The organism is Streptomyces sp. NPDC005706 (assembly GCF_040631045.1).
Classification (GTDB): Bacteria; Actinomycetota; Actinomycetes; order Streptomycetales; family Streptomycetaceae; genus Streptomyces.
In genome coordinates this window covers 573835-630972 of the sequence record NZ_JBEXYS010000001.1, presented here as the reverse complement: position 1 = coordinate 630972, position 57138 = coordinate 573835, and the positions used below count along the sequence as shown (strand labels likewise).

Sequence of the window (57138 nt, the reverse complement as noted above, 5' to 3'; positions counted from 1 at the left end):
ATCGGCATGGTGCTCCAGGACACCTGGCTGTTCGGCGGCACCATCGCGGAGAACATCGCCTACGGCGCCGGAGTGGAAGGGGGTGCGCGAAGCGCACCCGATCAGGGTGGCGGCGGCCGCCGGGCGGGCGTCACCCGGGGCGAGATCGAGGAGGCGGCCCGGGCGGCCCACGCGGACCGGTTCATCCGTACCCTGCCCGACGGCTACGACACCGTGATCGACGACGAGGGCTCCGGGGTCAGCGCCGGTGAGAAGCAGCTCATCACCATCGCGCGGGCGTTCCTGTCCGACCCGGTGATCCTGGTGCTGGACGAGGCCACGAGTTCCGTGGACACCCGTACCGAGGTGCTGATCCAGAAGGCGATGGCCAAACTCGCGCACGGGCGGACGTCGTTCGTCATCGCGCACCGGCTGTCGACGATCCGGGACGCCGACACCATCCTGGTGATGGAGAACGGTTCCATCGTCGAACAGGGCGCGCACACCGAGCTGTTGGCGGCCGACGGCGCGTACGCCCGGCTGTACAAGGCGCAGTTCGCCCAGGCCGTGGCCGAGGTGGACTGATCCGCGGCGGGGGCCGCTCACACCGTGGGCGGCCCCGGTCAGTCGAGGTAGCCCCGCAACTGGTCCGCGAACGTGTGGTCGCGGAGCTTGTTGAGGGTCTTGGACTCGATCTGCCGTATCCGCTCCCTGGTCACGCCAAACAGGCGCCCGATCTCCTCCAGGGTGCGGGGGCGGCCGTCGGCGAGGCCGTAGCGGAGCTGGACGACCTTCCGTTCGCGCTCGCCGAGGGTGGAGAGCACGGCCTCCAGATGCTCCCGGAGCAGCAGGAAGGCGGCCGACTCCACGGGGCTGGTGGCGTCGCCGTCCTCGATGAGGTCGCCGAGGGCCACCTCGTCCTCCTCGCCGACCGGAGCGTGCAGGGACACCGGTTCCTGGGCGAGCCGCAGCACCTCGCGAACCCGCTCGGGCGGCAGGTCGAGCTGGCCGGCGACCTCTTCGGGGGCGGGCTCGTAGCCGCGTTCCTGCAGCAGGCGGCGCTGGACGCGGACGACCCGGTTGATCAGTTCCACCACGTGCACGGGCACCCGGATGGTGCGGGCCTGGTCGGCCAGGGCACGGGACATGGCCTGCCGGATCCACCAGGTGGCGTAGGTGGAGAACTTGTAGCCGCGGGCGTAGTCGAACTTCTCCACGGCCCGGATGAGCCCGAGGTTGCCCTCCTGCACCAGGTCGAGCATGGTCAGGCCGCGGCCGACGTACCGTTTCGCCACCGACACCACGAGCCGCAGGTTGGCCTCGATCAGCCGGCGCTTGGCCATCCGGCCCATGACGACCAGCCGGTCCAGGTCGTGCGCGAGCCGGCTGTCCAGGTCGGGCGTGCTGCTCAGCTTCTCCTCGGCGAACAGCCCGGCCTCCACCTTGCGGGCGAGGTCGACCTCCTCGGCGGCGGTGAGCAGCGGGATGCGGCCGATCTCGCGCAGGTACTGGCGGAACAGGTCCGCGGACGGGCCGCCGGTCTCGGTCCGTCCGGCGGCCGCGGGCGCCGCGGGCTCGGCGGCCTCCTCCGGCTCCTCCGTCAGCGCCTCGGCGGGTGGCTCCGCCGGCTCACCGGTCTGCTCCTGGCTCGCCTCGGGGTGGCCGGTGGCGCGGCTCTGCGGGGGGACGGCCACGAGGACTCCGGACTCCGCGCCGGGCCCGTCGGCCGTGGCGCCGGCGCTGCTGTCGGTCTGGGTGAGGGTCTGGGTCTGCACGGGGGGCGACCTCCAGGATGATCGCTGCTCGGAGGGTTGCGGCAGCGGTGCTTCGGGAGCGGAGAGTCGACGGCATGCGCTCCTGGGGCAGGCACCGGGGGCTCGGGCACCGCACCCAGTGTGGGGTAAGACACATCGCTGCCACGAGGGTCGTGCGGTGACTTTTTGCGTCCGGTCCGTGACTCGGCGGTTACCCGTCCCGCCGGACTATGCGACCGGCAACTGCGGCCCGCCGCGGCTCGTGGAGCGGCCGGGGGCCGGGCCCTCACAGGGCCGAGGCGCCCCGTTCGCGCAGGGCCTGGTCGTACTGCTGGAGGACCCACATCTCGTTCTGCACGGCGGCCAGTTGGGCCGGGTCGCCGCCGCTGGACAGGCGGGTCAGCTGGGACTGGATGTCGCGGATGCGGCGCTCCACGGCGCGGCGGCGGATCTGCACCAGCACCGTGCCCGCGTACGTCTCGTCGACCGTGCGGCGCAGGATCGGCTCGACGGCGAGTTCGGTGACCATCGCGCGGGCGGTGTCGTCGGGCGCGGCGTCCCGGACGCGGACCAGGTACTCCTGCCCGTCCTCGACGCCGTACTCGGAGCCGCCCGCCTCCGCGATGGTCTGGCGTACGGCGGCGTAGGGCGGGGCGGTGAACTCGTCCACGCCGTACGCGTCGAAGGCCGGGGAGACCAGATCGGGGCGCTGGAGGGCGAGTTTGAGCAGTTCGCGCTCGGCGGCGTAGACGGGGTTGCGCAGGGTGAGGGCGGGGCCGGTCGGGGCCGCGGGGTGCGGTCCGGTCTCCCACTGCTGCCGCGGGCCGCGGGGCTGCTGCTGAGGGCCGCCCTTGCCGCGCTCACGGGCCCAGCGGGCGAGCTGGGCGACCCGCTTGACCACGAACTGGGTGTCGAGGATGCCGAGCATCCCGGCCAGCTCGACGGCGACCTCGTGCTGGGCGCCGCTGTTCTTGATGCGGGCGACGATGGGGGCGGCCTCGTCCAGGGCGGCGGCCCGGCCGGCCGGGGTGTCCAGGTCGTAGCGGGCGACGATCTGGCGCAGTGCGAACTCGAAGAGCGGGGTGCGCGGTTCGGCCAGGTCGGCGACCGCCTCGTCGCCCTTGGCCAGGCGCAGCTCGCAGGGGTCCATGCCGTCGGGGGCGATGGCGATGTAGGTCTCGGCGGCGAACTTCTGGTCGTCCTCGAAGGCGCGCAGGGCCGCCTTCTGGCCGGCCGCGTCACCGTCGAAGGTGAAGATCACCCGGGCGGAGCCGTTGTCCATGAGGAGCCGGCGGAGGATCTTGATGTGGTCGCCGCCGAAGGCCGTGCCGCAGGTGGCGATGGCCGTGGTGACCCCGGCCAGGTGGCAGGCCATGACGTCGGTGTAGCCCTCGACGACGACGGCCCTGCTGGTCTTGGCGATGTGCTGCTTGGCCAGGTCGATGCCGTACAGGACTTGGGACTTCTTGTAGATCGCCGTATCGGGCGTGTTCAGGTACTTCGGCCCGTTGTCCGCCTCGTACAGCTTGCGGGCGCCGAAGCCGACGACCTCGCCGCCGATGTCCCGGATGGGCCACATCAGACGCCCTCGGAACCGGTCGATGGGGCCGCGCCGGCCCTCCTGGGAGAGGCCGGAGAGCAGCAGCTCCTTGTCGGTGAAGCCCTTGCCGCGCAGATGGCGGGTGAGGTGGTCCCAGCCCTGGGGGCTGTAGCCGACGCCGAAGTGGACGGCGGCGGCCTGGTCGAAGCCGCGCTCGGCGAGGAAGACCCGGCCGGTCTCGGCCTCGGCGGAGCCCGCGAGCTGTTCCGCGTACCACTGGGCGGCGATCTTGTGTGCCTCGACCAGACGGATGCGCTCGCCGCGCTGGTGGGCGGGGTTGTACCCGCCCTCCTCGTAGCGCAGGGTGATGCCGGCCTGGGCGGCGAGCCGCTCCACCGCCTCCGAGAAGGAGAGGTGGTCCACCTTCATGACGAAGGTGATGGTGTCGCCGCCCTCCTGGCAGCCGAAGCAGTGGAAGAGTCCCTTGCTCGGGCTGACCTGGAAGGACGGCGACTTCTCGTCGTGGAAGGGGCAGAGACCCTTGAGGTTGCCGCCACCGGCGTTGCGCAGCTGGAGGTACTCGGAGACCACGGCGTCGATCGGGACCGCGTCCCGTACCGCCTTCACGTCCTCGTCGTTGATCCGTCCTGCCACGATGCGATTCTACGGGGCCGGACCGACACTCCCCCGCGCCGCGGAGATCAGGAAGCGAGGCCGTCGAGGGGTACGTGGGGGTCGGCGAGCGCGTCGGTGTCCACCCGGGCCCGGGAACGGATGAGGTTCTGGACGGTCTCTGTGACATCCCACACGTTCACGTTCATTCCGGCCAGGACCCGGCCCTCCCGGACCCAGAACGCGATGAACTCCCGCTTGCCCGCGTCACCCCGGATGACCACCTGGTCGTACGACCCGGGCGGCGCCCAGCCGCTGTACTCCATGCCGAGGTCGTACTGGTCGGTGAAGAAGTAGGGCACGCGGTCGTAGGTGACGTCCCTGCCGAGCATCGCGCGGGCGGCGGCCGGGCCGCCGTTCAGGGCGTTGGCCCAGTGCTCCACGCGGAGCCGGGTGTCGAACAGGGCGTGCGGGAAGGAGGCGACGTCACCGGCCGCGTGGATGTCCGGATCGGACGTCCGCAGCCGTTCGTCCACCACGACCCCGCCCCCGTGCGCCCGGTCGGCCAGCTCCAGGCCCGCCGCCTCGGCGAGGGCGGTCCGCGGGGCCGCGCCGATCGCCGCGAGCACCGCGTGGGCGGGGTGCTCCTCGCCGTCGTCGGTGCGGGCGGCGAGGACCACGCCGTCCTGGCCGACGATCTCGGTGAGCCGCACCCCGAAGCGGAAGCGGACGCCGTGGGCGCGGTGCAGCTCCGCGAAGACGTTGCCCAGCTCGGGGCCGAGGACGCCGTGCAGCGGAGTGGGCGCGGCCTGGATCACGGTGACCTCGGCGCCGTACTCGCGGGCGGCCGCCGCGACCTCCAGGCCGATCCAGCCGGCGCCGGCGATCACCAGGTGCCCGTTGTCCCGGCCGAGCGCGGCCAGGACGCCCTTGAGCCGCTCGGCGTGGGCGAGGCGGCGCAGATGGTGGACGCCCGCCAGGTCGGTGCCGGGGATGTCGAGGCGGCGGGGTTCCGCGCCGGTGGCGAGCAGCAGCTTGTCGTAGTGGACGAGGGTGCCGTCGTCGCCGAAACGGACCGTCTTCGCGGCGCGGTCGATCCGGTCCACGGTCTGGCCGAGGTGCAGCTCGACGTCGTTGCGCGCGTACCAGGCGGGTTCGTGCACGAAGACGCTGTCCCGCTCCTCCTTGCCGAGCAGGTAGCCCTTGGACAGCGGGGGACGCTCGTACGGGTGGTCGCGCTCGTCGCAGATCAGTATCACCCGGCCGGTGAAGCCCTCCGCACGGAGCGTCTCGGCCGCCTTGGCGCCGGCGAGGCCGCCTCCGACGATGACGAACGTCTGATCCGCGTCGACCACTTGATGCCTCCTCGTAAGGGTGCCGCCACATGCGAGCGTCCCGCACCGGGCGTGCTGCGGGAAGAGGGAGTGCCCCGATCAGGCCACTGTGGGGGCACTTTCCTGCTGGATATGCCCCGTCAGTCTCGCGTGCAGCGAGCGGGCGGAGGCGTCGGTCAGGGAGGCGATCTGGTCGACGATCACCCGCTTGCGCGCGTGGTCGTCGGGCGCCTCGTCGAACAGGGCCCGGAACTGGGGGTCGAGGCCGTCCGGCGCGCGGGCGGTGAGCGCCTCGGCCAGCTCGGCCACGACCACCCGCTGGTCGGCGCGCAGCCGCTCCTGCTCGGCGCGCTGCATGACGTACCGGTCGGCGACCGCCTTGAGCACCGCGCACTCCATCCGGGTCTCGCGGGGCACGACGAGTTCGGCGCCGTAGCGGGTGAGCCGGCCGCCGCCGTACGCGGCCCGGGTGGCGCCCTCGGCGGCCAGGCAGAACCGGCCGATGAGCTGGCTGGTGGCGTCCTTCAGACGGGCCTGGGCGACCGCGGTGCCGTCGTAGCCGTGCGGCCACCACGCCTGGTCCTGGAGCCGGTCGAGGGCCTCGGCGAGCTCGGCGGGGTCGGTGCCCGCCGGGACGTACCGGCCGACGGCGACCTCGAACACCGCCTGCCGCTCGGGTTCGGCGTGCAGGCTGTCGGGGTGGATGTGGCCGGCGTGCAGCCCGTCCTCGATGTCGTGCACCGAGTAGGCCACGTCGTCCGACCAGTCCATGACCTGGGCCTCGAAGCAGGTCCGGGTGCCGGGGGCGGTCTTGCGGACCCAGTCGAACACCGGGCGGTCGTCCTCGTACACGCCGAACTTCACGGACGCCGGGTCGGTGGGGTGGCCGCCGCGCGGCCAGGGGTACTTGGTGGCGGCGTCGAGGGCGGCGCGGGTGAGGTTGAGGCCGACGGAGCCCTCGGGCGTGAACCGCTTGGGCTCGATGCGGGTGAGCAGCCGGAGGGACTGGGCGTTGCCCTCGAAGCCGCCGCAGTCGTCGGCGAACTCATTCAGTGCCTGTTCGCCGTTGTGGCCGAAAGGCGGGTGGCCGAGGTCGTGGGAGAGGCAGGCCGCTTCGACCAGGTCGGGGTCGCAGCCGAGGGCGGCGCCCAGCTCGCGGCCGACCTGGGCGCACTCCAGGGAGTGGGTCAGGCGGGTGCGGGGACTGGCGTCCCAGGCCTGGACGGGGGTCCCCCCGCTCGAACGAAGTTGAGAGTGGGGGAGGGTCCCCGGTGTGACCACCTGGGTCTTGCCGGCCAGGCGGCGCAGGGCCGCGGAGTGCAGGACGCGGGCGCGGTCGCGCTGGAAGGCGGTGCGTCCCGGCCGTTTGTCCGGTTCGGGTGCCCAGCGTTCGGCCGACGCCGGGTCGTAGGCCGAGGGGGGTGCGGTGCCGGTACCTGTGGTGCCTTCCATGACTCGACAGTACGGGGCGGTGGTGACAATCGGTGGGTACGGGGCGCCTGATCGTCCGCCGGGTCGGGGCGCGGGTTCCGCCATCCCTGTCCTCAGGCCGACGCCAGGTCCGCCTCCGTCCGTGCCTGTTCCTGGTCGTAGCGGTGCAGGACCAGGCGGGCCATCGACTCGTGGGCGCCCAGCGGGGCCGCGGCGATCCACGGCGCCGCCTGGGCGCACTGGGTCGCGAACCGCCCCGGTGCGGTGAAGCAGGAGGCGACCGCCACCCGGTCGCGGCCGCGTGCGGCCAGTGCCCGCACCGCGGTGCCGACCGTCGGGGTGGCCGCCGAGGCGTAGGCCGGGATCACGGGGACGCCGAGGCGGTCGGCGAGCAGGCGGGCCGTGCGGCGGGTGTCGGCGGCCGAGTCGGGGTCGCGGGAGCCCGCCGCCGCGAGGACGACCGCGCCCGTGCGGCGCGTGACGGCGTCCCGGGCCGGGGGCCAGCCCGCCTCCAGCAGACGCGCGTGCAGGGTGTCCACCAGCAGCGGGTGCGGGCCCAGCGGGGCGGCCACGCGCGTGCCTGCGGGCGAGGCGGCGGCCATCTCGGGGATGTCCCGCTTCACGTGGTAGCCCCGGCCGAGGAGCAGCGGTACGAGGATCGCGGGGGCCGCTCCGAGTGCGGCCAGGGTGTCCGGGAGCAGGGGCTCGTTCAGCTCGATGTGGCCCAGGTGGACGGGGAGCCCGGAGCGCAGTTCGCGCACCCGGTCCCGCAGGGCTTGTACGGTCCGCAGCGCGCGCGGGTCGCGGCTGCCGTGGGCGACCAGGACGAGGGGGGCCGGGGCGGGGCGGCGGCGTCCGCTCGGCGAGACGAGCCTGAGCCGGTCGGCGAGCCGGCTGCTGATGCTGTTCATGAGCTGCGCCGTGCTGTCGAGGTGGAGGGTGGACTCGTCGCTGAGTGGGTTCGACGCCGTCATGGAACGATCCTGACGTGGGTTCGTTGCGCCGCCGTTGCCGGGCGGTCACGGGTATTTTCCGCGGCTTCACCTCGGACGGATGCACGCTGTGAGGGCGAACCGGGTCGTCCGGGCGAACCGGATCCCCGTGACCCGCGTCCTTCTGGTCGGAACCGATCACCGGGGGGACCGCATGAAGACGCGCCGACCGCGGCTGCCGCGCACCCGCAGGGGGTGGCGGCACCTGGTGCAGGCCGTGATGGCCGGGTGTGTGCTGGCGCTGCTGCCGGCGACCTGGCTGTACGTGTCGACGGCGGACCGGCTGCGGACCGCGGCGGACGTGCCGCGCACCGAGGTCGCGGTGGTGTTCGGGGCCGGGCTGTGGGACGGGGAGCCGTCGCCGTACCTCGCGCACCGCCTGGACGCGGCGGCCGGGCTGTACCGGCAGGGGCGGATCGAGGCGGTCCTCGTCACCGGGGACAACAGCCGCGAGGACTACGACGAGCCCGACGCCATGCGCGCCTACCTGACCCGGCACGGGGTGCCGGACGCGCGCATCGTCAGCGACTACGCGGGCTTCGACACCTGGGACTCCTGTGTGCGGGCCAGGAAGATCTTCGGGGTGGACCGGGCGGTGCTGATCAGCCAGGGCTTCCACATCCGGCGGGCGGTGGCGCTGTGCGAGGCGGCCGGGGTGGACTCGTACGGCCTCGGGGTCGACGCCAAGCACGACACGACCTGGTACTACGGCGGCACGCGCGAGGTGTTCGCGGCGGGCAAGGCGGTGCTGGACGCGGTGTTCCAGCCGGATCCGCGGTTCCTCGGGCCGAAGGAGCCCGGCGTGGCGCGGGCGCTCGCGTCCGGCCGGTGAACGGGGCCTCACGGCGGACGGGCGGGCGCGGGGAGGTCCGCTTCCCGGCCGTGTAACAAGGAGCCGCCGCGGGCCGTAACACTGCGGAAGCACGCTGGTCGGCATGGAGACCACCTCGACGCCCACCCACTGCCCGTACTGCGCCCTGCAGTGCGGGATGAACATCACGCCTCTGCCCCGGGGCGGCGTCGAGGTGACCGAACGGCCGGACTTCCCGGTGAACCGGGGGGCGCTGTGCGGCAAGGGCCGCACGGCCGCCCAGGTGCTGTCGCCGGCGGCCCGGCTGACCTCGCCGCTGGTGCGGTCCGGCGGGAAGCTGGTGGAGGCCGGCTGGGACGAGGCGCTGGACCGGATCGCCGGGGCGCTGTCGGGGGTGCGTGCGCACAGCGGGCCGGACGCGGTAGGGGTGTTCGGCGGGGGCGGGCTGACGAACGAGAAGGCGTACGGGCTCGGCAAGTTCGCGCGGGTGGTGCTCGGCACCTCGCAGATCGACTACAACGGCCGGTTCTGCATGTCCTCGGCGGCGGCCGCCGGCACCAAGGCGTTCGGCCTGGACCGGGGGCTGCCGTTCCCGCTGGAGGACATCCCGCGCACCGGCTGCGTCGTCCTGGTCGGCTCCAACCTCGCCGAGACGATGCCGCCGTCGCTGCGCTTCTTCAGCGAACTGCGTGCCAACGGCGGCACGCTGATCGTCGTCGATCCGCGCCGCACGAAGACGGCCGAGCAGGCCGATCTGCACCTGGCGCCCCGGCCGGGCACCGATCTCGCCCTCGCCCTGGGCCTGCTGCACCTGGTGGTGGCCGAGGGCCGCACGGACGAGGAGTACATCGAGGAGCGCACGTCCGGCTGGGAGGAGGCCCGGGCGGCGGCGATGGCGCACTGGCCGGAGTACGTGGAGCGGATCACGGGGGTGTCCGTTCCCCAACTGCGGCAGGCGGTGCGGATGTTCTGCGAGCCGGAGTCCGCGATGGTGCTCACGGCGCGCGGGCCCGAGCAGCAGTCCAAGGGGACGGACACGGTGGGCGCGTGGATCAACCTGTGCCTGGCGACGGGCCGGGCGGGCCGTCCGCTGTCCGGGTACGGCTGTCTGACCGGGCAGGGCAACGGGCAGGGCGGACGTGAACACGGCCAGAAGGCGGACCAGTTGCCCGGCTACCGCAAGCTGGACGACCCGGCGGCGCGGCGGCACGTGGCCGAGGTGTGGGGTGTGGACCCGGACAGCCTGCCCGGCCCGGGGCGCAGCGCGTACGAGCTGCTGGACGCGCTGGGCACGGACATCCGGGCGCTGCTGCTGATGGGGTCCAACCCGGTGGTGTCGGCGCCGCGCGCGGCGCATGTGGAGGAGCGGCTGCGCTCGCTGGACTTCCTGGCCGTGTGCGATGTCGTCCTCTCGGAGACGGCCGAACTGGCGGACGTCGTCCTGCCGGTCACGCAGTGGGCCGAGGAGACGGGCACGACGACCAGTCTGGAGGGCAGGGTCCTGCTGCGCCGCCGGGCCGTCGCCCCGCCCGCCGGGGTCCGCAGCGACCTGGAGGTGCTGCACGGCCTGGCCACCCGGCTCGGTGTGGAGAAGGGCTTCCCGACCGACCCGGAGGAGGTCTTCGGGGAACTGCGCCGCGCCAGCGCGGGCGGCCCCGCCGACTACTCGGGCATCACCTACCGCCGCCTGGCGGACGAGAACGGCGTGTTCTGGCCGTGCCCGGAAGTGCCGGCCGAGGCCGCCTCTGCCGTCGGTGCGGCCACCGGGACCCCCGCACCGGACGGGGCCGCCCCGCCGCCCGCCCACCCCGGCACCCCCCGCCTCTTCCTCGACCGTTTCGCCACCGGCGACGGCCGGGCGCGGTTCACCGCCGTGGCGCACCGGGCCGGTGCGGAGGAGCCGGACGCGGAGTACCCGCTGCTGCTGACCACCGGCCGGGTGGTGGCCCAGTACCAGTCGGGGGCGCAGACCCGCAGGGTGGCCGAGCTGAACGCGGCCGCGCCCGGCCCGTTCGTCGAGCTCCACCCGCGTCTCGCGGCCCGCCTCGGCGCGGCCGAGGGCGACCCGCTGGCGGTCGTTTCCCGGCGCGGCCGCGCCGTGGCCCCCGCCCGCATCACCACCGCGATCCGCCCCGACACGGTCTTCATGCCCTTCCACTGGCCGGGCGAGGGCCGGGCCAACACCCTCACGAACCCGGCCCTGGACCCGACGTCGAAGATGCCCGAGTTCAAGTCCTGCGCGGTACGGGTGGAGCTCCTCGGGCCACCCGCCTAGAACGCCGGACAGCCGCCGAGCCGGGCCCGCCTCAACCGCGTTCCAGCCAGTCCCCGCTCGATATCCGCCGTCCCCCGGTGCGCAGGCGCGTGGCGACGGCGGGGGCCGCCAGGTAGACCCAGGCGCGAGCCGTCGTGCCGTCGGGGCGTTCCACAGGGCGGGCGACCCGTTCGTAGAGGTTGTGGGGGCTGCCCGGGGTGTACTCCTCCAGGCGGTCGAGTGCGGCAAGGAGCCCGGCGTAGGACTTCCCCGACGCGGTGAGGAGTTCGCCGCTGACCGTGCCGCCGGGCTCCTCGACGGCGTAGGGATAGCCGGGGCCTTCGTACAGCGCCGCGCCGCGGAATCGTCCCGGTTCCTCGTGGTCCGTCCGGCCGCGCAGGAACAGGTCGTGGTTGCGCTCGCCGGGGCGAAGGGTGCCGTAGACGAAGAACGGCAGGGAGTCCAGGGCATCCGGAGTGATCACGGAAACGATTCTCCTCCTACGCCGCCTTCTCACACATCTCCATGAAGGCGCTATGGACATGACATGTCATGGCCCCTTAAATCTCAGTCAACACAGCGCCCCCCCGCCCCCACGCCTCGAAGGCGCCTCCCCCAAGGAGACAGATGAGTCGGATACGTCAGCACATCCGGGGTTCCCGTCGTCTCGCCACCGCCGGCGTCGCCGCCACCACCGCCGCCCTCCTGGCCGCCGCCCTCTCCCCCGCCGCCCACGCCGACGGCCGCCCGACCCGGGCCACCGCGGTCGAGAACGCGGCCTCGGCGATCCTGGCACAGGCGAACAGCCTCGGTCTGACCTCCGCCCAGGACACCAGCGTCCGGGACGTGATCGTCGACGGCAACGGCACCCAGCACGTCCGGTACGACCGTACGTACCATCAGCTTCCGGTGCTCGGCGGCGACTTCGTCGTCCACCTGGCGCCGAACGGCGCCTACCGCGGCGCCGACCGCGCGACCAGAACCAGGATCTCGGTCCCCTCCACCACCCCGAAGCTGTCCGCGCCCAGGGCCGCCGACCTCGCGGTGAACGCACTGCGGGCCGCCAACCTCGGCGAGAAGCTGCGGCAGGTGAAGGCCAGGCCCGAGCTGGTCGTCGACGCCCTGCACGGCGCCCCGAAGCTCGCCTGGCGCACCAACGCCGTCGGCCAGGACACGCTCGGCAACCCGGTCGCCCGGACCGTGCTGACCGACGCCCGCACCGGCGCCCAGATCGACGCCTGGGACAGCATCGAGACCGCCACCGGCGACGGCAAGTCGCTGTACAGCGGGACCGTCCCGATGGAGACCACGCAGTCCGGCTCCTCGTACCAGCTGAAGGACCCGACCCGCGGCAACACCTACACCGGTGACGCCGAGGGCAAGACCGACCTGTGCTTCTTCGGCATCTGCTTCAGCCGCGCCCCCGCGACCCTCTTCACGGACGCCGACAACCACTGGGGCACGGGCAGCACCGCCGACCGCGCCTCGGCCGCCGTCGACGCCCAGTACGGCACCAACGAGACCTGGGACTACTACAAGAACGTCCACGGCCGCAACGGCATCGCCGGCGACGGCAAGGGCTCGTACAACCGCGTCCACTACGGCAGCAACTACAACAACGCCTTCTGGGACGACAGTTGCTTCTGCATGACGTACGGCGACGGTGACGGCACCACCTTCGGGCCGCTGGTGGCGCTGGACGTGGCCGGGCACGAGATGAGCCACGGCGTGACCTCGAAGACGGCCGCGCTGACCTACTCGGGCGAGTCCGGCGGCCTGAACGAGGCCACCTCGGACATCCTCGGCACGATGGTCGAGTGGTACGCGAACAACTCCTCCGACCAGGGCGACTACCTCATCGGCGAGAAGATCGTGAAGCCGGGCTTCGGCAAGGCCGCCCTGCGCTTCATGGACAAGCCGTCCAAGGACGGCAGCTCCGCGGACTACTGGAGCTCGTCGGTCGGCAACCTCGACGTCCACTACTCCTCGGGCGTCGCCAACCACTTCGCCTACCTGCTGAGCGAGGGCAGCGGCGCGAAGACCATCAACGGCGTCGACTACAACTCCCCGACGTCCAACGGCTCGACGGTCACCGGCATCGGCCGGGACAAGGTCGGCAAGATCTGGTACCGGGCACTGACGGTCTACATGACGTCCTCCACGAACTACGCGGGCGCCCGCACGGCCACCCTGAACGCCGCCAAGGACCTCTACGGCGCGGGCAGCGCGGAGTACAACGCGACAGCCGCCGCGTGGAGCGCGGTCAACGTCAACTAGGCGCCGGCGACGTGCGCGTTGGGCGGCCGTCCCGGTCCAGTGGGTACCGGGGCGGCCGCCCTCTTCGCGCTCCGTGCGGCGCGACCGGGTCCGCTCCCGCCCGCCGTGCCGGCCGCCGGCGCGGCGGGTCCCCGCCGCCTCGCGAGGGGCCGGTCACCCGTTCACCCCCGCCCCGCGCGCCATTCGTGTGCTCTTCCCCGAGCCTCTCTAGCACGCCTCTGACCAGGCACGATTCATCTCCGCTAGCCCGTGTGGGGGTCCCGCGCGCCACCCGTTCAGCGCGTTCCTGACCGAGCGTCAGCAAGCGCCGCGGCCCGACTGCGATTTTCCTCGGAAGGGCAGGGGCGTGCCCCTGAACGAGTCGGAGGAACGAGACGGACCAGCCCTGGGGAGCACCATGCGACGCACCGCCCGTCTGCTGACCGGTACCGCGCTCGCCGTGGCAACGGCGGGACTCGCCACGGCCCCGGCCCACGCCGACGAGGCGGCGGCTCGACTGCGGGGCGCCCCGGCCGCGGCCGGGACCGGCGGCCTGCAGGTGAACCCGACCACCGCGGTGCCCGGCGGCCAGGTCACCGTGAACACCGCGTCATGCGGCCGCAAGGCGACCGCGATCGCCGACGCGGGCGCGGTCGGTGCCGGGACCTTCATGCTGGCGCCCGGCACGAACGAGGGCGAGGCGGTCGGCGGGTTTCAGGTGCCGCCGGGCGCCCAGCCGGGGACGTACGAGATCGTCGCGAAGTGCGCCGAGGGCGACGGGCAGGTCACGGGCGACCTGGTGGTGGCGCTCAGCACGGCGCGCATGGGCGCGGCGTACGAACAGGTGCGGCCGCGGGGAAGCGTGAAGACGGGGGTCGGCGGCGCACTCGGCACCGACCCCGTGCAGACCGCGGCGGGCGTGACGGCTCTGGCCGTCGCCGCCGCGGGCGGTACCTGGCTCCTGCATCGCCGGGCGAGAGGCGACGGGATCTGACGGACACCCTCCGCTGTCCGTCCGCCGGTACCGCACATCCCGCCCCCTCCGGGTCCGACGCCCCTCGCGGCCCGGAGGGGGAGGGGGCCCGCCCCGTGGCGGGCCGAACCGTTTCCGAAGGGCCCGTTCTGGGTGCGCCCCGGAGAGAGGGGATCTCATGCGCAGAGTCGGGGACACCGCCATAGCCGCCGTCACCGTGGTCGCCCTCGGCTCGGGGGCGTGGCTGCTCACCGGCCCGGACGTGACGCACGCGCCGCCGCAGCCGGCCGCCGCCGAGGGCCGGCCCGACCCGGGTGAGGAACGGCTCGGGGCAACCGCGCTGGCCCCCTCCCCGCCGACCCGCATCCGTATCCCGTCGATCCGGGTGAACGCCCCGCTGACCGGCCTCGGCCTCACCCCCGCGGGCAGCCTGGACGTGCCGCCCGCCGGGAACAAGAACCTCGCCGGCTGGTACGAGGCCGGCACCACCCCCGGCGAGACGGGCACCGCGATCGTCGCCGGCCATGTGGACAACGCCGAGGGCCCGGCCGTCTTCTACGACCTGGGCGCCCTGAAGCGCGGAGCCACCGTCGAGATCGACCGGCGCGACGGCGGCGTGGCCATGTTCACCGTGGACGCGGTGGAGGTGTACCCGGCCAGCGCCTTCCCCGACGACAAGGTGTACGGCGCGGCCGCGCGGCCCGAGCTGCGGGTCATCACCTGCGGCGGCGGCTACTCGAAGGCCACCGGGTACCAGGGCAACGTGGTGGTCTTCGCCCACCTGACCGGCAGCCGCTGACGCCCCCCTCCGAGGCCGGCGCGCTCGCCCGAGCGGCATTCGCGCACCTCACAGCCCTCCCCCGGCGTTCCGCGGGACCCTCACACCCCCGGCCCGGCGCCGCTGAGGGCAGCGTTCCCCGCGGGAAACAGAGGTGATGCGGCCGGGTAACGTCGAAGCCGCACGCTGCGTTGCATGACCTCGAATACGCGTGTGGTGGTGATCGGCGCCGGCCTCGCGGGCGTACGGCTCGCCCGGCGGCTCGGTGAGCTGGGCACGCCCGCGCTGCTCGTCGGCGAGGAGGAGCACCGGCCGTACAACCGGGTGCTGCTCGCCGAGGTGCTGGCCGGGCGGTACGCCCCGGAGGTGATCGCCCTGCCCGTGTCCGGCGGGCTCCGGCGCGCCCGGGTCACCGGCATCGACCGGGCGGCCCGGCGGCTGCGGTGCGCCGACGGCTCACAGATCGGATACGGCACCCTGGTGCTGGCCACCGGCTCCAACCCGGTGCTGCCGCCGCTGCGCGGGCTGTTCACCGGCGACCATCAGCTTCCCGAAGGCGTCCACGCGTTCCGCACCATGGACGACTGCCTGGGCCTGTCCAAGGCGGTACGGCCGGGCGCGCGGGCGGTCGTCGTGGGCGGCGGACTGCTCGGGGTGTCCGCGGCCCGTGCGCTGGCCGTGCGCGGCGCTCAGGTGGTGCTCGCCCAGCAGGCCGAGCGGCTCATGGAGCGCCAGCTCGACCCGAACGCCTCCCGACTGGTGCTGCGGCACCTGACGGACCTGGGCGTCGAGGTGCACACCGAGTGCCGGGTGCGGGACGTGCGGTGTGCCGGCGGCGCGGTCCGCTCGGTGGAGATGGCCGACGGGTACGCACTCGACGCCGACCTCGTGGTCCTCGCCTGCGGAGTCCACCCGCGCACCGGTCTGGCGGAACAGGCCGGCCTCGCCGTCCGCAAGGGCGTCCTCGTCGACGACGAGCTGCGCACCTCCGACCCGCACATCCGCGCCATCGGCGACTGCGCCGAGCACGACGGCACGGTCTACGGCCTCGCCACCCCGGCGCTGGAACAGGCCGAGGCGCTGGCCGCCCTGCTCGCCGGCGACGCCGGCACCCGCTACTCGGGCACCCGTTCGCTGACCCGGCTCACCCTCACCGGACCCGACGCCCCCCTCGACCTGGCCGCCTTCGGCGAGACCGAGGCCCGCCCCGGCGACGACGTCGTCCAGCTCGCCGACGCCACCCGGGGCACCTACCGCAAGGTCGTCGTCCGCGACGACCGCCTGGTCGGCGGGGTCCTGGTCGGCGAACTCGGCACCGTCGGCGCGCTCGCCCGCGCCTGGGAGGGAGCGGAGCCGCTCCCCGGTGACGGCCCCCTGCTTCACCTGCTCACCAACGATGGAGGCTCCTGATGACCGCCACCCCGGGGGCCACCCCCACGATCCTGCTCGTCGGCCACGGCATGGTCGGCCAGCGCTTCCTGGAAGCGCTCGCCGAGCGCGGCCTGACCGCCACGCACCGCGTGGTCGTGCTGTGCGAGGAACCGCGTCCGGCGTACGACCGGGTGCAGCTCACCTCGTACTTCTCGGGCCGCACGCCCGAGGAACTGTCCATGACCGACATGGAGTTCATCAAGGACCACGGTATCGAGCTGCACGTCGGCGACCCGGCGGAGACGGTCGACCGCGAGTCCCGTGAGGTGACGGCCCGCTCCGGTCTGGTCATCGGCTACGACGTCCTCGTCCTGGCCACCGGCTCCTACCCGTTCGTGCCGCCGGTGCCGAACAAGGACGCCGCCGGCTGTTTCGTCTACCGGACCATCGAGGACCTCCTCGCGATCGAGGAGTACGCGCGGACGAGGGCGACCACCGGCGCGGTGGTCGGCGGAGGTCTGCTCGGCCTGGAGGCGGCGGGCGCGCTCAAGGGCCTCGGACTCACCTCCCACATCGTGGAGTTCGCGCCGCGCCTGATGCCGGTGCAGGTGGACGAGGGCGGTGGTGCGGCACTGCTGCGCACCATCGCGGACATGGGCCTGAGCGTGCACACCGGTGTGGGCACGCAGGAGGTCGTCGTCGGCGAGGACGGCGCGGTCACCGGCATGAAGCTGTCCGATGGCTCCGAACTCGCCACCGACCTGGTCGTGTTCTCCGCCGGTGTCCGCCCCCGCGACCAGCTGGCCCGGGACTGCGGTCTCGCGGTCGGCGAGCGCGGCGGCATCACGGTCGACGATCGGTGCCGTACCGTCTCGGACCCGCACGTGTTCGCGATCGGGGAGTGCGCGCAGGCGTCGGACGGCCGGGTGTACGGCCTGGTGGCCCCCGGCTACGAGCAGGCGGAGACGGCGGCGGCGGCCATCGCCGGGGACGAGGCGTCCTTCACCGGCGCCGACCTGTCCACCAAGCTGAAGCTGCTCGGCGTGGACGTGGCCTCCTTCGGCGACGCGCACGGCATCACCGAGGACTGCCTGGACGTCGTCTACTCCGACTCCCGCGCGGGCCTGTACAAGAAGCTGGTCATCGGCCGGGACGGCACCCTGCTCGGCGGCATCCTGGTCGGCGACGCGGAGGCGTACGGCACCCTGCGCGCGCTGACCGGTTCGGTTCCCCCCATCTCCCCCGAGTCGCTCGTCCTGCCCGCCGGAGCGGACTCGGGGGCTCAGCTCGGCCCGTCGGCCCTGCCGGACGAGGCGATCGTCTGCTCCTGCCACAACGTCAGCAAGGGCACCATCCGCGGCGCGGTCACCGAACACCGTTGCACCACCGTGCCCGAGGTGAAGAAGTGCACCAAGGCCGGTACCGGCTGCGGCAGTTGTGTGAAGGTGCTCGGGCAGCTCGTCGCCGCTGAGCTGGAGGCGTCCGGCGTCGAGGTCGACAAGGGCCTGTGCGGCTGCTTCGCCCAGACCCGCGAGGAGCTGTACGAGATCGTCCTCGCCCTGCGCCTCACCTCCTACCAGGAACTGCTGGACCGGTACGGCCGCGAGGACGCCCGGGGCAGCGACGGCTGCGAAGTGTGCAAGCCGGCGGTGGCCTCGGTCATCGCCTCGCTCGCCCCGGCGATCGGCGCGAGCGGCTACGTGCTGGACGGCGAGCAGGCGGCCCTGCAGGACAGCAACGACCACTTCCTCGCCAACCTGCAGAAGAACGGCTCCTATTCGGTCGTGCCGCGCATCCCCGGCGGTGAGATCGCGCCCGAGAAGCTGATCGTGATCGGGGAGGTCGCCCGGGACTTCGGCCTCTACACGAAGATCACCGGCGGTCAGCGGATCGACATGTTCGGCGCTCGGGTGGAGCAGCTCCCGCTGATCTGGGCCCGCCTGGTGGACGCCGGCTTCGAGTCGGGCCACGCGTACGGCAAGTCGCTGCGCACGGTGAAGTCCTGCGTGGGCCGGACCTGGTGCCGCTACGGCGTGCAGGACTCGGTCCGGATGGCGATCGACCTGGAACTGCGCTACCGGGGCCTGCGGTCCCCGCACAAGCTGAAGTCGGCCGTCTCGGGCTGTGCCCGGGAGTGCGCGGAGGCCCAGTCGAAGGACTTCGGCGTCATCGCCACGTCGAACGGCTGGAACCTGTACGTCGGTGGCAACGGCGGCGCGACCCCACGCCACGCCGACCTGCTCGCGCAGGACCTGTCCGACGCCGAACTGGTGCGGCTGATCGACCGGTTCCTGATGTTCTACATCCGCACCGCCGACCGCCTGGAGCGCACCTCCACCTGGCTGGAGCGGATCCCCGGCGGCCTGGACCATGTGCGGGACGTGGTGGTGCACGACTCCCTCGGCATCTGCGACGACCTGGAGGCCCTGATGCGGGCCCATGTCGCGCACTACCGGGACGAGTGGGCCGAGACCATCGACGACCCCGAGAAGCTGGCCCGGTTCGTGTCCTTCGTGAACGCCCCGGACACCCCGGACCCAGTGGTCGCCTTCGTACCCGAACGCGACCAGATGAAGCCCGATCTGCCGCTGCTGTCCATCGGCCTGCGACCGGCCGACGACGTTCTGGAAGGAAGCGCCCAGCGATGACCCTGGCACCCGAGACGACCGATCTGCTGGTCCAGCTCCGGCTGGAGGACGGCTGGTTCACCGTGTGCGACCTGCACCGGCTGGTGCCCGGCCGCGGCATCGCCGCCCTGCTGCCGGACGGCCGCCAGGTGGCGGTGTTCCGGGACCGCGCGGACCGGCTGTACGGCATCGACAACCGCGACCCGTTCAGCGGCGCCGCCGTCCTCTCCCGCGGCCTGACCGGCACCCACCGGGGCCGCCCGTTCGTGGCCTCCCCGCTGCTGAAGCAGCGTTTCGACCTGGAGACCGGGCAGTGCCTGGACGACGAGTCGGTCCGGGTGACGGCGTACGAGGTGCGCAGCGCCTGAGTCGGTGGGCGGGACGGTGGTGCCCGGGCACAGCGGTGGCCCGGGCGGCACCGTCCCGTCGTCGCGTCGGCCGGTCAGGCCCGCAGGGCGTCGTACGGTACGCCCGTGAGCCGCTCGGAGGCGGCCCAGAGCCGGGCCGCCGCCTCGTCGTTCAGGGTCCAGGGCGCGCGGCGGGACGGCGCCGGGGAGCCGCGCCACATCGCGAACGACGGTCCCCAGAACGAGTCGGGCCGTACGCCGGGCGCGGTCGCCGCGTACAGCGAGGGCAGCGCGCCCGCCTCCGCCGGCTGGGCGAAGATCCGGTTGCCCAGTTCCATCATCCGCTCGGCACCCCGGCGCCCCTCGGCGCGCGGTCCGGCCGTCTGGAGGTTGGTGGCCGCGTACCCCGGGTGCGCGGCGGCCGCGACGACGCCGGAGCCGTGGGCGGCCAGCCGCCGGCTCAGCTCGTGCGTGAAGAGCAGGTTGGCGGTCTTGGAGCGGGCGTAGGCGGTCCAGCGCCGGTAGTGCCGCTCGCTGTTGAGGTCGCGCGGATCGATGTTGGCGAGGACGTGCATGAAGCTGGACACGGTGACGATCCGGGCGCCGGGGGTGGCCAGCAGAGCGGGCAGGAGCAGTCCGGTGAGCGCGAAGTGCCCGAGGTGATTGGTCCCGAACTGCCTCTCGAACCCGTCGGCGGTCGTGCCGTACGGCACCGCCATCACACCCGCGTTGTTCACGAGCAGGTCGAGCCGGTCGTACGGCGGCCCGGCCGCGAACGCCCGGACGGACGCCAGGTCCCCGAGGTCCAGCCGGCCGAGCTCCGCCCGGGCGCCCGGCACCTCGCCCCGCAGCCGCTCGACGGCGTCCCTCCCCCGCGCCCCGTCGCGGCAGGCGAGCACCACCCGGGCGCCCTTGCGGGCCAGCTCGCGAGCGGTGACGTAACCGAGCCCGCTGTTGGCACCGGTGACCACGGCGGTGCGTCCGCCCTGGTCGGGGATGTCCTGCGCGGTCCAGCCCATACGGGCCCCTCCTCACGGCACAGGCCGTACGGGCCGTCGGCTCGGCCCGGAACCCGGCGGGTCCAGCGTAGGCGCCGGGACCACGCTTCGCTTCCCACGGCGACATGACGGTCTACTGCCGGCGCCGCAGGTCGCGCTGGTACCAGGTGCCGGTCTTCCCCCCGAGGTGGGCCGGGTCGGCCGGCCCGACGGGAACGAACCCGGCCTTGGCGAGCACGCGGTGGGACGCGGCGTTGCCGTGGGAAGCGGCCGCCCGCAGTGTGCGCAGCCCGTGCCGCGCCGCCGCCAGCCGGCACAGCTCGCGGACGTTCGCGGTCGCCACACCACGGCCGGCTACATGCCGCGCGACCCGGTAGCCGAGCTCGGCGGTGCCGTCCTCGACGTCGTACAGGTTGAACCGGCCCAGAACCGAGCCGTCCTCGGCGACGAGCGCGTAGAAGGCGCTGGTGCCGGCCTCCTGCTCGGTCAGCAGGGCGCCGAAGCGGTCGGTGAACCGCGCGAAGAACTCGTCACCGCGGTCGGAGACCGAGGCAGCGAAGTAGGCGCGGTTCGCCAGCTCGAAGGCCAGCACCGCTGGGGCATCACCGGCCTGCAGCCGCCTCAGTTCGGGCACCGCCCGACCGTACCCGGACGACGCGCTCGGGCGGACCTGAGTTTTCGCGCCCGGCCGAAGCCGTTCCGCCGACCGCGTGGCACAGTTCCGGCCGGCCTCGGCACCGGCAGAGCCCAGGCGGCGACAGGGAGCAGGCGCAGCCCAGGGCGTGCTGCCTCCGGGGCCCGGGGTCCTCAGACGGGGCGCTTGGCCATGACGACCACGCCCGGCCCGCTCCACTCGTCCGCGGGGAGCCGGAGTTCGGCGACCGGGTCCAGTCCGGCCCGCTCGATCAGGTCCACGAGCTGCTCCGGCCGCCACTTGTGCGTGGTCCAGCGAACGGGCACTCCTCCGTATGCCTCGGTGCGCACAGCGTCCTCGTCGCCGACGTGTGTGCCGGTGATGAGGTGCCCGCCCGGCTTCAGGGCGTACGCGAAATGGGCGAGTACCTGGGGAAGGACGTCGCGGGGAAGGTTGAACAGCGACCACCATCCGAGCACGCCGCCGAGGGAGGCTTCACCGAGGTCGAGCTCGGTGGCGGAGGCGACGCTGAAGCGGCATCGCGGATGCAGACGGCGCGCGTTCTCGATCATGCGGGGAGAGAGGTCCACCCCGGACACGTCGAGTCCGCGTTCGGCGAGGTATCCGGTCACCGTGCCGGGGCCGCAACCGACGTCGAGGACGGGCCCGAGTTCGCCCACGGTGTCGGCGAAGGCGTCGATCGACGCCTTGAGCCAGGGCTGGCGGCGGATGTCGCCCATGCCCGTCGTCACCACCATGTGGGCGTAGTTGTCGGCCACATGGTCATAGGACTCACGGACGACGTCGAGATCGGCGGGGCGGTCGATATGGCGTGCGCGCATCAGCCCACACTAGGACGGTGGCCTTGTGGACGTCGGGGATACGGCTGTGACGGTCGACCTGCCGCCCCGGTTGTCGGGAGTGTCCCCGTCAACGCGAGTGCTCCGAGGGGGCGTTCACTGCTGGCAGCGTCCGAACGTCACGACGTAGGTGCCGGCGCTGGACGACGAGGCTCCGGCCCGGTCCGCCGAGCCGGGCTGGGCCCACGGACCGATCTCGCGCAGCGACGACTTGAGGATGATGGCGCGGTGACCGGGGCTGTTCATCCACCAGTTGACGGCGGCCTGCGGAGTTCCCGATCCACCCCACCCGGTGTACGCGATCTCGTTGAACTCCCACGAGCGGGGGCTGGGACAGTATCCGGCGGCCTGGATACGGCTCTGCGGTGTCGAGCCGGTCTGCGGGTTGCGGTGCGGGTCCTGGCCCGGTCCCCACCACTTCAGCTGGACGGCCGCGACAGCGTGCTGCTGGGCCGCGTTCGTCAGGGCCTGGTTGATGGTGAGGGAAGGCAGCCCGTGCTGTGTGCGCTGCGCGTTGATCAGGCAGATCACGGCAGCCCTCGCCTGCGTGATCGTCCCGGCGGTCGGGGCCCGGTTGGCGGCGGCGGGGTCGCAGGTCACGGCCGCCGCCGGCGAGGCCGTGACGGCAGGGAAGAGCGCGGCCGACAGGGCGGCGACCACGGCGGTGCTCAGCAGTCTGTCGGTGCGCGATATGTGGCTTCGCACGGGCACTCCACCTCCTGTGAAAACGAAAGGTGTTGTAATCCAGGCTGCCACCGGCCCTGACCCGTCGCCATCCGGGCCAGGAGGGCACACCGAGGGCACAACGGCTTCAGGCCGGTTCGACGGCGACCGACGCCAACAAGCGGCAGTCTTCCTGGCGTAGCCGAAAAGTCTCCGCGGACGACGCGCGAAGGGACGGCACCCCCGCACAGGGTGTAAGAACAGCGACCTGAGCTGTGGACCTTCCAACTGCCGCCTCTCCCAGGGCACTCCCAGGGCACCTTCAGCGCGGCTTCCCTCGTACCGGCAGTCAGGCCTTCCTGATCAAAAGTGAGGCGTAGAGGGCTCGGCAGCGTTCCCGTCCTCCAAGCGGGTCTATCTCCCAATGGAAGACCTCCGGGCAGCTTCAGCCCTCCGCGCTCTGTTTGCGCGACCCCTGGCATTGCCATATGGTGGCAATAAGTGACCTTTTCACGCCTCGTAAAGCCGCCCCGTACTCCACGGAGGCGCGGTTAAGAGGGTCCGTGATCTCCTATGTGTATGCGCGTCAATCAGGGGAAGCTCGCGGCGGAATTTCATCCCTTAACCCGCAGGCACACTTATCACATTTCGGCAATATCTCCTCGCGGATCGATTTCCGGGCAGTTCCCGGTTCCTCGATCCCACCGTGATGCGCCACGGGGGCACGACTTCTGATCAAAAGTCTGATCAACAAGTTAGAGGGGCGTCGAAAAATGACAATGAGCCTGACTGAGCTGCGCGCCCTCGCCAAACAGGCCGGGTTCACCGACAATGACATCAAAATCGCGGCGGCCGTCGCCATGGCAGAGTCCAAAGGAGACCCAGGCATCATCGGAGACCAGGGTCTGGTCGACCACAAGTGGGGGCCGTCCATTGGTCTCTTCCAGATACGCTCCCTCAAGCACCCCGGGCAGTTCTCCCCACCGGACACGCTCAGGATTGAGGGAGAGCTCAAGGACCCGCTCTACAACGCCAAGACGGCAAAGGCCATCAAGGACGCACACAACTGGAACCAATGGTCCACGTTCGCGAGCGGGGCCTACAAGAAGTACATGGATGGCGGGCCCGCCGTCCCCAGCAACTTCGAACCGTTCCCTGGGGGGTCGTTCTTCCACACCGGTCGGAAATCGCCGATCATCGCCGCAATGCACCGTCGGCTCGTCGCCGAAGGCTGCAACCGGTACCAGTCGAGCGCCGACACCGACGTCTGGGGCCCCGGCGATGTGAAGTCCTACGCCGCCTTTCAGCGAAAGCTCGGCCTCGCCGGTGACGATGCCAACGGCATCCCCGGCAAGACCAGCTGGGACAAGCTGCAGGTACCCAACGTCTAGAGGTCGAGGCCATGGTCGTCGCAGAAGCGATTGGAGGAGCGGCGACGCGAATCTGTGGAACTCAAAGGACAGCGTCATGCCCGAGAAGAACTTCGACGACGAGGACGTGAAGGCGGCCCTCGACAAGACCGGTACCGGCGATGGACCCGGAACCGACAACCTCGACGGCCTTCCGGAGAGCGACTTCGTCGCCTTCGCCGAGGACGATGTCGAGAACGACGCGGAGGACTCGAAGTGACCGCCACCATCGCTTACGACCGTGCCGTCTCGAACCTCATCGACGAGCTCAGCGCGACGGGCCACGTCACCCACAAGTCCTACAGGAAGACGTCGGTCACGCTGCACCACAACGGCGCCCGGCTTTCGCACCAGGGTGTGCTCAACGTCTGGAAGACGCGTCCGGCTTCGGCCCACTTCGACGTGGACGCCGCCGGTGCCGTCGCTCAGTACGTCAGGGTGAACGAGTACGCCTGGGCCGTCGGCGACACGGCCGGCAACCAGAGCACCATCAGCATCGAAATGGCGAACGAAACGCTCGCGCCCGGCTGGACGATCACCGAGGCCACCTGGAAGAACGCCGCACGTCTCGCCGGCTGGCACTTCGCCAAGGTGATCGGCGAACGACCCAGCAGGAACAACCTCTTCTACCACCACCACTGGTCCTCGACCGCCTGCGCCGGCCCGCACATGGACAAGATCTACGACAAGGTCCTCGCGGCGGCTCAGGAGGCGTACGACCACTTCAAGGATTCACACCCCGCCCCCGGGCCGCACACCGAGCCGTTCCCGGGTGCGTCGTTCTTCCAGACCGGTCGGAAATCGCCGATCATCGCCGCAATGCACCGTCGGCTCGTCGCCGAAGGCTGCAACCGGTACCAGTCGAGCGCCGACACCGACGTCTGGGGCCCGGGCGATGTGAGGTCCTACGCCGCCTTTCAGCGAAAGCTCGGCCTCGCCGGTGACGATGCCAACGGCATCCCCGGCAAGACCAGCTGGGACAAGCTGCAGGTACCCAACGTCTGACCGTCCTCGCTGATGGATGCATCGAGCAGCAGTCCGGGAGGCACCGGGTCAGAGTTCATACACGGAGAGGCGGCACCCCCGCACAGGGTGCCGCCCCTTCTTGGTGCGCCGGAGCCGCCGTCGATCGGTCTTGAGGGTCGGGGACCGACGGCGGCTCCGGGGCCGGTGGGGGTCAGCGGTGGTCGCTGCCCGCCGACTGGGTGGCCGCCCGGCCCGCCTCCAGGCGGGCGACCGGGATGCGGAACGGGGAGCAGGAGACGTAGTCCAGGCCGACCTCGTGGAAGAAGTGGACCGACTCCGGGTCGCCGCCGTGCTCGCCGCAGACGCCGAGCTTGAGGTCGGGCCGGGTGGCCCGGCCGGCCTGCGCGGCCGCCTTCACCAGGGAGCCGACGCCGTCCTTGTCGATCGTCTCGAACGGGCTGACGCCGAAGATGCCCTTCTCCAGGTAGGCCGTGAAGAAGCTCGCCTCCACGTCGTCGCGGGAGAAGCCCCAGACCGTCTGCGTCAGGTCGTTGGTGCCGAAGGAGAAGAACTCGGCGGCCTCGGCGATCTGCCCGGCGGTCAGCGCGGCGCGCGGCAGTTCGATCATCGTGCCGATGGCCAGCTTGAGCTTCGTGCCGGTCGCCGCCTCCACATCCGCGATGACCTGGTCGGCCTCGTCGCGGACGATCTCCAGCTCCTGGACCGTGCCGACCAGCGGGATCATGATCTCGGCGCGCGGGTCGCCCTTGGCCGCCTTGCGCTCGGCCGCGGCCTCGGCGATGGCGCGGACCTGCATGGTGAACAGGCCGGGGATGACCAGGCCGAGACGGACACCGCGCAGACCCAGCATCGGGTTCTGCTCGTGCAGACGGTGCACCGCCTGGAGCAGGCGCAGCAGGTTCTCGTGCGGCTCCTGACGGGCCTCGGCGAGGGCGACGCGGACGGAGAGTTCCGTGATGTCGGGCAGGAACTCGTGCAGCGGCGGGTCGAGCAGACGGACCGTGACCGGCAGGCCGTCCATCGCCTCGAACAGCTCGACGAAGTCCTTCTTCTGCAGCGGCAGGAGCTGCTTCAGGGACTCCTCGCGCTCCTCCTCGGTGTCGGCGAGGATCAGGCGCTCGACCAGTTCCCGGCGGTCGCCGAGGAACATGTGCTCGGTGCGGCACAGGCCGATGCCCTGGGCGCCGAAGCGGCGGGCGCGCAGCGCGTCCTCGGCGTTGTCGGCGTTGGCGCGCACCCGCAGCCGGCGCTTGCGGTCGGCGAAGGCCATCATGCGGTGCACGGCCTCGACCAGCTCGTCGGCGTCGTCGGCGCCCGGGTGCATCCGGCCCTCGAAGTACTCCACGACCGGTGAGGGGACCACCGGGACCTCGCCCAGGTAGACCTTGCCGGAGGAGCCGTCGATGGAGATGACGTCGCCCTCCTCGACGACGTGGCCGCCCGGCACCGTCATCCGGCGGCGCTTGGTGTCGACCTCCAGCTCCTCGGCGCCGCAGACACAGGTCTTGCCCATGCCGCGGGCGACCACGGCCGCGTGGGAGGTCTTGCCGCCGCGCGAGGTCAGGATGCCCTCGGCGGCGATCATGCCGTCCAGGTCGTCGGGGTTGGTCTCCCGGCGGACCAGGATGACCTTCTCGCCCGAGCGGGACCACTTGACGGCGGTGTAGGAGTCGAAGACCGCCTTGCCGACGGCGGCGCCGGGCGAGGCCGCGATGCCCCGGCCGACCTTCTCGACCTTGGCGGACTCGTCGAAGCGCGGGAACATCAGCTGCGCGAGCTGGGCGCCGCTGACGCGCTGCAGCGCCTCGGTCTCGTCGATCAGGCCCTGGTCCACGAGCTGGGTCGCGATCCGGAAGGCGGCACCGGCGGTGCGCTTGCCGACGCGGGTCTGGAGCATCCAGAGCTGGCCGCGCTCGATGGTGAACTCGATGTCGCAGAGATCCTTGTAGTGGTTCTCCAGGGTCTCCATGATCTGCATGAGCTGGTCGTACGACTTCTTGTCGATGTTCTCCAGCTCCGCGAGCGCGACCGTGTTGCGGATGCCCGCCACGACGTCCTCGCCCTGGGCGTTCTGCAGGTAGTCGCCGTAGACGCCCTGGTGGCCGGAGGCGGGGTCGCGGGTGAAGGCGACGCCGGTGCCGGAGTCGGGGCCGAGGTTGCCGAAGACCATGGAGCAGACGTTGACGGCGGTGCCGAGGTCGTGCGGGATGCGCTCCTGGCGGCGGTACAGCTTGGCGCGGTCGCCGTTCCAGGAGTCGAAGACGGCCTTGATGGCGAGGTCCATCTGCTCGCGCGGGTCCTGCGGGAAGTCCCGGCCGGCCTCGGTCTTGACGATCTTCTTGAACTTGGTGACGAGCTTCTTGAGGTCGGCCGCCTCGAGGTCGGTGTCGACGGTGACCTTCTTGGCCGCCTTGGCGGCGTCGAGCGCCTCCTCGAACAGCTCGCCGTCGACGCCCAGGACGGTCTTGCCGAACATCTGGATGAGGCGGCGGTAGGAGTCCCAGGCGAAGCGGTCGTCGCCGGCCTGCTTGGCCAGGCCCTGCACCGACTTGTCGGAGAGGCCGATGTTCAGGACGGTGTCCATCATGCCCGGCATGGAGAACTTGGCGCCCGAGCGGACGGAGACGAGCAGGGGGTCGTCGGCCTGGCCGAGCTTCTTGCCCATCTTGTGCTCGAGGGCGTCGAGGTGTGCACTGACCTCGTCACGCAGTGCCACGGGCTCCGAGCCGCTGTCGAGGTAGACCTTGCAGGCCTCGGTGGTGATGGTGAACCCGGGAGGGACCGGCAGGCCCAGGTTGGTCATCTCGGCGAGGTTGGCACCCTTGCCGCCGAGAAGGTCCTTGAGGTCCTTGTTGCCCTCGGTGAAGTCGTAAACGAACTTCGCTACGTGGGGTTCTTTGTTTTCCGACACGGGTCTCGACTCCTTGAGGCCGCGGTGGCTGCCCTGACGGCGAGGAACATACCCAGATCGAAGGCACCTGGGTACGTCCACTTGTGCGTCATGCGCCCGTAACCACGCGTCCGCCAGTGGATTGAAAGTCAAGGCTTGGCAAGTGGAGACGCCTCGATGTTTTCACTTCTTGAACGCATCCATGCCCGCAGGGGCGGCAACTCGCTCATCTGAGCGCCTCCTAGCACGCCTGAGTTCGATCGATGAACGATCAAAGGGTGGCACCCAGTGCCACTCTTTGGAGAAGTGCAGTCGCTCAAGATCCGCTCATCTGAGCGCTCCCCTTATCAGGGGTGGCGAGAATCACGCTGTCACACAGAGCCGGATTTCACCATGCGGACGCCGAAACGCCCGGTTCACACACCGAGCGCGACGAGCCGTTCCTCCACCCGGCGCGGCGCGTACAAGTGCTCCACGACCAGCGCACCCGCCCCGACCAGCGCGGCCCGCTCGCCCAGCCGCGACGTCACGACGTCCAGGCGGGCGGTGGAGCGGGGCAGCGCCCGCTGGTAGAGCAGCTCGCGCATGCCGGTGAGGAAGGGGGTTCCGGCCAGATCCCCGGCGATCATCAGCACACCCGGGTTGAGCAGGGTCACGACAGTCGCCAGCACGTCGCCGACCCGGCGCCCGGCCTCCCGGGCCAGCGCGGCCGCCTCCGGGTGCCCGGCGGCCAGCAGGTCCCGCACGTCCGAGCCGGAGGCGGCCGGCACCCCGGCCTCCGTCAGCCGCCGGGCGACGGCGCCGCCACTGGCGACGGCGGCGAGACAGCCGTACGAACCGCACCGGCACAGCGCTTCGGCGCCCACCCGGATGTGCCCGATGTCGCCCGCGCCGCCGTCCACGCCCCGGTAGATCGAGCCGTCGACCACGACTCCGGCGCCGATGCCGGTGGACACCTTGACCAGCACGAAGGCCGCGCAGTCCGGATGCCCGGTGCGCTGTTCGCCGTACGCCATGAGGTTGGCGTCGTTCTCCACCAGGACCGGGACCGCGGGGGCGCCGGTGTGCTCGGTGAAGGCGCGGGAGAGGCGGCCTCTTATGTCGTAACCGTCCCAGCCGGGCATGATCGGCGGCTGCACCACCCGGCCGCTCTCGCGGTCCACCGGGCCCGGCACCGCGAGCCCGATGCCGCAGACCTCCGCCGCCCGGTGCCCCGCCTTCCCGAGCGACTCGGCGAACCAGCGGCCGAGTTCGCCGAGCACGGCCTCGGGTCCGTCCTCGATCACCAGGGTGCCGGAGTGCTCGGCGAGGATCTCGCCGGTCAGGGTGAGGACGGCGGCCCGGGCGTGCCGGGTGTCCAGGTCGGCGGCGAGGACCACCGCGTGGGAGTCGTCGAACTCCAGGGTGATGGAGGGGCGTCCGCCGAGCGGCGAGCCGACCGGGCCGCCGGCGCCCTCGCGCAGCCAACCGGCCCGGAACAGCCGGTCGAGGCGCTGGCCGACGGTGGCGCGGGACAGTCCGGTGGCCTGCTGGAGCGCGCCTCGTGTCACGGCCCGCCCACTGCGCACCAGTTCGAGCAGATCGCCGGCGCTCGCCTGGCTTCCGCTCTTCCCGGTCCTGCCCGGCCGTCCGGTCATGCGCACCCCCTTGTGTTTCCCAAGCCTGCATTACATATTGAGTTTTGCGTGTTAAATAGACGTAACCCTGCAGTAGCCACAGCCAAACCCGGTCGGCCGGACGTCTTCGGGGAGCCCCGAGTGGATCGCACTGCCCAGCTCACTGCCCGTCTCCCGAAGCGGGAGTTCGCATACGATCCGCCGGCGTCGGCGTCGTCCCTGCACGCCGGGGCCGCCCGGGTGCTGGCGGAGAACTGGACGGGCACGTCGACGGTCCCCTCCCGGAGCCTGTATCCGCACCAGTGGTCGTGGGACTCGGCGTTCATCGCGATCGGGCTGCGCCACCTGTCGCCGTTACGGGCCCAGACGGAGCTGGAGACGCTGCTGGCGGCCCAGTGGGGCGACGGGCGCGTCCCGCACATCGTCTTCAACCCCTCCGTCCCCCTCGACGCGTACTTCCCGAGCCCCGACTTCTGGCGCTCCTCCACCGCCGGGCGCGCCGCGGGCGCCCCGCGCACCGTACAGACGTCCGGCATCGTGCAGCCACCGGTGCACGCGCTGGCGGCCTGGCTGGTGCACCGCGCCGATCCGGGCCTGTCACGGTCGCGCGGCTTCCTGGCCCGGGTGTACCCCGGGCTGGCCGCCTGGCACCGGTATCTGCTGCACCGGCGGGACCTGGGCGGGGGCGGGCTGGTGTCCGTCGTGCACCCCTGGGAACAGGGTATGGACAACAGCCCCTGTTGGGACGCCCCGCTCACCCGGATCACCCCGGCCCCGGCCCGCTCCTACCGCCGCGCCGACCTCGACCACGGCGCGCCGGAGGACCGGCCGACGGATCTGGACTACGGGCGGTACGTGCGGCTGGCGGCGGACTACCGCGACGGCGGGTACGCCGACGGCGGCGGGGAGTTCGCGGTCGAGGACCCGGCGTTCAACGCGCTGCTGATCGCCTCCGAGCAGGCGCTGGCGCGGATCGCCGGGGAACTGGGGGCGGCCGGCACCGCCCGGTACGCCCGCGCCGAGCGGCTGACGGCGGCCCTGGTGGAGCGGCTGTGGGACCCCGCGACCGGCCTGTTCCACTGCCTGGACCTGCGGGGCGGGGGCCGGATTCCCGAGCGGAGCGTCTCCGGTCTCGTCCCGCTGCTGCTTCCCGGGCTGCCCCGGGAGGTCTCCGGCGCGCTCGTCCGCACGCTGTGCGGACCGCACTTCGGGCTGGGCGCGAGCACCGAGCTGGTCCCTAGCTACGACCTCCTCGGCGAGGCCTTCGACCCGCACCGGTACTGGCGGGGCCCGGCGTGGTTCAACACGAGCTGGCTGCTGGAGCGCGGTCTGAGCGCGCACGGCCACCACGAGCGGGCCGACGCGCTGCGCGCCGCGGTGCTGCGCCTGGCACCGGCCGGCGGCTTCGCCGAGTACGTCGATCCGCACACCGGCGAGGCCTGCGGCACCACCGATTTCGCCTGGACGGCCGCACTCGCGCTGGACCTGCTGCACCGGGGCCCGGGGGGCGACGGCGCCGGGGGCACGGCCGACATGAGGGACGAGGGAGGGGACCGGGGATGACGGATCGGCAGCATCTGCTGGTGCACGGGGCGACGTTCGCCGCCGTGGGCGACCGGGGTGACATCAGCGGGGTGCGGGGCGGCAGTGCCCCGGACGGGTTGTTCGTGCGCGACGCCCGGCACCTCAGCCGATGGCAGCTCACGGTGGACGGCGCGGTGCCCGAGGTGCTCGCGCCGGTCACGGACGGCGACGCGGCCCGCTGTGTGCTGGTGCCGCGCGGCGGCCGGCAGGAGCCGCCCGCCTGCACCCTGTTCCGGGAACAGGCGGTCGGCGACAGCTCGTTCGTGGAGTTACTGCGGGTGACCGGCAACCGTCCGGTGGCCACCGCGGTCCGCCTCGCCCTCACCGTCGACGCCGACTTCACCGACCAGTTCGAGCTCCGCGCCGACCACCGCACCTACGCCAAGGCCGGCGCCGTACGCTCCCGCGAGGTGCTGGACGACGGGATCGAGTTCACCTACCGGCGCGCCGAGTGGCACTCCGTCACGACGATCACGGCCGACCCCGCCCCGGACGCCGTCGAGGAGACCGGCACCGGCGCCCGCCGCCTGGTGTGGACCCTCGACCTGGAGCCCCACGGCACCGCCGAACTGATGCTGCGCGTGATGGCCCGCCCGCACGGCGACCGGCGAGCCCTGCGGGTGCCCCGCTCCCCCGCCTCGGTGAACGAGCGACTCGTCGCGGCGGAGGGCCGGTTCGTGGAGGGCGTGGCCTTCCCGACCGGCTGGCCGGAGCTGGCGGCGGCCTGCGCCCGGGGCCTCGCCGACCTGGCCGTGCTGCAGGTCCCGGCGACCGGACCGGACGGCGAGGAGCTGCGGGTGCCGGCGGCGGGCGCCCCCTGGTTCCTCACCCTGCTCGGCCGGGACGCCCTGCTCACCTCGCTGTTCACGCTGCCGTACCGCCCTCGGCCGGCCGCCGCCACGCTGCTCGCGCTGGCCGCGGCCCAGGCGACCGGCGCCGGCTCGTCCTCCGTCGCCCAGCCCGGCAAGATCGTGCACGAGGTACGGCACGGGGAGCTGGCGCACTTCGGGCAGGTGCCGTTCGGCCGGTACTACGGCTCGGTCGACGCCACCCCGCTCTTCCTCGTCCTGCTCGGGGCGTACACCGAGGGGACCGGCGACACCGCCCTGGCCCGACGCCTGGAGCCGCACGCCCGCGCGGCGATCGGCTGGATGCTGGACCACGGCGGGCTGACCTCGCGCGGCTATCTCGTCTACCGCGCCGACGAGGGCGGCCTCGCCAACCAGAACTGGAAGGACTCCCCCGGCGCGATCTGCTGGGCCGACGGCACCCGGCCCACCGGGGCGGTGATGGCGGCGGGTGCCCAGGGCTACGCGTACGACGCGCTGCGCCGCACCGCGTGGGTGGCGCGCGCGGTGTGGGGCGACGAGACGTACGCCGCCCTGCTGGAGCAGGCGGCGGCCGATCTGCGGGACCGCTTCCAGCGGGACTTCTGGATGCGCGAGCACTCCTTCCCGGCGCTGGCGCTGGACGGCACGGGCCGCCAGGTCGACGCGCTGGCCTCGGACGCCGGGCATCTGCTGTGGTCGGGGCTGCTGGACAAGGAGTACGGGGAGGCGGTCGGACGGCGGCTGCTGGAACCGGACTTCTTCTCCGGCTGGGGCGTGCGCACGCTCGCCTCCGGCCAGCCGGCGTACCACCCGCTCTCGTACCACCGCGGCTCGGTCTGGCCGCACGACAACGCGCTGATCACCCTGGGCCTCGCCCGCTACGGCCTGCACGACGAGGCCCGTACGGTGGCGCACGCGCTGGTCGACGCGGCGGAGGCCACCGGGCACCGGCTCGCGGAGGTGCTGGCGGGCTACGGCCGCGACACCCACCCGGAGCCGGTCCCCTACCCGCACGCGTGCGTCCGCGAATCCCGCTCGGCGGCCGCCCCGCTCGCCCTGCTCACGGCGGTCGGCGGGGCGTAGCACTCCGGGCGCGGCAGTTTGCCCGGTGTTTGCCCAGTGCCGTGAACAGGGGCGGGCGACCACCCGTACGACATGGGCGGCGGGCCAGGCGGGCCGGGGTTGCTTCGGCCCTGCCCATCCTCCCAGCGTGGCCCGCCGCCTCCGTCACGGGTCTCGCACGGAAGGACCTCCGGGTTGCCTCAGCACACGAGTACGCGCCAGTCACCGGATACGGCCGGAGGAAACGAGGCCGTCCTCGACGAACAGGGGAAACGGGAGGGGGCCGAGCGGGCCGGCCAAGCCGAGCGGACCGAGCCGAGCGAGCCGGCCGAACGGGTCGAGCAGGCCGAGCCGGCCGAGCCGAGCGGGCGGGCCCAGCTGCCCGAGCAGAGCTCGCGAGCCGAGCAGGCCGAGCGAGCCGAGCCGAGCGAGCAGGCCGAACGGGTCGAGCAGACCGAGCAGGCCCAGCAGAGCGAGCAGCCCGAGCGGGTCCAGGCCGACGACGAACCCTCCGCTTCCCGAGCGGCCAATCCCGTCCGCCGGGTCCGGGCCGCCTGGTCCGCTCGTGCCGGGCGCTGGCGGCAGGCGCATCCGGGGGCCGCCCAGGGGCTGTCCGTGACCGTCACCGTGCTGGCCGCCGCCCTGGTCGTCGCCGCGCTGGTGCTGCCGAACACGGTGGTCGGGCTCGGGCCCGCCAAGTTCACGCGCATACCGGGCGAGGCGGTCATCGGGGCCGCCGTGCTGCTCGCGCTGCCGCGCCGCCCGCGTGTGGTGCTGGCCGCGGTGTCCGGCGTCGCGCTGGCCGCCATGACCGTGCTGAACCTGCTCGACATGGGGTTCAACCAGTACCTGGGCCGTCCCTTCAACCCCGTCCTGGACTGGAGCCTGCTCGGCGACGCGCAGTCGTACCTGGAGGACTCGCTCGGCCGCACGGCCACCCTCGCCGCCACCGCCGGCGTGATCGTCCTCGTGCTGCTGCTGGCCGTCCTGCTGGCCCTGGCCACCGTCCGGCTGGGCAACCTGCTCGCCCGGCACAGCGCGACCGCGACCCGCGGCACCATGGTCGCGGGCGTCGTCTGGATCACCTGCTCCGCCCTCGGCCTGCAGATATCCGGGGTGCCGGTCGCCTCCGACCGCACCACCACCGCGCTGAGGATCGAGTCCCGCCGGGTGTCGGACACCCTCAAGGACGAGGCGCAGTTCCGGAAGGTCGCCGGCGAGGACCGGTTCGGCGGCACCCCGGGCAGCGAGCTCGTCCCCGATCTGCGCGGCAAGGACATGGTCTTCACGTTCATCGAGAGCTACGGCCGCAGCGCCATCGAGGACCCGGTCATCGCCCCCGGCGTCGACGCCACCCTGGACGCCCGTACCAAGGCCCTCGCCAAGGCCGGGTTCCACGCCAGGAGCGGCTGGCTCACCTCCGCGACCTACGGCGGCAGCAGCTGGCTCGGCCACTCCACCACCATGTCGGGCCTGTGGGTCAGCAACCAGCAGCGCTACCGCACGGTCATGGCGAGCGACCACCTCAGCCTGACCGAGGCGTTCAAGAAGACCGGCGCCTTCGACACCGTCGGCGTCATGCCGGGCGTGCAGAAGGGCTGGCCCGAGCAGAAGTGGTACGGCCTCGACAAGGTCTACAACGCCTTCCAGCTCGGCTACCGGGGCCCGAAGTTCAGCTGGTCGACGATGCCCGACCAGTACGCGCTCCAGAGTTACGAGGAGCGGGTGCACAGCAAGCGCCCGGCCGACGGGAAGTCGCGGATGTCGCTGCTCATCCTGACCTCCAGCCACCAGCCCTGGGCGCCGGTGCCGAAGATGGTCGACTGGGACGCGCTGGGCGACGGCTCGGGGTTCAAGGACATGGAGGCGGCGGGCGACAGGCCGGCCGACGTCATCGCCGACACCACCAAGTCGCGTGAGCAGTACGGCAAGTCGATCCAGTACTCGGTGACCGCGCTGACCGAGTGGCTGGAGCGCCACGGCACCAAGGACACCGTGCTCGTGTTCCTCGGCGACCACCAGCCGATCGCCCGGGTCAGCGGCAACCACGCCAGCCGTGACGTGCCCGTCTCGATCGTGGCCAAGGACCCGAAGGTGCTGGACCGGATCGCCGACTGGCACTGGACGGACGGCCTGCGCCCCGCCCACGACGCCCCGGTGTGGCGGATGAGCTCCTTCCGCGACCGCTTCCTGACGGCGTACGGCTCGGTCCCGCACCCGAAGAAGGGCTGATCAGCCGCCGGAGGTGTCCAGCTCCGCGTCCTCGCCGACGCCCGCGCAGTCGTACGGGTCCTTCAGCCAGCCGTCCGGCAGCACCACACGGTTGTTGCCGGACGTACGGCCGCGGGGCCCGTCGGCGCCGGTGGGCCAGGGCTGGTCGAGGTCCAGCTCGTCGAGACCGGCCCGCAGCTCCTGGAGCGAGGAGGTGATCGCGAGCCGCTTGCGCATCTCGGAGCCGACCGCGAAGCCCTTCAGGTACCAGGCGACGTGCTTGCGGAAGTCGACGACACCCCTGGACTCGTCGCCGATCCACTCGCCGAGCAGGGTCGCGTGCCGGACCATGACGTCGGCGACCTCGCGCAGGGAGGGCCGCACGATGTCGTCCGTCCGGCCCTCGAAGGCGGCCACCAGATCGGCGAACAGCCACGGCCGGCCCAGGCAGCCGCGGCCCACGACCACTCCGTCGCAGCCGGTCTCGCGCACCATGCGCAGCGCGTCCTCGGCCGACCAGATGTCGCCGTTGCCGAGCACCGGGATCTCCGGGACGTGCTCCTTCAGGCGGGCGATGGCCTCCCAGTCGGCGGTGCCGCCGTAGTGCTGGGCGGCCGTGCGGCCGTGCAGCGCGATCGCCGTGACGCCTTCCTCGACGGCGATGCGGCCGGCGTCGAGGTAGGTGATGTGGTCGTCGTCGATGCCCTTGCGCATCTTCATCGTGACGGGGAGGTCCCCGGCGCCGGAGACCGCCTCGCGCAGGATGGCCCGCAGCAGGTTGCGCTTGTAGGGCAGCGCGGAGCCGCCGCCCTTCCGGGTCACCTTCGGGACCGGGCAGCCGAAGTTCAGGTCGATGTGGTCGGCCAGGTCCTCCTCCGCGATCATGCGGACGGCCTTGCCGACGGTCGCCGGGTCCACGCCGTACAGCTGGATCGAGCGCGGCTTCTCGGTCGCGTCGAAGTGGATCAGCTGCATGGTCTTCTCGTTGCGCTCGACCAGCGCCCGGGTCGTGATCATCTCGCTCACGAACAGGCCCTTGCCGCCGCTGAACTCTCGGCACAGGGTGCGGAAGGGAGCGTTGGTGATACCGGCCATCGGGGCCAGGACCACCGGCGGCCGGACGGTGTGCGGGCCGATCTGAAGGGAGGACTCGGGCGTGGGCATTCCCCCATTGTCACGTATCCACGGAGATCATGTATCGGTCATTAGTTAACCGCACTATCGAAGTCCCGTACGATGAACCACATGCCCGAGCTCAGCCACCGCCGACGTCTGCTCGTGCTCTCGATCTGCTGCATGAGTCTGCTGATCGTGAGCCTCGACAACACCGCTCTGAACGTCGCGCTGCCGTCGATGCAGCGCGAGCTGCACGCCACCACCTCCGGCCTGCAATGGTCGATCGACGCCTACACGCTCGTACTGGCCTCGCTGCTGATGCTCGCGGGCTCCACGGCCGACCGGATCGGCCGCAAGCGGGTCTTCATGACGGGCCTGGTCCTCTTCTCCATCGGCTCCCTGCTCTGCTCCCTCGCGCCGAACCTGGAACTGCTGGTCGTCTTCCGCATGGTCCAGGCGGTCGGCGGCTCCATGCTCAACCCGGTCGCCATGTCGATCATCACCAACACCTTCACCGACTCGCGCGAGCGGGCCCGCGCGATCGGCGTGTGGGGCGCGGTGGTCGGCATATCCATGGCGGCGGGCCCGCTGGTCGGCGGTCTGCTCGTGGAGTCGGTCGGCTGGCGCTCGATCTTCTGGGTCAACCTCCCGGTCGGCCTCGCGGCCCTGCTCCTCGCCCTGCGCTTCGTCCCCGAGTCCCGCGCGCCCCGCGCCCGGCGGCCCGACCCGGTCGGCCAGGTCCTGGTGATCGCGCTGTTCGGCTCGCTGACGTACGCGATCATCGAGGCGCCGGAGTCCGGCTTCGCCGCGGTGGCCCCCTTCGGCGCGGTGGCCCTCTTGGCCCTGCTCGGCCTGCTCGGCTATGAGCCCCGGCGCGAGGAACCCCTCATCGACCTGCGCTTCTTCCGCTCGGCTCCGTTCAGCGGGGCGACGGTGATCGCGATCAGCGCGTTCGCAGCGCTGGGCGGCTTCCTGTTCCTGTCCACGCTGTACCTGCAGAACGTGCGCGGCCTCGGCGCCCTGCACGCGGGCCTGTGGATGCTGCCGATGGCCGCGCCGACGTTCCTGTGCGCGCCGCTGTCCGGCCGCCTCGTGGGCAGCCGGGGGCCGCGGCTGCCGCTGCTGGTGGCGGGCGCCGCGATGACCGTGAGCGGCGTGCTGTTCGCGGCCTTCGAGGCGGAGACGTCGAACGGCACGCTGTTCGCCGGGTACGTGCTGTTCGGCATCGGCTTCGGCTTCGTGAACGCGCCGATCACCAACACGGCGGTGTCGGGGATGCCCAGGGCCCAGGCCGGGGTCGCCGCCGCCGTCGCCTCCACCAGCAGGCAGCTCGGGCAGACGCTGGGCGTCGCCGTGGTCGGCGCGGTGCTGGCCGCCGGCGTGGGCTCCTCGCCGTACAAGGACACGTTCGTCGCGGCGGCCCGGCCCGGCTGGTGGATCCTCGCGGGGTGCGGCCTGGCCGTCCTGGTCCTCGGCTGGGTGACCAGCGGCCGCTGGGCCCGGCGCACCGCCGAGCGGACCGCCGACGAGCTGGAGTCGGCGGACCTGAAGGACGCCGTGGGGGTCACGGCCGGCCGTTAGGGCGTCCGCTGTTCCCGGGGTTCGCGCGGACCGGCCGCCAGTTCGTACAGCCTCTCCAGGCGCTCCCTGGTCTCCTCGTTCTTCGGCGTGTACGTGACCAGCCGGGGCCCCGCCTGCGGGCCGAGCCACAGGTCCGTGTGCTCCAGGGTCAGATGGCCGACGTACGGGTTGAGGAACTCCTTGGTCTTGGAGCGGTTGCCGACGACCTCGTAGCGCCGCCAGTTCTCGCGGAACTCGGGGGACTCGCACTCCAGGCGCTTGAGCAGCATCTTCCAGGCGGGCTCGCCGAGGTGGCCGGCCATGGAGGCGCGCAGCCGGGCGGCCATCAGGCGCATCGTCTCCTCCAGGTGCACGATGGCCGCCCGCCAGTCGCTGTCGGTGTACACGAGGAGCATGCAGTTGCGGTCCTCCGGCGGGACCGCGTCCAGGTCGCCCATGAGGCGGGCGTAGGTGCGGTTGTAGGCGAGGATGTCGTACCGGCTGTTCTGCACGCAGGCCGGGAACGGCTCCAGCGCGCGCAGCGTCTCGCGCAGGGCCGGGGTGACGCTGGGGCAGCTCGCGGCCGGTGTCGGATCGGCGGCCGCGGCGAGCTGGAAGAGGTGGGCGCGCTCGCTGGCGTCCAGCAGCAGGGTGCGGGCCAGAGCGTCCAGGACCTGGACCGAGACCTGGATGTCGCGGGCCTGTTCCAACCAGGTGTACCAGGTGATGCCGACCGCGGAGAGCTGGGCGACCTCCTCCCGGCGCAGGCCGGGCGTGCGGCGCCGGGTGCCGCGGGGCAGCCCCACCTGCTCAGGTGCGATCCGCTCGCGCCGGCTGCGCAGGAAGGCGGCCAGCTCGTGCCGACGGATCTCCGCGCCGCGCGGGGGTTGCGGAGTGGCGGTCACCGGTGCAGTCGTCGTCATGTCTCCAGGGTGCCGTCCGGCGGATCCTGTTGCCAGGTACTTCTTCTACCAGGATCAGGACACTCTGGTACCAGTCTGGGGACGGGCGCAGGCTCGGTGCCATGACAGAGACCGTCACCACTCCCGCCGTCCGTGCCCGGGCGGCCGCACCGCCCGGCCTGAGCGGGCCGGGGCTGTTCACCGTTCTGCTGGCCGCGGCGCTGCCGCTGGTCGACTTCTTCATCGTCAATGTCGCGCTGCCGACCATCGGCGCCGACCTCGCCGCGGGCGAGGCCGTGCTGGAGCTGGTCGTGGCCGGGTACGGGGTCGCCTACGCCGTGCTGCTCGTGCTCGGCGGGCGGCTCGGGGACCTGTTCGGACGGCGCCGGCTGTTCCTCGTCGGGATGGCCGCCTTCGGGCTGACCTCGCTGGCCTGCGGGCTCGCGCCGGGCGCCTGGAGCCTCGTCGCGGCGCGGGTCGCGCAGGGCGCCTCGGCGGCCGCGATGCTGCCGCAGGTGCTGGCCACCATCCAGGCCGCCACCAGCGGCACCCGCCGGGCGAAGGCCATGAGCCTGTACGGCGCCACGGCCGGGCTGTCCATGGTGGCCGGCCAGATCCTGGGCGGCCTGCTGGTCGCGGCGGACATCGCCGGGAGCGGATGGCGGGCGATCTTCCTCGTCAACGTCCCGGTCGTCGTGGTGGGCCTGGTGCTGGCCGTGCGGCACATGCCGGAGACCCGCTCGCAGCGCCCCGAGCCCGTCGACGTACCGGGCACCGTCCTGCTCGCCGTGTCCCTGCTGACCCTGCTCGCGCCGCTCACGGAGGGCCGCGCGGCGGGCTGGCCGCTGTGGACCTGGCTGTCGCTGGCCGCGTTCCCGTTCGCCGCGGCCGCGTTCTACGCGGTGGAGCGGCGGGCGGACCGGCGGGGGCGGACCCCGCTGGTGCCGCCGAGCCTGTTCGCGCTGGCGTCGCTGCGGCGGGGGCTGGCGCTGATGGTGCCGTTCTCGATCGGCTTCAGCGGGTTCATGTTCGTCATCGCGCTGGCGCTGCAGCGGGGGGCCGGGCTCGGTCCGGTGCCGGCGGGGCTCGCGCTCGCGCCGATGGCCGTGGCGTTCCTGTTCGTCTCGCTGGCCGGTCCGCGCCTGATCGCCCGGTACGGCACCCGGGTGGTCACCGCCGGCTCCGTCCTCCAGGGCGTGGGCGTGCTGCTGATCGCCCTCGCCGCCTGGCGTGACTGGCCGCACCTGGGCTTCGGCGCGCTGCTTCCCGGCGCGGCGGTCGCCGGTGCCGGGCAGGCGCTGCAACTGCCCAATGTGCTGCGGATCGTGATGTCCGAGGTGCCGGCGACCCGCGCCGGGGTGGGCAGCGGTGTGATGGTCACCACCCAGCAGTCGGCGTTCGCGCTCGGCGTGGCCACGCTCGGCACCCTGTTCCTGACCCTGGTCCCGCATCAGGGCATGCGGGACGCCCTGGTCATCACGCTGCTGGTGCAGCTCGCGGGCGTCGTCCTGACCGGCCTGCTGAGCCTGCGGCTGCCCCGCCGGGTCGGCTGAGCCGGGCCCGGCCGGGGCGAATCGCCGCCGGGGAACCCCCCGTTGATGTTGGACTTGCTGCACACTCCTAGCGGTCGGACGTGCCGGACGCGGGGAGGCGTCATGTCGCGGGACAACAGCACGAGCAAGGTCAGCCGGTGGGACCGGCACGGCCGGGAGCACGTGGTCCGGGTGCGGCGCGCCGGTGTGCAGCGCACGATCGGATGCGACACCTGCGGCTGGTCCCGCAGCGCCCAGTTCCTGCCCTGGCTGAAGGCCGAGGAGCATCTGGCCGAGGCCCACCAGGCGACGGTGGACCCGGCGGGAACCCGGCAGCCGTCGCGCTGACGCCGGGGGTTCCCGTCCTCACCGCCTCGGCGCGGACGCGCCCAGCCCTCGTATCAGCAGGTCCACGACGGCCGTGAACTCCTCCTCGACACCGGACTCCCGCCACTCGCGGGCGTAACACGGGTCGTGGAAGCGGCCGGTGGCCTGGAAGACGGCGCGGGCCGTGGTGACGGGGTCGGCGGGGGCGAAGGCGCCCGAGGTCATGCCCGCCTCGATGATGCGGGTGAGCTGGCCGGTCAGGTCCGCGAGGTGGTCGCCGACCACCGTGCCGTTCTCGTCGGTGAGCACGGTGTAGGTGGCGAAGAGTTCCGGGTCGTCACCGGCCTTGTGCCGCTTGGCCTCGAACAGGGCCGCAAGCCAGTCCCGCAGCCGGTCCTCGGGGGCGCCGGCCCCGGCGGCGATGCCGGCCAGCCGCTCCGAGGCGCGGTCCAGCCACCGCTTGGTCACCGCCTCGCGCAGCGCCGCCTTGGTACGGAAGTGCCGGTAGACGCTGCCGTGGCTGACGCCGAGCGCGCGGGCCACGTCGACCACGGTGGCCTTGGCCGGGCCGTGGCGGCGCAGCACCTCCTCGGTCGCCTCGAGGATGCGCTCGGCGGTCAGGATCTCGCTGGTCGGTGCCATGCCCTAGACCGTACCGGGGAGCTGGATCAGCGCTCGCTGTCGAGGAGCGCCATCTGCGCGCTCGCGTAGCGGTCGCCCGCCGCCGCGTCCGCCGGGACGGCCTTCTCGATCGCGGCGAGGTCGGCCGCGTCCAGGGTCACGTCCAGCGCGTCCAGGGACTCGGTGAGCCGCTCGCGGGTGCGGGCGCCGACGAGCGGCACGATGTCCTCGCCCCGCGAGAGCACCCAGGCGATGGCGATCTGCGCTACCGTGACGCCCTTCTGCGCGGCGACCTCGCGCAGCGCCTCGACCAGGTTCAGGTTGTGCTGGAGGTTCTCGCCCTGGAAGCGGGGCGAGAAGGAGCGGAAGTCTCCCGCGGCCAGTTGCCGGTCGCGGGAGTAGTGCCCGGAGATCAGGCCGCGGGAGAGCACGCCGTAGGCGGTGATGCCGATGCCGAGCTCCCGGGTGACCGGCAGGATCTCCCGCTCGATGCCCCGTGAGATCAGTGAGTACTCGATCTGGAGGTCGGCGACGGGCGCGGTGGCGGCGGCCCGGCGGATGGTCTCGGCGCCGACCTCGCTCAGGCCGACGTGCCGGACGTACCCCTTCTCGATCAGCTCGGCGATGGCGCCGACGGTCTCCTCGATCGGGACGTCCGGGTCGAGGCGGGCGAGCCGGTAGACGTCGATGTGGTCCACGCCGAGGCGCTGCAGGGAGTAGGCGGCGAAGTTCCGCACGGCGGCGGGCCGGCCGTCGAAGCCGATCCAGTCGCCGCCCGGGTCGCGCAGGGCGCCGAACTTCACGCTGACCAGCGCCTTGTCCCGGGCGGCCGCCGGGGCGGTGCGCAGGGCCTCGCCGATCAGCATCTCGTTGTGGCCCATGGCGTAGAAGTCGCCGGTGTCGAGCAGGGTCACGCCGGCGTCCAGGGCCGCGTGGACGGTCGCGACGGACTCGGCCCGGTCGGTGTCGCCGTACAGCGCGGACATGCCCATGCAGCCGAGGCCGAGGGCGGAGACCTGGGGGCCGGTGTTTCCGAGGTTTCGGGTTCGCATCGTCATGTCTCCACCTTGCCATGACGGATGACAGATTTCAATATCTGTCACTCCATACTTGTCACGCACTCCTCTGATCCCTGATTGGTCCAGACCCATTGACGGAAGGTCTGGACCAGAGCACTGTCATGCCTACGACACCTCACCGCACCCCCACCGGGAGGCCGCATGCTCCGCCGCACGCTGCGACTGCTCACCGCCGCTCTCACCACCGCCGTCCTCGCCCCGCTCGTCGTCGCGACCGCCCCCACCGCCTCCGCCGCCGACACCTGCGCGCTGAAGTCACGGCCGGCCGGCAAGGTGCTCCAGGGCTACTGGGAGAACTGGGACGGCTCCGCCAACGGCGTCCACCCGCCCTTCGGCTGGACCCCGATCACCGACTCCCGCATCTCCGCGCACGGCTACAACGTCGTGAACGCGGCCTTCCCGGTCATCCGCTCGGACGGCACGGCGCTGTGGGAGGACGGCATGGACAGCGGCGTGAAGGTGGCCACGCCCGCCGAGATGTGCGCCGCCAAGGCCTCCGGGCAGACGATCCTGCTCTCCATCGGGGGCGCGGCCGCCGGCATCGACCTGTCCTCGAGCGCGGTCGCCGACCGGTTCGTCGCGACCGTCGTGCCGATCCTGCGGAAGTACAACTTCGACGGCATCGACATCGACATCGAGACCGGCCTGGTGGGCAGCGGGGACATCGGCCGGCTGTCCACGTCGCAGGCCAACCTGATCCGGATCATCGACGGGGTACTGGCCCGCATGCCGTCCGGCTTCGGCCTGACGATGGCCCCGGAGACCGCGTACGTCACCGGCGGCAGCGTCACCTACGGCTCGATCTGGGGCGCGTACCTGCCGATCGTCAAGAAGTACGCGGACAACGGCCGGCTGTGGTGGCTGAACACGCAGTACTACAACGGCAGCATGTACGGCTGCTCCGGCGACTCCTACGCGGCGGGCACGGTGGCGGGCTTCACCGCGCAGACCGACTGCCTGGACAAGGGGCTGGTGGTGCAGGGCACGACGATCAGGGTGCCGTACGACAAGCAGGTCCCGGGGCTGCCGGCCCAGCCGGGCGCGGGCGGCGGCTACATGTCCCCGTCCCTCGTCTCCCAGGCCTGGCGCCACTACGGCACCTCGCTCAAGGGCCTGATGACCTGGTCGGTCAACTGGGACGGCTCGAAGAACTGGACCTTCGGCGACAACGTGAGGTCACTGCAAGGGCGTTGACCCCCCGGGCCGCCGCGGACAGCACGACGCCCGCTCCCCCGCCGGGCGAACCGGCCGGGGAGCGGGCGTTCAGGCGTGGGCGCCGCGGGCCTCAGCAGCCCAGGAGGCGCTGGGCCAGGTAGCCCTCGATCTGGTCCAGGGACACGCGCTCCTGCTTCATGGTGTCGCGCTCGCGCACGGTCACCGCGTTGTCCTCGAGCGTGTCGAAGTCGACCGTCACGCAGAACGGCGTGCCGATCTCGTCCTGACGGCGGTAGCGGCGGCCGATGGCACCCGCGTCGTCGAACTCGATGTTCCAGTTCTGGCGCAGCGCCTGGGCGAGGCCCTTGGCCTTCGGCGACAGCTCGGGGTTGCGGGACAGCGGGAGCACGGCGACCTTCACCGGCGCGAGGCGGTGGTCCAGGCGGAGCACCGTGCGCTTCTCCATCTTGCCCTTGGCGTTGGGCGCCTCGTCCTCGACGTACGCGTCGAGCAGGAAGGCCAGCATGGTGCGGCCGACACCGGCCGCGGGCTCGATGACGTACGGCGTCCAGCGCTCCTGGGCCTCCTGGTCGAAGTAGGAGAGGTCCTGGCCGGAGGCCTTGGAGTGCGCGCCGAGGTCGTAGTCGGTGCGGTTGGCGACACCCTCGAGCTCGCCCCACTCGCTGCCGCCGAACTGGAAGCGGTACTCGATGTCGGCGGTGCGCTTGGAGTAGTGGGAGAGCTTCTCCTTCGGGTGCTCGAACCACCGCATGTTCTCGGTGCGCAGGCCGAGACCGGTGTACCAGTTCCAGCGCTGCTCCATCCAGTACTCCTGCCACTTCTCGTCCTCGCCCGGCTTGACGAAGAACTCCATCTCCATCTGCTCGAACTCGCGGGTCCGGAAGATGAAGTTGCCGGGCGTGATCTCGTTGCGGAAGGACTTGCCCATCTGCGCGATGCCGAACGGCGGCTTGCGGCGCGAGGTGGTCTGCACCTGGGCGAAGTTGGTGAAGATGCCCTGGGCGGTCTCGGGGCGCAGGTAGGCGACGGAACCGGAGTCCTGGGTCGGGCCGAGGTGCGTCGACAGCAGACCCGAGAACTGCTTGGGCTCGGTGAACTGGCCCTTGTTGCCGCAGTTCGGGCAGTTGATGTCGGCCAGGCCGTTCGCCGGGGCGTGGCCCTTCTTCTCCTCGTACGCCTCCTCGAGGTGGTCGGCGCGGAACCGCTTGTGGCACGAGGTGCACTCGGTCAGCGGGTCCGTGAACGTGGCGACGTGACCGGAGGCGACCCAGACCTCGGGGGCCAGGATGACGGACGAGTCGATGCCGACCACGTCCTCGCGCGACGTCACCATGTAGCGCCACCACTGACGCTTGATGTTCTCCTTGAGCTCGACACCCAGCGGTCCGTAGTCCCAGGCGGCACGCTGTCCGCCGTAGATCTCACTGCAGGGGAAAACGAAGCCACGGCGCTTGCTCAGGCTGACGATGGTGTCGATCTTGTCGGCGGCCACGGTGCTCTCTTCATTACGACGACGGGCGTTGAAGCGAGATGCTTCCAGCGAATTGATTCAGGTTACCGGCGCAGGCTCCCCCACAGCCAAATCGGCCCCCTGTCCACGGTCTCACGCGGGCGTTGTTGACAACGGTTTCCATGTTTGTTGAAAATGACTGTCATGAACGAACGTCGACGCCGCGCGTCCTCCCGCACAGGCACGGCCGGATCCGCGGTCGCGGTCGCCGCCGCGCTGGGCCTGGCCACCCTCACCGGCTGCTCCACCGACAGCGCCGCAGCGGGCGACCCGGGCAGGCTCGACGTCGTCGCGTCGTTCTACCCGATGACCTTCCTGGCCGAGCGGATCGGCGGCGGTCACGTCGCCGTCACCACGCTCACCTCCCCCGGACAGGAGCCGCACGACCTGGAGATCAGCCCCCGGCAGATCGGCCGGCTCGAGCAGTCCGACGCCGTGCTGTACCTGAAGGGCCTGCAGCCGAACGTCGACGACGCGGTGGCCCAGTCCCCGGTCCGGACCAAGATCGACGCGGCCTCGCTGACCGACCTGGAACAGCACGGCAACGAGGTCGGCGGCCACGCCGCCGAGCACGACACGCACGAGGGCGAGGAGTCCGGCGGCAAGGACCCGCACATCTGGCTCGACCCGGTGCGCTACGCCCAGGTCGCCGAGGGCGTCGGCAGGGCCTTCGAGAAGGCCGACCCGGACCACGCGGCCGACTACCGGAAGAACACCGCGGCCCTGGTGAAGAAGCTGGACGCCCTGAACACCCGGTTCGAGGACGGCCTGGCGCACACGGACACCAAGGTCTTCGTCACCACCCACGCCGCCTTCGGCTACCTCGCCGAGCGCTACGGGCTCACCGAGGAGGCCATCAACGGCCTCGACCCCGAGTCGGAGCCGAGCGCCGCACGCATCAGGGACCTGCAGCGGATGGCCGGGGCCGACGGCGTCACCACCGTCTTCTACGAGACGCTCGTCAGCGACCGGACCGCGAAGACGGTGGCGAACGACGCCGACCTGCGGACCGACGTGCTGGACCCGCTCGAGGGCATCACGTCCAAGTCCCGCGGCACGGACTACTTCTCGGTCCAGGAGGCCAACCTCAAGGCGCTCCAGCGGGCCCTGGGCGCCAAGTGACAGGCATGGAGGGGCAGATCATGGACGAACCCGTCATAGCGATGCGCGGGGTGACCGCCGAACTCGGCGCGCGTCCCGTGCTGCGCGGCATCGATCTCACCGTGCGCCGCGGCGAGGTGGTCGCGCTGCTCGGCGCCAACGGCTCCGGCAAGTCCACGGCGATCCGCACGGTCATCGGCCAGGTGCCGGCCGCCGGCGGCACGATCGAGCTGTTCGGCACCCCCCGCCGCGCCTTCCGCGACTGGGCGCGCGTGGGCTACGTCCCGCAGCGCACCACGGCCGCCGGCGGGGTGCCGGCGACGGTGAGCGAGATCGTCTCCTCGGGCCGGCTGTCCCGCACCCGCTTCGGCCTCTTCCGCGGGACCGACCGGGAGGCCGTGCGCCGCGCCCTGGAACTGGTCGGCATGGCGGACCGCGCCGGGGACTCGGTGAACGCCCTCTCGGGCGGCCAGCACCAGCGGGTGCTGATCGCCCGCGCCCTGGTCGCCGAGCCCGAACTGCTGATCATGGACGAGCCGATGGCGGGCGTCGACCTGGCCAGCCAAGAGGTGCTGGCCGCGACCCTGCGCGAGCAGGTCGCCCAGGGCACCACGGTCCTGCTCGTCCTGCACGAACTGGGCCCGCTGGAGCCGCTGATCGACCGGGCGGTCGTCCTGCGCGACGGCTGTGTGCTGCACGACGGCCCGCCGCCGAAGGCGCTGGGGCAGCACGCCCTGCCCGGCCACGACCACGTACACCCGCACGCGCCCGCGGGCACCGAACCGATCCGCACGGGACTGCTGAGCTGATGGAATTCCTGAACTACGCCTTCATGCAGCGGGCGCTCCTCGCCGCCGTCCTGGTCGGCGTCACCGCGCCCGCGATCGGCATCTACCTCGTCCAGCGCCGCCAGCCCCTGATGGGCGACGGCATCGGGCACGTGGCGATGACCGGCGTCGGCCTCGGCTTCCTGCTGAACGCCTCCCCGGTGTGGATGGCCACGGCCGTCTCGGTGCTCGGCTCGGTCCTGATGGAGCTGATCCGCTGGTACGGCAGGACACGCGGCGACATCGCGCTCGCCATGCTCTTCTACGGCGGCATGGCGGGCGGCGTGATGTTCGTCAACATCGCGCCCGGCGGCTCCAACGCGAACCTGACCTCGTACCTGTTCGGCTCGCTGTCGACGGTCTCCCCGTCCGACGTGACCGCGATCATGGTGCTGGCCGCGTTCGTGGTGCTGGTCACCCTGGGGCTGCGCCGCCAGTTGTTCGCGGTCAGCCAGGACGAGGAGTTCGCGCGGGTCACCGGCCTGCCGGTGCGCGCGCTGAACCTGCTCACCGCGGTCACCGCGGCGGTCACGGTGACGGTCGCCATGCGGGTGGTCGGGCTGATCCTGGTCTCCGCGCTCATGGTCGTACCGGTGGCCGCCGCCCAGCAGCTCACCCGCAGCTTCGCCGCGACCTTCGCGATCGCCGTCGCCCTCGGCATCACCGTGACGATCAGCGGCACGATCACGTCGTTCTACCAGGACGTGCCGCCCGGCGCGACGATCGTGCTGCTGACCATCGCCGCGTTCGTCGCGCTCACCGCGGCCGCCGCCCCTCTGGCCCGCCGGCGCGCCCGCGCGGCGGCCGCGGCACGGCCGGCCGGGGATCCCGCGGAGTGCTCGATTCCGGCCGGCCGGGCGGCCGGGGACGGCGTCGGCGTCTGACCGCGGGCTGCCCGGGCTGGCACAATGGCCCGGGCAGACGCGAGACGAGGAGGCAACCGGTGACGACCGCTGGACCGCCCGTGAAGGGCCGCGCCACCCGGCAGCGTGCCGCTGTGGCGGCGGCCCTGGACGAGGTCGACGAGTTCCGCAGCGCGCAGGACCTGCACGACATGCTCAAGCACAAGGGCGACTCGGTCGGGCTCACCACCGTCTACCGGACCCTGCAGTCCCTCGCCGAGGCCGGCGAGGTCGACGTACTGCGCACCTCCGAGGGCGAGTCCGTCTACCGCCGCTGCTCCTCCGGCGAACACCACCACCACCTGGTCTGCCGCACCTGCGGCAAGGCGGTCGAGGTCGAGGGTCCGGCGGTGGAGAAGTGGGCGGAGGCCATCGCCGCCGAGCACGGCTATGTGAACGTGGCCCACACGGTGGAGATCTTCGGCACCTGCGCGGACTGCGCGACGGCCTCCGGCCGCTGACCCGGCGGCCACGGCCGGAAGCCCGAAGGGGCCGAAGGGGCCGAAGGGGCCGAAGGGGCCGAAGGGGCGAGGAAACCCCGACGACCCCGCCGGCATCCGGCGCACCGGCAACGGCCGTCAGTCCTCCTCGGTGCGGCCTTCCATCGCGGCGAGCACCTCGTTGGGGATCGCGCCGCCGAAGCGGCGGTCGCGGGAGGCGAACTCGATGCAGGCCCGCCACAGGTCGCGGCGGTCGAAGTCGGGCCACAGCACGTCCTGGAAGACCATCTCCGCGTAGGCGCTCTGCCAGAGCAGGTAGTTGGAGGTGCGCTGCTCGCCGCTGGGGCGCAGGAAGAGGTCGACGTCCGGCATGTCCGGGTAGTACAGGTACTTCTGGACGGTCTTCTCATTGACCTTGGACGGGTCGAGCCGGCCCGCCTTCACGTCCTCGGCGAGCCGCTGCGCCGCGTCGGCGATCTCGGCCCGGCCGCCGTAGTTCATGCAGAAGTACAGGGTGAGCAGATCGTTGTCCTTGGTCTGCTCCTGGGCGACCTGGAGCTCCTTGGCCACCGACTTCCACAGCTTCGGCATACGGCCCACCCAGCGCACCCGGATGCCCAGCGCGTCGAGCTGGTCGCGGGTCCGGCGGATGAAGTCGCGGTTGAAGTTCATCAGGAAGCGGACCTCGTCGGGCGAGCGCTTCCAGTTCTCGGTGGAGAAGGCGTACAGGGAGATGTTGCGGACGCCGATCTCGATCGAGCCCTGCAGCACGTCCAGCACCCGCTCGGCGCCGACCTTGTGCCCCTCGGTGCGGGGCAGCCCCCGGTCCTTCGCCCAGCGGCCGTTGCCGTCCATGACGATCGCCACGTGGTTCGGCACCAGCTCGCCCGGGAGCTTCGGCGCGCGGGCACCGGACGGGTGCGGCTCGGGCGCCCTGTACTCGCGGCGCCGGCTTCCCAGGATCCCGCGTACGACCATGTGCTCCTCGACTCCCTCTGGCTCTACTCGCGCTTACTTCTCGACATACCGGAGCGAGCGCAGCCCGCGCTCCAGATGCCAGTGCAGATAGGCGGACACCAGCCCGCTGCCCTCGCGGACGTACCGCGCTTCGCAGGCGTCCGCCGTCTCCCAGTCTCCCGTAAGCAGCGCGCCCAGCAGCACCAGGGTCTGCGGGGAAGGCACGACACTGCCCGGCACGCGGCAGTCGACGCAGACCGAGCCGCCGGAGGCGACCGAGAAGAACCGGTTCGGGCCGGGCATCCCGCACTTCGCGCAGTCGCCGAAGCTGGGCGCGTAGCCGTTGACGGCGAGCGAGCGCAGCAGGAAGGCGTCGAGGACGAGGTGCGGGGCGTGCTCGCCGCGGGCGAGGGTGCGCAGCCCGCCGACGAGCAGCAGGTACTGCTGGACGGCCGGCTCGCCCTCGTGGTCGGTGAACCGCTCGGCGGTCTCCAGCATCGCGGTCCCCGCGGTGTAGCGGGCGTAGTCGGCCACGATCCCACCGCCGTACGGGGCGATGGTCTCGCTCTGCGTGCACAGCGGCAGTCCGCGTCCGACCAGCTCGCTGCCGCGCGCGAAGAACTGCACGTCGACGTGGGAGAACGGCTCCAGCCGGGCCCCGAACTTCGACTTCGTCCGACGCACACCCCTGGCCACGGCCCGTACCCGGCCGTGTCCGCGGGTGAGCAGCGTGATGATGCGATCCGCTTCGCCGAGCTTCTGGGTCCGCAGGACGATGCCGTCGTCGCGGAACAGACTCATGGCTCCATTCTGCCCGCCCGTACGGGCCGCCGGGCCCGCGGGCGGTCCTTCAGGCCACCGGCCGCCCGTGCCCGGCGGTGCGGGCGCCGCCGTACGCCGTCTCGGCGTGGAGCCGTTCGGCGGGGCCGGCCTCCCGCACGGCCCGCGGTTCGCAGTCCCACTCCCGGCCGCCGCCGTAGGGCCGCAGCTGTACGTACGGCCCCTCGTGCCCCATGACGATGCCGAGACGGCCGGTCCGGGTGTCGACGGCACAGGAGCCGACGGGGAGATTCATCGCGTCCACCTCCGGTGGCTCCCCTGCCTCTGGCAATTTCACGCTTCGCATGCCCCTGGTGGCCCAGCGTGTCTACACTCGGCCGGGGTCCGCCCGCCGCACCGCCTGCCGGGCCGCGTCGACTCCGCGCCCCACGCCGCCGTTCGGGCCGCCATTGGCCCGACCTGTGACGGCCTGGCGGGCGGCTGGGCCATTCGTGTGCGATCCCTTGACCACCCCTGCGGGCCCTCCTATCGTCACGCTGACGAATCGGACGTAGAACGTCCTATCTCTCGTTCATCGCCTTGCCCCGACCTCCCGATCCCGCTGCTGGAGGAACCGTGCGCGACGACGTGAACCCCGAGGTGCCGGCCCCGCGCCGCCGGTCGTTCCTGACGTACACCGGGGCGCTCGGCGCGGCCGCCGCCCTTCCGCCGGTGCTGGCGGGCTGCTCGGCCGGGCCGGAGTCGACGAACGACACCGGAGGCGGGGGCGCCGGCAAGGACCGCACCCTCACCGCGGTGATCGGGTACGGCAACGACGGCAGCTGGGATCCGACACAGACGGCGTCCGCGTTCTGCATGGCCGCGAACAACCACATCTACGAGGGGCTGCTCGACACCGACCCGATCTCCCGGGTGCCGTACCCGGCGCTCGCCACCGCGGTGCCGGCCGACGCCGGCGCCACGACCTGGCGGTTCACCCTGCGCGCCGGGGCCACCTTCCACGACGGCAGGCCCATCACCGCCGACGACGTCGTCTTCGTCTACGACCGGATCCTCGACCCGCGCACCCAGACCCTCGCCAAGGGCTTCTTCGCGAGCTGGCTGAAGGAGGTGCGGAAGGTGGACGCCCGGACCGTCGACCTGGTCCTGAGATTCCCGTTCCCGGACGGGCTCGCCCGGCTCACGCTCGCCAAGATCATGCCGAAGCACGTGTTCTCCCGGCCCGGCGCCTGGGACGAAGCGATCAAAGGGCTCGCGGTGGGCTCGGGGCCGTACCGGCAGTCCGCCCACCACCCGAAGTCGAACACCGTCTTCGAGGCGTACGCCGCCTACAACGGCCCCCGCAGGCCGGCGTTCAAGCGGATGAACTGGCTGACGATCGTCGACGCCGCGCCGCGCGTGGCGAAGATCTCCGGGACCGGGGCGGGCGCGCAGATCGCCGACAACATCCCCTACGCCAACGTCCCCCGTCTGGAACAGGGCGGTCTGAAGGTCGCGGGCGGGTCCGGGATGAACAACCTGTTCCTGATGTTCAACACCCGGCACAAGCCCTTCGACGACGTGCGCGTCCGCCAGGCGCTGCACTACGCCATCGACACCGAGAAGATGGTGCGGGTCGCGCTGAAGGGGCACGGCAAGCCGTCGACGTCGTTCCTCGACGAGGGCAACCCCGGCTACCGACGGGCCAGGACCGTCTACGGCCACGATCCCGCGAAGGCCAGGGCGCTGCTGAAGGCCGCCGGGGCGGAGAACCTGGAGATCGAGATCCTCGCGGTCAACGTGAGCTGGATCGTGGACTGCCTGCCGACCATCAAGGCGTCCTGGGACGCCGTCGGCGTGCGGACCACCCTCGCCCCGCAGGAGACCACCGCCGTGTTCACCAAGATGGACCAGAAGCGGGACTACCAGGTGGTGGCCGCGGCCTCCAACCCCAACCAGTTCGGGCTCGACGCCGATCTGATCATGCACTACAACTACGGCCCCGAGAACCTGTGGATGCGGTACACCCGGTGGGCCGGCGACCCCGTCGCCGAGCGGCTCTTCCAGGACATGGACCGGGCGACCCGGGAGCCGGACCCGGCCCGGAAGAAGTCGATGATCCAGGACTACATCGACGTCGTCGCCGAACAGGCCGTGCTCTACCCGGTCGTCCACAACGAGCTGATGACCGCCTGGGACCCGCGCCGCCTCACCGGGATAAGGCCGCAGCCCTACCCCGGAATCAACCTCCTGCGGGCAAGGTGGATCTGACGGCATGACGGCCGTCGTCCGCATCCTGCTCCGCCGCGTCGCCCTGCTCGTACCGCTGCTGCTCGGGATCGTGCTGTTCGTGTTCCTGGTGATGCGGTTCTCCGACGCCGACCCGGCCTCCGCGTTCTTCCAGGGCGCGAACCCGACCCCGCGGCAACTGCACGACTTCCGCGAGCGCAACGGCCTGCTGGACCCGCTCCCGGTGCGGTACGTCCACTTCGTCGGCGACCTGCTCCACGGCGACCTCGGCACCAGCGCCCTGACCCGCGCCCCGGTCGCCGACCAGGTGACCACCGCGCTGCCGCTCACCCTCCAGCTCACCTTCCTCGGCCTCGGCATCGCGGTGGTGCTGGCGCTGGCGGCCGGGGTCACGGCGGCCGTCTACCGGGACCGGCCGCCGGACCAGGTGATCCGGGTCGTCTCACTGGTCGGGGTCGCAGCGCCCGGCTTCTGGCTGGCCCTGCTGATGATCCAGTACCTGGCCGTGGACCGGGGCTGGTTCCCGACCGGCGGCTACGTCAACCCGGCCGACTCGCTCACCGGCTGGCTGCGGACCATGGCGCTGCCCGCCCTCGCCCTCTCCCTGCCGGTGGCCGCCCAGCTCACCCGGATCGTGCGGACCTCGGTGGTGGAGGAGCTGGACAAGGACTACGTACGCACCGCGATCGGCAGCGGGCTGCCGCCCCGGGTGGTCGTCGGCCGGAACGTGCTGCGCAACGCCCTCGTCAACCCGCTCACCGTGCTGGGGCTGCGCGTGGGCTATCTGCTCGGCGGCGCGGTCGTCATCGAGACGATCTTCTCGCTGCCCGGCATGGGCAAGCTGATGATCGACGCCGTGCGCAACGGCGACCCGGCCGTCGTCCAGGGGGCCGTGCTGACCACGGCCACCGGGTTCGTGGTCGTCAACCTCGTCATCGACATCCTTCATCTGCTCGTCAACCCGCGTCTGAGGGCGGCCTGATGGTCACGCGCGCGCACCTCGCCGAACGGCTCTCCCGGCCCGGCCTCCGGCCGCGGGGATGGCGCCGGCTGCCGCCGCCGTCGAAGGCGGCCGTCTGCTTCCTGGTCCTGGTCGTCCTGCTCGCCGCGCTCGCCCCGGTGCTCGCCCCGGACGACCCGCTGGACCAGCTCGACCCGGCCGGCGGCACCGGCCACCCGTCCGCCGCGCACTGGATGGGCCAGGACAGCCTCGGCCGGGACGTTCTCAGCCGGCTGATGTACGGCGCCCGCTGGTCCCTCGCCATCGGGCTGGGCGCGACCGCGCTCGCGCTGGTCGCCGGGGCGCTGACCGGCGCGGTGGCGGCCACCTCCCGCAAGGCCGTCGACGAGACGCTGATGCGCTGCCTGGACGTGGTGATGGCGTTCCCCGGGATCGCGCTCGCCGCTGTGCTGATCGCCGTGTTCGGCGGCGGGATCACCGTGCTGATCTGCGCGATCGCGTTCCTGTTCACCCCGCCGGTGGCGCGGGTGGTGCGGGCCAACGTACTCGACCAGTACGGCGAGGACTACGTCACCGCCGAACGCGTCATCGGCGCCCGCACCCCGCACATCGTGCTGCGCCACGTCGCCGTCAACTGTGCCGCCCCGGTCCTGGTGTTCTGCACGGTCCAGGTCGCCGAGGCCATCGTCTTCGAGGCGTCGCTGTCCTTCATCGGCGCCGGTGTGCGGCCCCCGGACCCGTCCTGGGGCAGTGTCATCGCCGACGGCAAGAACATGGTGCTGACCGGCGGCTGGTGGGCGACCGTCTTCCCCGGTCTGCTGATCCTGCTGACCGTGCTGTCGCTGAACATCCTCTCCGAGGGCGTGTCCGACGCCTGGGCGGCCCCGGCGGCCAGTGAGGTGACGGCGCCCGAGGACCCTGCGGAGGCGGCGGACCGTCCGGAGGCCGCGGAGCCGGGCACCGGGGAGGTGCTGCCGCTGCCCGGACTGGCCGAGGCGGCACGGCGGCTGCGCTCCCGGGCCCGGCCCCGGCCCGCGCCCGGCGGGCCGCCGGTGCTCGCGGTGGAGAACCTCGCCGTCGGCTTCCCCGGCCGACACCGGGACGTGGACATCGTCGACGGGGTCGGCTTCGAGGTGCACGCCGGTGAAGTACTGGGCCTGGTGGGCGAGTCGGGCTGCGGCAAGTCGCTGACCGCGCTCACCGTGATGGGGCTCCAGCCCAGGGGGTCCCGGGTGCGCGGGCAGGTCCGCTTCCGGCAGCGCGACCTGCTCGCCGAGCCGGCCCGGGTACGGCGCCGGTTACTCGGCCACGAGATGGCGATGGTCTACCAGGACGCCCTGTCCTCGCTGAACCCGGCGATGACCGTCCGCGCCCAGCTCGGGCAGCTCGTCCGGCGCGGCGGCCGCCGCACCCCGGCGGAACTGCTGTCACTGGTCGGCCTCGAACCCGGCCGCACCCTGCGCAGCTATCCGCACGAGCTCTCCGGGGGCCAGCGCCAGCGCGTCCTGATCGCCATGGCCCTCTCCCGCGATCCCGCCCTGATCGTCGCCGACGAGCCGACGACCGCCCTGGACGTCACCGTGCAGGCCCAGGTGATGGAACTGCTGCTGCGGCTGCGTGAGGAGCTGGGCTTCGCGCTGGTCCTGGTCTCGCACGACCTGGCGCTGATCGCGGACGTCACCGACCGGGTGGCGGTGATGTACGGCGGGCGGATCGTGGAGACGGGCGTGACCGCCGACCTGGTGGCGGCACCGGCCCACCACTACACGCGCGGTCTGCTCGGCAGCGTGCTCTCGCTGGAGTCGGCCGCGGAACGGCTGACGCAGATCAGGGGCGTCGTACCGGCACCGGCCGGCTTCCCGGCGGGCTGCCGCTTCGCCGACCGCTGCCCGCGGGCGACCGGGTTGTGCCACACCACCGTGCCGGTCCTCACCGGCACGGCCACGCACACGGCCGCCTGCCATCATCCGGCCGTGGCGCTGACGTCGGCGGAGAGCGAGGAGGCCGTGCGGTGAGCGCTGTCGTGGAGGTGCGGAAGGCACCCTGGGGCGTCGTACCGGCATCGACGGGCCGCCGCCCGACCGGCCGTTGCCAGACCGGCCGTTGCCCGACCGGCCGCCGCCCGCCGGTGACCGAGGCCTGCAGCACGCCGACGGAGGAGGTCCCGCGGTGAGCGCTGTCGTGGAGGTGCGGGACGCCCATGTCGTTCACCGGGCCCGCACCGGAGGCCTGTTCACACACGACCGGGTGTACGCCCTGACCGGCGCCTCCCTCACCGTCGCGCCCGGTGAGACGGTCGGCGTGGTCGGCGAGTCGGGGTGCGGGAAGTCGACGCTGGCGAAGGTGCTGGTGGGCATCGAGCGGCCGGTCTCCGGGTCGGTGTCGTTCCGGGGCCGCGACCTGTGGGCGATGCCGCCCGCCGAACGCCGGGCCACGGCGGGCGCGGGCACCGGCATGATCTTCCAGGACCCCTCGACGGCCCTCAACCGCCGGCTGACGGTACGCCGCGTGCTGCGCGACCCGCTGGACGTCCACGCGCGCGGCACCAGGGCGGAACGGGAGGAGCGCGTCGCGGAGCTGATGGACCTGGTGGGTCTCCCCCGGGCCCTCGCCGACGCCCTGCCCGGGCAACTGTCCGGCGGACAGCGCCAGCGGGTCGCCATCGCCCGCGCACTCGCCCTCGACCCCGCCCTCGTCGTCGCCGACGAGCCGACCAGCGCGCTGGACGTCTCGGTCCGCGCACAGATCCTCAACCTGCTGCTGGACCTGCGCGAGCGCCTGGGGCCGGCCCTGGTGTTCGTCTCGCACGACATCCAGACGGTACGGCGGATGAGCGACCGGGTGATCACCATGTACCTCGGCCGGATCGTGGAGGAGACCCCGGCCGGCCGGACCGCCGGCGCCGCCCGGCACCCGTACACCCGCGCCCTGTTCTCGGCCACACCCGGCCTGCTGGACCCCGTCGAACCGATCCCGCTGACCGGCCCGGTGCCGTCGGCGACCCGGCCGCCGAGCGGCTGCCCGTTCCGCACCCGCTGCTGGAAGGCCGACGAGCTGTGCGCGCGGGAGATGCCGGATTTCTCGGCCGCGTCGCGGCCCGGACACCGCTACCGCTGCCACCATCCTGTGCAGGAGGACCAGCCGGTCCGCGACCCAGCCCGCCAGGAGCCGTGAATGACCTTCCCCGCCCCGCTCACCGGTGTCGTCCCGCCCGTCTGCACCCCTCTGACACCGGAGCGCGAGGTGGACGTGCCCTCGCTGCTGCGGCTGGTCGACCATCTGGTCGCGGGCGGGGTGCACGGGCTGTTCGTGCTCGGCTCGACCTCGGAGGCGGCGTTCCTGACGGACCGACAGCGCCGGCAGGTGGTCGAGGCCGTCACGGGCCACACCGGCGGACAGCTGCCCGTGCTCGCCGGGGCCATCGACATGACCACCCCGCGCGTCCTGGAGCACGTCCGGGCGGTCTGCGCGGCGGGAGCGGAGGCCGTCGTCGTCACCGCTCCCTTCTACGCCCGCACCCACCCCGCCGAGATCGTCCACCACTACCGCCGGATCGCCGCCGCGAGCCCGGTCCCGGTGATCGCCTACGACATCCCCGTCGCCGTGCACACCAAGCTCCCCGCCGAGCTGGTGCTGGGCCTGGCCGCCGACAGGGTGCTGGCCGGCCTGAAGGACTCCAGCGGAGACCTGGCCGCGTTCCGGGAGGTCGTCACCGGTGCCCGCGCCCACGCCGGCTTCAGCGTGCTGACCGGCTCCGAACTCATCGCGGACTCCGCGCTGGCGCTGGGCGCCGACGGGGCGGTACCCGGGCTGGCCAACGTCGACCCGCACGGCTACGTCCGGCTGTACCGCCTGTGCCGGGCGGGCGACTGGGAGGGCGCACGAACCGAACAGGAGCGGCTGTGCACGCTGTTCGGCATCGTCGGGGTGGCCGATCCGGCCCGCATGGGCGGCAGCTCCTCGGCCCTGGGCGCCTTCAAGGCGGCCCTCCACCTACGCGGAATCATCGACTGCGCGGCGACGGCCGAGCCCCAGGTGCCGTTGTCGGGGGACGAGGTGGCGCGGGTGGGGAAGGTTCTGGCGGCGGCGGGGCTGCTGTAGGTGGAGGCACGAGCGTCCCCCACCTCGATCCGGCCTGACTATGGAGTCGGGATCCGTTGCAGATGCTGAATGATGAGAGCGACATCCGAAATGGATTTGATGCAGAATTCCTGATCCCGAGTGTGCATGCGTTGAATAACGTCGGCAAATGCCGGATTCTCCAGACCGCCAGCCTCGAAAAGAACGCGATTCGGCAGCAGGATCCGGTTTCTTC

At 72.2% G+C, this 57138-nt stretch carries 49 protein-coding genes (2 of these 49 cut by a window edge); 28 read left to right on the top strand and 21 right to left on the bottom strand.

The features are described from left to right. A protein-coding gene (locus tag ABZ478_RS02755; RefSeq protein ID WP_359544700.1) for an ABC transporter ATP-binding protein crosses the window boundary here: on the top strand, positions 1-564 show its end. The gene continues 1413 nt to the left of window position 1, outside the view; 564 of the gene's 1977 nt are visible here — the last part of the coding sequence; its start codon lies beyond the left edge, outside the window; its stop codon occupies positions 562-564. Between the two features lie 38 nt (positions 565-602). On the opposite strand, the gene ABZ478_RS02750 is transcribed toward ABZ478_RS02755, so the two are convergent. From ABZ478_RS02750 to ABZ478_RS02730, 5 genes are all read right to left on the bottom strand, one after another. Next, positions 603-1799, bottom strand: a complete 1197-nt coding sequence (locus tag ABZ478_RS02750) for an RNA polymerase sigma factor (RefSeq protein ID WP_359545006.1) — start codon at positions 1797-1799, stop codon at positions 603-605. Between the two features lie 220 nt (positions 1800-2019). Further along, the gene (dnaG, locus tag ABZ478_RS02745; RefSeq protein WP_359544699.1) at positions 2020-3927 is read right to left on the bottom strand and encodes a DNA primase; all 1908 of its coding nucleotides are present in this window, start codon (positions 3925-3927) and stop codon (positions 2020-2022) included. A gap of 47 nt (positions 3928-3974) precedes the next feature. Further along, on the bottom strand, positions 3975-5240 hold the full coding sequence (locus ABZ478_RS02740; protein ID WP_359544698.1) for an FAD-dependent oxidoreductase: 1266 nt from the start codon (positions 5238-5240) through the stop codon (positions 3975-3977). 78 nt (positions 5241-5318) lie between these two features. Next, complete coding sequence (locus tag ABZ478_RS02735) at positions 5319-6671, bottom strand: deoxyguanosinetriphosphate triphosphohydrolase (protein ID WP_359544697.1); 1353 nt, start codon at positions 6669-6671, stop codon at positions 5319-5321. A gap of 92 nt (positions 6672-6763) precedes the next feature. Further along, a complete protein-coding gene (locus ABZ478_RS02730; RefSeq protein ID WP_359544696.1) occupies positions 6764-7624 on the bottom strand; it encodes a sirohydrochlorin chelatase in 861 nt (286 codons plus the stop codon). A 172-nt stretch (positions 7625-7796) separates the two neighbouring features. Between ABZ478_RS02730 and ABZ478_RS02725 the strand changes: the two genes are divergently transcribed. Continuing rightward, entirely contained in the window at positions 7797-8474 is a 678-nt protein-coding gene (locus ABZ478_RS02725) for an ElyC/SanA/YdcF family protein (RefSeq protein ID WP_359544695.1), read from the top strand. 103 nt (positions 8475-8577) lie between these two features. Continuing rightward, entirely contained in the window at positions 8578-10728 is a 2151-nt protein-coding gene (locus tag ABZ478_RS02720) for a molybdopterin oxidoreductase family protein (protein ID WP_359544694.1), read from the top strand. A 31-nt stretch (positions 10729-10759) separates the two neighbouring features. Here ABZ478_RS02720 and ABZ478_RS02715 read toward each other — a convergent pair whose 3' ends face one another. Next, on the bottom strand, positions 10760-11191 hold the full coding sequence (locus ABZ478_RS02715) for a gamma-glutamylcyclotransferase family protein (protein ID WP_359544693.1): 432 nt from the start codon (positions 11189-11191) through the stop codon (positions 10760-10762). A gap of 143 nt (positions 11192-11334) precedes the next feature. Between ABZ478_RS02715 and ABZ478_RS02710 the strand changes: the two genes are divergently transcribed. The 6 genes from ABZ478_RS02710 to nirD all read left to right on the top strand — a co-directional run bounded on the left by ABZ478_RS02710 (position 11335) and on the right by nirD (position 19080). Beyond that, entirely contained in the window at positions 11335-12984 is a 1650-nt protein-coding gene (locus ABZ478_RS02710; RefSeq protein ID WP_359544692.1) for a M4 family metallopeptidase, read from the top strand. Between the two features lie 397 nt (positions 12985-13381). Then, positions 13382-13957, top strand: a complete 576-nt coding sequence (locus ABZ478_RS02705; RefSeq protein WP_359544691.1) for a hypothetical protein — start codon at positions 13382-13384, stop codon at positions 13955-13957. 157 nt (positions 13958-14114) lie between these two features. Then, positions 14115-14735, top strand: coding sequence for a class F sortase (locus ABZ478_RS02700; RefSeq protein WP_359544690.1), 621 nt, complete (start codon positions 14115-14117; stop codon positions 14733-14735). 174 nt (positions 14736-14909) lie between these two features. Then, positions 14910-16124, top strand: coding sequence for an FAD-dependent oxidoreductase (locus tag ABZ478_RS02695; RefSeq protein ID WP_359544689.1), 1215 nt, complete (start codon positions 14910-14912; stop codon positions 16122-16124). Further along, positions 16124-18733, top strand: coding sequence for a nitrite reductase large subunit NirB (nirB, locus tag ABZ478_RS02690; RefSeq protein ID WP_359544688.1), 2610 nt, complete (start codon positions 16124-16126; stop codon positions 18731-18733). Before ABZ478_RS02695 ends, nirB begins: the two co-directional genes overlap by 1 nt. Continuing rightward, the gene (nirD, locus tag ABZ478_RS02685) at positions 18730-19080 is read left to right on the top strand and encodes a nitrite reductase small subunit NirD (RefSeq protein ID WP_359544687.1); all 351 of its coding nucleotides are present in this window, start codon (positions 18730-18732) and stop codon (positions 19078-19080) included. Before nirB ends, nirD begins: the two co-directional genes overlap by 4 nt. A gap of 74 nt (positions 19081-19154) precedes the next feature. On the opposite strand, the gene ABZ478_RS02680 is transcribed toward nirD, so the two are convergent. From ABZ478_RS02680 to ABZ478_RS02665, 4 genes are all read right to left on the bottom strand, one after another. After that, entirely contained in the window at positions 19155-20078 is a 924-nt protein-coding gene (locus tag ABZ478_RS02680; protein ID WP_359544686.1) for an oxidoreductase, read from the bottom strand. 112 nt (positions 20079-20190) lie between these two features. Further along, entirely contained in the window at positions 20191-20691 is a 501-nt protein-coding gene (locus ABZ478_RS02675; RefSeq protein WP_359544685.1) for a GNAT family N-acetyltransferase, read from the bottom strand. A 173-nt stretch (positions 20692-20864) separates the two neighbouring features. Then, positions 20865-21533, bottom strand: coding sequence for a class I SAM-dependent methyltransferase (locus ABZ478_RS02670; protein WP_359544684.1), 669 nt, complete (start codon positions 21531-21533; stop codon positions 20865-20867). Positions 21534-21647: 114 nt separating this feature from the next. Then, on the bottom strand, positions 21648-22256 hold the full coding sequence (locus ABZ478_RS02665; RefSeq protein ID WP_359544683.1) for a CAP domain-containing protein: 609 nt from the start codon (positions 22254-22256) through the stop codon (positions 21648-21650). A gap of 737 nt (positions 22257-22993) precedes the next feature. Here ABZ478_RS02665 and ABZ478_RS02660 point away from each other — a divergent pair. The 3 genes from ABZ478_RS02660 to ABZ478_RS02650 all read left to right on the top strand — a co-directional run bounded on the left by ABZ478_RS02660 (position 22994) and on the right by ABZ478_RS02650 (position 24628). Then, positions 22994-23605 carry a peptidoglycan-binding protein gene (locus tag ABZ478_RS02660; protein ID WP_359544682.1) on the top strand — a complete coding sequence of 204 codons (612 nt, stop codon included), beginning with the start codon at positions 22994-22996 and terminating at the stop codon, positions 23603-23605. A 76-nt stretch (positions 23606-23681) separates the two neighbouring features. Beyond that, a complete protein-coding gene (locus ABZ478_RS02655; protein ID WP_359544681.1) occupies positions 23682-23843 on the top strand; it encodes a hypothetical protein in 162 nt (53 codons plus the stop codon). Next, the gene (locus ABZ478_RS02650; RefSeq protein WP_359544680.1) at positions 23840-24628 is read left to right on the top strand and encodes a peptidoglycan-binding protein; all 789 of its coding nucleotides are present in this window, start codon (positions 23840-23842) and stop codon (positions 24626-24628) included. Before ABZ478_RS02655 ends, ABZ478_RS02650 begins: the two co-directional genes overlap by 4 nt. A 172-nt stretch (positions 24629-24800) precedes the next feature. Here the strand turns inward: ABZ478_RS02650 and ppdK are convergent, their stop codons facing one another. Together ppdK and ABZ478_RS02640 are read right to left on the bottom strand one after the other, a co-directional pair. Then, on the bottom strand, positions 24801-27521 hold the full coding sequence (gene ppdK / locus ABZ478_RS02645) for a pyruvate, phosphate dikinase (protein ID WP_359544679.1): 2721 nt from the start codon (positions 27519-27521) through the stop codon (positions 24801-24803). Between the two features lie 395 nt (positions 27522-27916). Beyond that, a complete protein-coding gene (locus ABZ478_RS02640) occupies positions 27917-29137 on the bottom strand; it encodes an ROK family protein (RefSeq protein ID WP_359544678.1) in 1221 nt (406 codons plus the stop codon). 120 nt (positions 29138-29257) lie between these two features. Between ABZ478_RS02640 and ABZ478_RS02635 the strand changes: the two genes are divergently transcribed. The 3 genes from ABZ478_RS02635 to ABZ478_RS02625 all read left to right on the top strand — a co-directional run bounded on the left by ABZ478_RS02635 (position 29258) and on the right by ABZ478_RS02625 (position 34824). Beyond that, positions 29258-30679: a hypothetical protein gene (locus ABZ478_RS02635; RefSeq protein WP_359544677.1), complete on the top strand. Its 1422-nt coding sequence runs from the start codon at positions 29258-29260 to the stop codon at positions 30677-30679. Beyond that, positions 30676-32613, top strand: a complete 1938-nt coding sequence (locus tag ABZ478_RS02630) for a glycogen debranching N-terminal domain-containing protein (protein WP_359544676.1) — start codon at positions 30676-30678, stop codon at positions 32611-32613. Before ABZ478_RS02635 ends, ABZ478_RS02630 begins: the two co-directional genes overlap by 4 nt. Before the next feature lie 594 nt (positions 32614-33207). Further along, the gene (locus ABZ478_RS02625; protein ID WP_359545004.1) at positions 33208-34824 is read left to right on the top strand and encodes a sulfatase-like hydrolase/transferase; all 1617 of its coding nucleotides are present in this window, start codon (positions 33208-33210) and stop codon (positions 34822-34824) included. Here the strand turns inward: ABZ478_RS02625 and dusB are convergent, their stop codons facing one another. Further along, positions 34825-35967 (bottom strand): tRNA dihydrouridine synthase DusB, encoded by a 1143-nt coding sequence (dusB, locus tag ABZ478_RS02620; protein ID WP_359544675.1) that lies wholly within the window; start codon positions 35965-35967, stop codon positions 34825-34827. It lies immediately after the preceding gene. Positions 35968-36048: 81 nt separating this feature from the next. Between dusB and ABZ478_RS02615 the strand changes: the two genes are divergently transcribed. Further along, the gene (locus ABZ478_RS02615) at positions 36049-37500 is read left to right on the top strand and encodes an MFS transporter (protein WP_359544674.1); all 1452 of its coding nucleotides are present in this window, start codon (positions 36049-36051) and stop codon (positions 37498-37500) included. On the opposite strand, the gene ABZ478_RS02610 is transcribed toward ABZ478_RS02615, so the two are convergent. After that, the gene (locus ABZ478_RS02610) at positions 37497-38402 is read right to left on the bottom strand and encodes a helix-turn-helix transcriptional regulator (protein WP_359544673.1); all 906 of its coding nucleotides are present in this window, start codon (positions 38400-38402) and stop codon (positions 37497-37499) included. The two genes, ABZ478_RS02615 and ABZ478_RS02610, sit on opposite strands and share 4 nt — an antisense overlap. A gap of 101 nt (positions 38403-38503) precedes the next feature. On the opposite strand from ABZ478_RS02610, the gene ABZ478_RS02605 reads away from it, so the two are divergent. Beyond that, positions 38504-39934 carry an MFS transporter gene (locus tag ABZ478_RS02605; RefSeq protein ID WP_359544672.1) on the top strand — a complete coding sequence of 477 codons (1431 nt, stop codon included), beginning with the start codon at positions 38504-38506 and terminating at the stop codon, positions 39932-39934. A gap of 102 nt (positions 39935-40036) precedes the next feature. After that, the gene (locus ABZ478_RS02600; protein ID WP_359544670.1) at positions 40037-40261 is read left to right on the top strand and encodes a hypothetical protein; all 225 of its coding nucleotides are present in this window, start codon (positions 40037-40039) and stop codon (positions 40259-40261) included. 18 nt (positions 40262-40279) lie between these two features. Here the strand turns inward: ABZ478_RS02600 and ABZ478_RS02595 are convergent, their stop codons facing one another. Then, positions 40280-40882 carry a TetR family transcriptional regulator gene (locus ABZ478_RS02595; RefSeq protein WP_359544669.1) on the bottom strand — a complete coding sequence of 201 codons (603 nt, stop codon included), beginning with the start codon at positions 40880-40882 and terminating at the stop codon, positions 40280-40282. A gap of 26 nt (positions 40883-40908) precedes the next feature. Continuing rightward, positions 40909-41919: an aldo/keto reductase gene (locus tag ABZ478_RS02590; RefSeq protein ID WP_359544668.1), complete on the bottom strand. Its 1011-nt coding sequence runs from the start codon at positions 41917-41919 to the stop codon at positions 40909-40911. Between the two features lie 162 nt (positions 41920-42081). Here ABZ478_RS02590 and ABZ478_RS02585 point away from each other — a divergent pair, with 162 nt between their 5' ends. Continuing rightward, the gene (locus tag ABZ478_RS02585; RefSeq protein WP_359544667.1) at positions 42082-43134 is read left to right on the top strand and encodes a chitinase; all 1053 of its coding nucleotides are present in this window, start codon (positions 42082-42084) and stop codon (positions 43132-43134) included. 91 nt (positions 43135-43225) lie between these two features. On the opposite strand, the gene ABZ478_RS02580 is transcribed toward ABZ478_RS02585, so the two are convergent. Next, positions 43226-44608, bottom strand: a complete 1383-nt coding sequence (locus tag ABZ478_RS02580; protein WP_359544666.1) for a glycine--tRNA ligase — start codon at positions 44606-44608, stop codon at positions 43226-43228. Positions 44609-44770: 162 nt separating this feature from the next. Here ABZ478_RS02580 and ABZ478_RS02575 point away from each other — a divergent pair, with 162 nt between their 5' ends. Genes ABZ478_RS02575 through ABZ478_RS02560 form a run of 4 tightly spaced genes read left to right on the top strand, consistent with a single transcriptional unit; the run spans position 44771 to position 47917 of the window. Further along, positions 44771-45748 carry a metal ABC transporter substrate-binding protein gene (locus tag ABZ478_RS02575; RefSeq protein ID WP_359544665.1) on the top strand — a complete coding sequence of 326 codons (978 nt, stop codon included), beginning with the start codon at positions 44771-44773 and terminating at the stop codon, positions 45746-45748. A 20-nt stretch (positions 45749-45768) separates the two neighbouring features. Then, positions 45769-46536 carry a metal ABC transporter ATP-binding protein gene (locus ABZ478_RS02570; RefSeq protein ID WP_359544664.1) on the top strand — a complete coding sequence of 256 codons (768 nt, stop codon included), beginning with the start codon at positions 45769-45771 and terminating at the stop codon, positions 46534-46536. After that, complete coding sequence (locus ABZ478_RS02565; protein ID WP_358927285.1) at positions 46536-47438, top strand: metal ABC transporter permease; 903 nt, start codon at positions 46536-46538, stop codon at positions 47436-47438. Before ABZ478_RS02570 ends, ABZ478_RS02565 begins: the two co-directional genes overlap by 1 nt. 59 nt (positions 47439-47497) lie before the next feature. Beyond that, positions 47498-47917, top strand: coding sequence for a Fur family transcriptional regulator (locus tag ABZ478_RS02560; protein ID WP_358927286.1), 420 nt, complete (start codon positions 47498-47500; stop codon positions 47915-47917). A gap of 117 nt (positions 47918-48034) precedes the next feature. On the opposite strand, the gene ABZ478_RS02555 is transcribed toward ABZ478_RS02560, so the two are convergent. From ABZ478_RS02555 to ABZ478_RS02545, 3 genes are read right to left on the bottom strand one after another with little or no spacing between them, the layout of a single operon-like run. Further along, the gene (locus tag ABZ478_RS02555) at positions 48035-48874 is read right to left on the bottom strand and encodes an isoprenyl transferase (RefSeq protein WP_358927287.1); all 840 of its coding nucleotides are present in this window, start codon (positions 48872-48874) and stop codon (positions 48035-48037) included. Positions 48875-48907: 33 nt separating this feature from the next. Continuing rightward, positions 48908-49654, bottom strand: a complete 747-nt coding sequence (gene recO, locus ABZ478_RS02550) for a DNA repair protein RecO (protein ID WP_359544663.1) — start codon at positions 49652-49654, stop codon at positions 48908-48910. Between the two features lie 49 nt (positions 49655-49703). Continuing rightward, the gene (locus tag ABZ478_RS02545) at positions 49704-49928 is read right to left on the bottom strand and encodes a hypothetical protein (protein ID WP_359544662.1); all 225 of its coding nucleotides are present in this window, start codon (positions 49926-49928) and stop codon (positions 49704-49706) included. Positions 49929-50248: 320 nt separating this feature from the next. Here ABZ478_RS02545 and ABZ478_RS02540 point away from each other — a divergent pair, with 320 nt between their 5' ends. The 5 genes from ABZ478_RS02540 (at position 50249) to ABZ478_RS02520 (ending at position 56924) form a co-directional block, all read left to right on the top strand. Further along, complete coding sequence (locus ABZ478_RS02540) at positions 50249-51883, top strand: ABC transporter substrate-binding protein (protein ID WP_359544661.1); 1635 nt, start codon at positions 50249-50251, stop codon at positions 51881-51883. Between the two features lie 4 nt (positions 51884-51887). Continuing rightward, positions 51888-52844 carry an ABC transporter permease gene (locus ABZ478_RS02535; protein ID WP_359544660.1) on the top strand — a complete coding sequence of 319 codons (957 nt, stop codon included), beginning with the start codon at positions 51888-51890 and terminating at the stop codon, positions 52842-52844. Continuing rightward, positions 52844-54838: a dipeptide/oligopeptide/nickel ABC transporter permease/ATP-binding protein gene (locus ABZ478_RS02530; RefSeq protein ID WP_359544659.1), complete on the top strand. Its 1995-nt coding sequence runs from the start codon at positions 52844-52846 to the stop codon at positions 54836-54838. The genes ABZ478_RS02535 and ABZ478_RS02530 overlap by 1 nt, the downstream gene beginning before the upstream one ends. Positions 54839-54992: 154 nt before the next feature. Continuing rightward, on the top strand, positions 54993-55997 hold the full coding sequence (locus ABZ478_RS02525; RefSeq protein WP_359544658.1) for an ABC transporter ATP-binding protein: 1005 nt from the start codon (positions 54993-54995) through the stop codon (positions 55995-55997). After that, positions 55998-56924, top strand: a complete 927-nt coding sequence (locus ABZ478_RS02520; protein WP_359544657.1) for a dihydrodipicolinate synthase family protein — start codon at positions 55998-56000, stop codon at positions 56922-56924. It abuts the gene before it with no gap. A gap of 38 nt (positions 56925-56962) precedes the next feature. Here ABZ478_RS02520 and ABZ478_RS02515 read toward each other — a convergent pair whose 3' ends face one another. Continuing rightward, positions 56963-57138: the end of a hypothetical protein gene (locus ABZ478_RS02515; RefSeq protein WP_359544656.1), read on the bottom strand. The gene runs 193 nt beyond the window's last position; the window shows 176 of its 369 coding nt (coding positions 194-369); its start codon lies off the right edge, out of view — the gene reads right to left on this strand; the stop codon is at positions 56963-56965.

Coding starts and splice junctions, on each gene's coding strand:
- ABZ478_RS02700 (WP_359544690.1), top strand. CDS start 14,115: ATGCGCAGAGTCGGGGACACCGCCATAGCCGCCGTCACCGTGGTCGCC.
- ABZ478_RS02680 (WP_359544686.1), bottom strand. CDS start 20,078: ATGGGCTGGACCGCGCAGGACATCCCCGACCAGGGCGGACGCACCGCC.
- ABZ478_RS02670 (WP_359544684.1), bottom strand. CDS start 21,533: ATGCGCGCACGCCATATCGACCGCCCCGCCGATCTCGACGTCGTCCGT.
- ABZ478_RS02655 (WP_359544681.1), top strand. CDS start 23,682: ATGCCCGAGAAGAACTTCGACGACGAGGACGTGAAGGCGGCCCTCGAC.
- nirD (WP_359544687.1), top strand. CDS start 18,730: ATGACCCTGGCACCCGAGACGACCGATCTGCTGGTCCAGCTCCGGCTG.
- ABZ478_RS02595 (WP_359544669.1), bottom strand. CDS start 40,882: ATGGCACCGACCAGCGAGATCCTGACCGCCGAGCGCATCCTCGAGGCG.
- ABZ478_RS02575 (WP_359544665.1), top strand. CDS start 44,771: ATGAACGAACGTCGACGCCGCGCGTCCTCCCGCACAGGCACGGCCGGA.
- ABZ478_RS02590 (WP_359544668.1), bottom strand. CDS start 41,919: ATGACGATGCGAACCCGAAACCTCGGAAACACCGGCCCCCAGGTCTCC.
- ABZ478_RS02725 (WP_359544695.1), top strand. CDS start 7,797: ATGAAGACGCGCCGACCGCGGCTGCCGCGCACCCGCAGGGGGTGGCGG.
- ABZ478_RS02530 (WP_359544659.1), top strand. CDS start 52,844: ATGGTCACGCGCGCGCACCTCGCCGAACGGCTCTCCCGGCCCGGCCTC.
- ABZ478_RS02630 (WP_359544676.1), top strand. CDS start 30,676: ATGACGGATCGGCAGCATCTGCTGGTGCACGGGGCGACGTTCGCCGCC.
- ABZ478_RS02545 (WP_359544662.1), bottom strand. CDS start 49,928: ATGAATCTCCCCGTCGGCTCCTGTGCCGTCGACACCCGGACCGGCCGT.
- ABZ478_RS02705 (WP_359544691.1), top strand. CDS start 13,382: ATGCGACGCACCGCCCGTCTGCTGACCGGTACCGCGCTCGCCGTGGCA.
- ABZ478_RS02610 (WP_359544673.1), bottom strand. CDS start 38,402: ATGACGACGACTGCACCGGTGACCGCCACTCCGCAACCCCCGCGCGGC.
- recO (WP_359544663.1), bottom strand. CDS start 49,654: ATGAGTCTGTTCCGCGACGACGGCATCGTCCTGCGGACCCAGAAGCTC.
- ABZ478_RS02735 (WP_359544697.1), bottom strand. CDS start 6,671: ATGGAAGGCACCACAGGTACCGGCACCGCACCCCCCTCGGCCTACGAC.
- dusB (WP_359544675.1), bottom strand. CDS start 35,967: ATGCCCACGCCCGAGTCCTCCCTTCAGATCGGCCCGCACACCGTCCGG.
- ABZ478_RS02660 (WP_359544682.1), top strand. CDS start 22,994: ATGAGCCTGACTGAGCTGCGCGCCCTCGCCAAACAGGCCGGGTTCACC.
- ABZ478_RS02570 (WP_359544664.1), top strand. CDS start 45,769: ATGGACGAACCCGTCATAGCGATGCGCGGGGTGACCGCCGAACTCGGC.
- nirB (WP_359544688.1), top strand. CDS start 16,124: ATGACCGCCACCCCGGGGGCCACCCCCACGATCCTGCTCGTCGGCCAC.
- ABZ478_RS02640 (WP_359544678.1), bottom strand. CDS start 29,137: ATGACCGGACGGCCGGGCAGGACCGGGAAGAGCGGAAGCCAGGCGAGC.
- ABZ478_RS02605 (WP_359544672.1), top strand. CDS start 38,504: ATGACAGAGACCGTCACCACTCCCGCCGTCCGTGCCCGGGCGGCCGCA.
- ABZ478_RS02695 (WP_359544689.1), top strand. CDS start 14,910: ATGACCTCGAATACGCGTGTGGTGGTGATCGGCGCCGGCCTCGCGGGC.
- ABZ478_RS02720 (WP_359544694.1), top strand. CDS start 8,578: ATGGAGACCACCTCGACGCCCACCCACTGCCCGTACTGCGCCCTGCAG.
- ABZ478_RS02535 (WP_359544660.1), top strand. CDS start 51,888: ATGACGGCCGTCGTCCGCATCCTGCTCCGCCGCGTCGCCCTGCTCGTA.
- ABZ478_RS02730 (WP_359544696.1), bottom strand. CDS start 7,624: ATGACGGCGTCGAACCCACTCAGCGACGAGTCCACCCTCCACCTCGAC.
- ABZ478_RS02710 (WP_359544692.1), top strand. CDS start 11,335: ATGAGTCGGATACGTCAGCACATCCGGGGTTCCCGTCGTCTCGCCACC.
- ABZ478_RS02565 (WP_358927285.1), top strand. CDS start 46,536: ATGGAATTCCTGAACTACGCCTTCATGCAGCGGGCGCTCCTCGCCGCC.
- ABZ478_RS02520 (WP_359544657.1), top strand. CDS start 55,998: ATGACCTTCCCCGCCCCGCTCACCGGTGTCGTCCCGCCCGTCTGCACC.
- ABZ478_RS02615 (WP_359544674.1), top strand. CDS start 36,049: ATGCCCGAGCTCAGCCACCGCCGACGTCTGCTCGTGCTCTCGATCTGC.
- ABZ478_RS02555 (WP_358927287.1), bottom strand. CDS start 48,874: ATGGTCGTACGCGGGATCCTGGGAAGCCGGCGCCGCGAGTACAGGGCG.
- ABZ478_RS02600 (WP_359544670.1), top strand. CDS start 40,037: ATGTCGCGGGACAACAGCACGAGCAAGGTCAGCCGGTGGGACCGGCAC.
- ABZ478_RS02585 (WP_359544667.1), top strand. CDS start 42,082: ATGCTCCGCCGCACGCTGCGACTGCTCACCGCCGCTCTCACCACCGCC.